57 protein-coding genes (1 of these 57 cut by a window edge) are annotated in these 55423 nt (G+C 63.2%); 29 read left to right on the forward strand and 28 right to left on the reverse strand.

The genetic code is table 11. The features are described 5' to 3' along the window. The first annotated feature begins 57 nt into the window (after window positions 1–57). Together FJV77_RS09635 and FJV77_RS09640 are read left to right on the forward strand one after the other, a co-directional pair. The gene (locus FJV77_RS09635; RefSeq protein WP_142866582.1) at window positions 58–1233 is read left to right on the forward strand and encodes a porin; all 1176 of its coding nucleotides are present in this window, start codon (window positions 58–60) and stop codon (window positions 1231–1233) included. A gap of 266 nt (window positions 1234–1499) precedes the next feature. Next, entirely contained in the window at window positions 1500–2612 is a 1113-nt protein-coding gene (locus FJV77_RS09640; protein WP_142866775.1) for a pyridoxal phosphate-dependent aminotransferase, read from the forward strand. Between the two features lie 68 nt (window positions 2613–2680). On the opposite strand, the gene FJV77_RS09645 is transcribed toward FJV77_RS09640, so the two are convergent. Next, window positions 2681–3217 carry a MarR family winged helix-turn-helix transcriptional regulator gene (locus FJV77_RS09645; RefSeq protein WP_142866583.1) on the reverse strand — a complete coding sequence of 179 codons (537 nt, stop codon included), beginning with the start codon at window positions 3215–3217 and terminating at the stop codon, window positions 2681–2683. A gap of 196 nt (window positions 3218–3413) precedes the next feature. Between FJV77_RS09645 and FJV77_RS09650 the strand changes: the two genes are divergently transcribed. From FJV77_RS09650 to FJV77_RS09660, 3 genes are all read left to right on the forward strand, one after another. Next, on the forward strand, window positions 3414–3698 hold the full coding sequence (locus tag FJV77_RS09650) for an acylphosphatase (RefSeq protein WP_142866584.1): 285 nt from the start codon (window positions 3414–3416) through the stop codon (window positions 3696–3698). 75 nt (window positions 3699–3773) lie between these two features. Further along, window positions 3774–4424, forward strand: coding sequence for a TetR/AcrR family transcriptional regulator (locus FJV77_RS09655; protein WP_142866585.1), 651 nt, complete (start codon window positions 3774–3776; stop codon window positions 4422–4424). A 66-nt stretch (window positions 4425–4490) separates the two neighbouring features. Then, window positions 4491–5654, forward strand: coding sequence for an isovaleryl-CoA dehydrogenase (locus tag FJV77_RS09660; RefSeq protein WP_142866586.1), 1164 nt, complete (start codon window positions 4491–4493; stop codon window positions 5652–5654). On the opposite strand, the gene FJV77_RS09665 is transcribed toward FJV77_RS09660, so the two are convergent. Together FJV77_RS09665 and FJV77_RS09670 are read right to left on the reverse strand one after the other, a co-directional pair. Continuing rightward, window positions 5651–6019: a type II toxin-antitoxin system HicB family antitoxin gene (locus FJV77_RS09665; RefSeq protein WP_142866587.1), complete on the reverse strand. Its 369-nt coding sequence runs from the start codon at window positions 6017–6019 to the stop codon at window positions 5651–5653. The genes FJV77_RS09660 and FJV77_RS09665 overlap by 4 nt on opposite strands. After that, complete coding sequence (locus tag FJV77_RS09670; protein WP_142866588.1) at window positions 6016–6270, reverse strand: type II toxin-antitoxin system HicA family toxin; 255 nt, start codon at window positions 6268–6270, stop codon at window positions 6016–6018. The genes FJV77_RS09665 and FJV77_RS09670 overlap by 4 nt, the downstream gene beginning before the upstream one ends. A gap of 102 nt (window positions 6271–6372) precedes the next feature. Between FJV77_RS09670 and FJV77_RS09675 the strand changes: the two genes are divergently transcribed. The 4 genes from FJV77_RS09675 (at window position 6373) to FJV77_RS09690 (ending at window position 11087) form a co-directional block, all read left to right on the forward strand. Further along, entirely contained in the window at window positions 6373–7980 is a 1608-nt protein-coding gene (locus tag FJV77_RS09675; RefSeq protein WP_142866589.1) for a carboxyl transferase domain-containing protein, read from the forward strand. A 1-nt stretch (window position 7981) separates the two neighbouring features. Then, complete coding sequence (locus FJV77_RS09680) at window positions 7982–8512, forward strand: O-acetyl-ADP-ribose deacetylase (RefSeq protein ID WP_142866590.1); 531 nt, start codon at window positions 7982–7984, stop codon at window positions 8510–8512. Window positions 8513–8632: 120 nt separating this feature from the next. Next, window positions 8633–9007: a hypothetical protein gene (locus FJV77_RS09685; RefSeq protein WP_142866591.1), complete on the forward strand. Its 375-nt coding sequence runs from the start codon at window positions 8633–8635 to the stop codon at window positions 9005–9007. Between the two features lie 118 nt (window positions 9008–9125). Continuing rightward, the gene (locus FJV77_RS09690) at window positions 9126–11087 is read left to right on the forward strand and encodes an acetyl/propionyl/methylcrotonyl-CoA carboxylase subunit alpha (RefSeq protein WP_142866592.1); all 1962 of its coding nucleotides are present in this window, start codon (window positions 9126–9128) and stop codon (window positions 11085–11087) included. Between the two features lie 63 nt (window positions 11088–11150). On the opposite strand, the gene FJV77_RS09695 is transcribed toward FJV77_RS09690, so the two are convergent. After that, complete coding sequence (locus FJV77_RS09695) at window positions 11151–12272, reverse strand: branched-chain amino acid ABC transporter substrate-binding protein (protein ID WP_142866593.1); 1122 nt, start codon at window positions 12270–12272, stop codon at window positions 11151–11153. 375 nt (window positions 12273–12647) lie between these two features. Further along, entirely contained in the window at window positions 12648–12914 is a 267-nt protein-coding gene (locus FJV77_RS09700; RefSeq protein WP_006331108.1) for a sel1 repeat family protein, read from the reverse strand. Between the two features lie 442 nt (window positions 12915–13356). On the opposite strand from FJV77_RS09700, the gene FJV77_RS09705 reads away from it, so the two are divergent. The 5 genes from FJV77_RS09705 (at window position 13357) to FJV77_RS09720 (ending at window position 17213) form a co-directional block, all read left to right on the forward strand. Beyond that, the gene (locus FJV77_RS09705) at window positions 13357–13698 is read left to right on the forward strand and encodes a DUF2147 domain-containing protein (protein ID WP_142866594.1); all 342 of its coding nucleotides are present in this window, start codon (window positions 13357–13359) and stop codon (window positions 13696–13698) included. Between the two features lie 223 nt (window positions 13699–13921). Next, window positions 13922–14080 carry a hypothetical protein gene (locus FJV77_RS32315; RefSeq protein ID WP_185970258.1) on the forward strand — a complete coding sequence of 53 codons (159 nt, stop codon included), beginning with the start codon at window positions 13922–13924 and terminating at the stop codon, window positions 14078–14080. A gap of 39 nt (window positions 14081–14119) precedes the next feature. Continuing rightward, the gene (locus FJV77_RS09710) at window positions 14120–14314 is read left to right on the forward strand and encodes a hypothetical protein (RefSeq protein ID WP_142866595.1); all 195 of its coding nucleotides are present in this window, start codon (window positions 14120–14122) and stop codon (window positions 14312–14314) included. A gap of 302 nt (window positions 14315–14616) precedes the next feature. Continuing rightward, on the forward strand, window positions 14617–16077 hold the full coding sequence (locus FJV77_RS09715; protein ID WP_246691215.1) for an AMP nucleosidase: 1461 nt from the start codon (window positions 14617–14619) through the stop codon (window positions 16075–16077). Window positions 16078–16211: 134 nt separating this feature from the next. Beyond that, window positions 16212–17213: an endonuclease/exonuclease/phosphatase family protein gene (locus tag FJV77_RS09720; RefSeq protein ID WP_246691205.1), complete on the forward strand. Its 1002-nt coding sequence runs from the start codon at window positions 16212–16214 to the stop codon at window positions 17211–17213. 25 nt (window positions 17214–17238) lie between these two features. Here the strand turns inward: FJV77_RS09720 and FJV77_RS09725 are convergent, their stop codons facing one another. Both FJV77_RS09725 and FJV77_RS09730 read right to left on the reverse strand, forming a co-directional pair. Next, a complete protein-coding gene (locus tag FJV77_RS09725) occupies window positions 17239–17838 on the reverse strand; it encodes a DUF922 domain-containing protein (protein WP_142866598.1) in 600 nt (199 codons plus the stop codon). A 149-nt stretch (window positions 17839–17987) separates the two neighbouring features. Beyond that, on the reverse strand, window positions 17988–19667 hold the full coding sequence (locus FJV77_RS09730; RefSeq protein WP_142866599.1) for an electron transfer flavoprotein-ubiquinone oxidoreductase: 1680 nt from the start codon (window positions 19665–19667) through the stop codon (window positions 17988–17990). A gap of 219 nt (window positions 19668–19886) precedes the next feature. On the opposite strand from FJV77_RS09730, the gene FJV77_RS09735 reads away from it, so the two are divergent. From FJV77_RS09735 to FJV77_RS09745, 3 genes are all read left to right on the forward strand, one after another. Further along, the gene (locus FJV77_RS09735) at window positions 19887–20525 is read left to right on the forward strand and encodes a hypothetical protein (RefSeq protein WP_142866600.1); all 639 of its coding nucleotides are present in this window, start codon (window positions 19887–19889) and stop codon (window positions 20523–20525) included. A 205-nt stretch (window positions 20526–20730) separates the two neighbouring features. Further along, window positions 20731–21627 (forward strand): uracil-DNA glycosylase, encoded by an 897-nt coding sequence (locus FJV77_RS09740; protein WP_185970260.1) that lies wholly within the window; start codon window positions 20731–20733, stop codon window positions 21625–21627. Window positions 21628–21856: 229 nt separating this feature from the next. After that, on the forward strand, window positions 21857–22669 hold the full coding sequence (locus FJV77_RS09745) for a helix-turn-helix transcriptional regulator (RefSeq protein WP_142866602.1): 813 nt from the start codon (window positions 21857–21859) through the stop codon (window positions 22667–22669). Window positions 22670–22698: 29 nt separating this feature from the next. Here the strand turns inward: FJV77_RS09745 and FJV77_RS09750 are convergent, their stop codons facing one another. Next, complete coding sequence (locus FJV77_RS09750; RefSeq protein ID WP_281408575.1) at window positions 22699–23637, reverse strand: DMT family transporter; 939 nt, start codon at window positions 23635–23637, stop codon at window positions 22699–22701. A gap of 269 nt (window positions 23638–23906) precedes the next feature. Between FJV77_RS09750 and pepN the strand changes: the two genes are divergently transcribed. Further along, window positions 23907–26546, forward strand: coding sequence for an aminopeptidase N (gene pepN / locus FJV77_RS09755; RefSeq protein WP_142866604.1), 2640 nt, complete (start codon window positions 23907–23909; stop codon window positions 26544–26546). Between the two features lie 38 nt (window positions 26547–26584). Here the strand turns inward: pepN and FJV77_RS09760 are convergent, their stop codons facing one another. After that, complete coding sequence (locus tag FJV77_RS09760) at window positions 26585–26884, reverse strand: addiction module antidote protein (protein ID WP_142866605.1); 300 nt, start codon at window positions 26882–26884, stop codon at window positions 26585–26587. 1 nt (window position 26885) lies between these two features. Further along, window positions 26886–27182, reverse strand: a complete 297-nt coding sequence (locus FJV77_RS09765) for a type II toxin-antitoxin system RelE/ParE family toxin (protein ID WP_142866606.1) — start codon at window positions 27180–27182, stop codon at window positions 26886–26888. A 237-nt stretch (window positions 27183–27419) separates the two neighbouring features. On the opposite strand from FJV77_RS09765, the gene FJV77_RS09770 reads away from it, so the two are divergent. From FJV77_RS09770 to FJV77_RS09780, 3 genes are all read left to right on the forward strand, one after another. Beyond that, window positions 27420–29741 carry a PAS domain-containing sensor histidine kinase gene (locus FJV77_RS09770; protein ID WP_142866607.1) on the forward strand — a complete coding sequence of 774 codons (2322 nt, stop codon included), beginning with the start codon at window positions 27420–27422 and terminating at the stop codon, window positions 29739–29741. Window positions 29742–29830: 89 nt separating this feature from the next. Continuing rightward, window positions 29831–30091 (forward strand): type II toxin-antitoxin system prevent-host-death family antitoxin, encoded by a 261-nt coding sequence (locus FJV77_RS09775; RefSeq protein WP_142866608.1) that lies wholly within the window; start codon window positions 29831–29833, stop codon window positions 30089–30091. Further along, complete coding sequence (locus tag FJV77_RS09780; protein WP_142866609.1) at window positions 30088–30525, forward strand: type II toxin-antitoxin system PemK/MazF family toxin; 438 nt, start codon at window positions 30088–30090, stop codon at window positions 30523–30525. The genes FJV77_RS09775 and FJV77_RS09780 overlap by 4 nt, the downstream gene beginning before the upstream one ends. A 56-nt stretch (window positions 30526–30581) precedes the next feature. Here FJV77_RS09780 and FJV77_RS09785 read toward each other — a convergent pair whose 3' ends face one another. From FJV77_RS09785 to FJV77_RS09805, 5 genes are all read right to left on the reverse strand, one after another. Further along, complete coding sequence (locus FJV77_RS09785; RefSeq protein WP_142866610.1) at window positions 30582–31055, reverse strand: hypothetical protein; 474 nt, start codon at window positions 31053–31055, stop codon at window positions 30582–30584. Window positions 31056–31119: 64 nt separating this feature from the next. Next, a complete protein-coding gene (locus tag FJV77_RS09790; RefSeq protein WP_142866611.1) occupies window positions 31120–34074 on the reverse strand; it encodes a bifunctional [glutamine synthetase] adenylyltransferase/[glutamine synthetase]-adenylyl-L-tyrosine phosphorylase in 2955 nt (984 codons plus the stop codon). 11 nt (window positions 34075–34085) lie between these two features. Beyond that, window positions 34086–35561, reverse strand: coding sequence for a HAMP domain-containing sensor histidine kinase (locus tag FJV77_RS09795; protein ID WP_142866612.1), 1476 nt, complete (start codon window positions 35559–35561; stop codon window positions 34086–34088). 107 nt (window positions 35562–35668) lie between these two features. After that, window positions 35669–36340, reverse strand: a complete 672-nt coding sequence (locus FJV77_RS09800; RefSeq protein ID WP_142866613.1) for a response regulator transcription factor — start codon at window positions 36338–36340, stop codon at window positions 35669–35671. 200 nt (window positions 36341–36540) lie between these two features. After that, window positions 36541–38088: a Do family serine endopeptidase gene (locus FJV77_RS09805; protein WP_142866614.1), complete on the reverse strand. Its 1548-nt coding sequence runs from the start codon at window positions 38086–38088 to the stop codon at window positions 36541–36543. Between the two features lie 121 nt (window positions 38089–38209). Between FJV77_RS09805 and FJV77_RS09810 the strand changes: the two genes are divergently transcribed. Beyond that, window positions 38210–38362, forward strand: a complete 153-nt coding sequence (locus tag FJV77_RS09810; protein ID WP_210246564.1) for a hypothetical protein — start codon at window positions 38210–38212, stop codon at window positions 38360–38362. On the opposite strand, the gene FJV77_RS09815 is transcribed toward FJV77_RS09810, so the two are convergent. The 8 genes from FJV77_RS09815 to FJV77_RS09850 all read right to left on the reverse strand — a co-directional run bounded on the left by FJV77_RS09815 (window position 38359) and on the right by FJV77_RS09850 (window position 45509). Then, entirely contained in the window at window positions 38359–38823 is a 465-nt protein-coding gene (locus FJV77_RS09815) for a cytochrome c-type biogenesis protein (RefSeq protein ID WP_142866615.1), read from the reverse strand. The genes FJV77_RS09810 and FJV77_RS09815 overlap by 4 nt on opposite strands. Next, complete coding sequence (locus tag FJV77_RS09820; RefSeq protein WP_142866616.1) at window positions 38820–40811, reverse strand: heme lyase CcmF/NrfE family subunit; 1992 nt, start codon at window positions 40809–40811, stop codon at window positions 38820–38822. The genes FJV77_RS09815 and FJV77_RS09820 overlap by 4 nt, the downstream gene beginning before the upstream one ends. 2 nt (window positions 40812–40813) lie before the next feature. Then, window positions 40814–41254, reverse strand: coding sequence for a cytochrome c maturation protein CcmE (ccmE, locus tag FJV77_RS09825; RefSeq protein ID WP_142866617.1), 441 nt, complete (start codon window positions 41252–41254; stop codon window positions 40814–40816). Between the two features lie 3 nt (window positions 41255–41257). Continuing rightward, window positions 41258–42397: a c-type cytochrome biogenesis protein CcmI gene (gene ccmI / locus FJV77_RS09830; RefSeq protein WP_142866618.1), complete on the reverse strand. Its 1140-nt coding sequence runs from the start codon at window positions 42395–42397 to the stop codon at window positions 41258–41260. A gap of 106 nt (window positions 42398–42503) precedes the next feature. Continuing rightward, the gene (locus FJV77_RS09835) at window positions 42504–42947 is read right to left on the reverse strand and encodes a hypothetical protein (RefSeq protein ID WP_142866619.1); all 444 of its coding nucleotides are present in this window, start codon (window positions 42945–42947) and stop codon (window positions 42504–42506) included. A 175-nt stretch (window positions 42948–43122) separates the two neighbouring features. After that, window positions 43123–44544, reverse strand: coding sequence for an ATP-binding protein (locus FJV77_RS09840; protein ID WP_142866620.1), 1422 nt, complete (start codon window positions 44542–44544; stop codon window positions 43123–43125). After that, window positions 44528–45193 carry a response regulator transcription factor gene (locus FJV77_RS09845; protein ID WP_112564177.1) on the reverse strand — a complete coding sequence of 222 codons (666 nt, stop codon included), beginning with the start codon at window positions 45191–45193 and terminating at the stop codon, window positions 44528–44530. The genes FJV77_RS09840 and FJV77_RS09845 overlap by 17 nt, the downstream gene beginning before the upstream one ends. Before the next feature lie 64 nt (window positions 45194–45257). Then, on the reverse strand, window positions 45258–45509 hold the full coding sequence (locus FJV77_RS09850; RefSeq protein ID WP_142866621.1) for a hypothetical protein: 252 nt from the start codon (window positions 45507–45509) through the stop codon (window positions 45258–45260). A 281-nt stretch (window positions 45510–45790) separates the two neighbouring features. Between FJV77_RS09850 and FJV77_RS09855 the strand changes: the two genes are divergently transcribed. Continuing rightward, window positions 45791–46177 carry an ester cyclase gene (locus tag FJV77_RS09855; RefSeq protein WP_142866622.1) on the forward strand — a complete coding sequence of 129 codons (387 nt, stop codon included), beginning with the start codon at window positions 45791–45793 and terminating at the stop codon, window positions 46175–46177. 96 nt (window positions 46178–46273) lie between these two features. Here the strand turns inward: FJV77_RS09855 and FJV77_RS09860 are convergent, their stop codons facing one another. Continuing rightward, window positions 46274–46645: a DUF3168 domain-containing protein gene (locus FJV77_RS09860; protein WP_246691206.1), complete on the reverse strand. Its 372-nt coding sequence runs from the start codon at window positions 46643–46645 to the stop codon at window positions 46274–46276. Window positions 46646–46717: 72 nt separating this feature from the next. Between FJV77_RS09860 and FJV77_RS32870 the strand changes: the two genes are divergently transcribed. Continuing rightward, complete coding sequence (locus FJV77_RS32870; RefSeq protein WP_246691207.1) at window positions 46718–47176, forward strand: hypothetical protein; 459 nt, start codon at window positions 46718–46720, stop codon at window positions 47174–47176. A gap of 7 nt (window positions 47177–47183) precedes the next feature. After that, window positions 47184–47375, forward strand: coding sequence for a hypothetical protein (locus FJV77_RS09870; RefSeq protein ID WP_142866624.1), 192 nt, complete (start codon window positions 47184–47186; stop codon window positions 47373–47375). 23 nt (window positions 47376–47398) lie between these two features. On the opposite strand, the gene FJV77_RS09875 is transcribed toward FJV77_RS09870, so the two are convergent. Together FJV77_RS09875 and FJV77_RS09880 are read right to left on the reverse strand one after the other, a co-directional pair. Next, window positions 47399–47665: a DUF1488 domain-containing protein gene (locus FJV77_RS09875; protein ID WP_142866625.1), complete on the reverse strand. Its 267-nt coding sequence runs from the start codon at window positions 47663–47665 to the stop codon at window positions 47399–47401. Continuing rightward, window positions 47662–47925, reverse strand: coding sequence for a hypothetical protein (locus FJV77_RS09880; RefSeq protein WP_142866626.1), 264 nt, complete (start codon window positions 47923–47925; stop codon window positions 47662–47664). Before FJV77_RS09880 ends, FJV77_RS09875 begins: the two co-directional genes overlap by 4 nt. A gap of 248 nt (window positions 47926–48173) precedes the next feature. Between FJV77_RS09880 and FJV77_RS09885 the strand changes: the two genes are divergently transcribed. The 3 genes from FJV77_RS09885 to FJV77_RS09895 all read left to right on the forward strand — a co-directional run bounded on the left by FJV77_RS09885 (window position 48174) and on the right by FJV77_RS09895 (window position 51035). After that, entirely contained in the window at window positions 48174–48536 is a 363-nt protein-coding gene (locus FJV77_RS09885) for a co-chaperone GroES (protein WP_142866627.1), read from the forward strand. 64 nt (window positions 48537–48600) lie between these two features. After that, the gene (gene groL, locus FJV77_RS09890; RefSeq protein ID WP_142866628.1) at window positions 48601–50229 is read left to right on the forward strand and encodes a chaperonin GroEL; all 1629 of its coding nucleotides are present in this window, start codon (window positions 48601–48603) and stop codon (window positions 50227–50229) included. A gap of 446 nt (window positions 50230–50675) precedes the next feature. Continuing rightward, complete coding sequence (locus tag FJV77_RS09895) at window positions 50676–51035, forward strand: SPW repeat protein (protein WP_142866629.1); 360 nt, start codon at window positions 50676–50678, stop codon at window positions 51033–51035. Between the two features lie 143 nt (window positions 51036–51178). Here FJV77_RS09895 and FJV77_RS09900 read toward each other — a convergent pair whose 3' ends face one another. Both FJV77_RS09900 and FJV77_RS09905 read right to left on the reverse strand, forming a co-directional pair. After that, window positions 51179–52732, reverse strand: coding sequence for a trimethylamine methyltransferase family protein (locus FJV77_RS09900; RefSeq protein WP_142866630.1), 1554 nt, complete (start codon window positions 52730–52732; stop codon window positions 51179–51181). Between the two features lie 12 nt (window positions 52733–52744). After that, complete coding sequence (locus FJV77_RS09905) at window positions 52745–55156, reverse strand: FAD-dependent oxidoreductase (protein ID WP_142866631.1); 2412 nt, start codon at window positions 55154–55156, stop codon at window positions 52745–52747. A 111-nt stretch (window positions 55157–55267) separates the two neighbouring features. On the opposite strand from FJV77_RS09905, the gene FJV77_RS09910 reads away from it, so the two are divergent. Beyond that, window positions 55268–55423: the 5' portion of a TetR/AcrR family transcriptional regulator gene (locus FJV77_RS09910; protein WP_142866632.1), read on the forward strand. The gene runs 483 nt beyond the window's last position; the window shows 156 of its 639 coding nt (coding positions 1–156); the start codon lies at window positions 55268–55270; its stop codon lies beyond the right edge, outside the window.

Genomic DNA, 55423 nt, shown 5'->3' on the forward strand with positions numbered 1-55423 from the left:
GTCCTTCAGCAAAGAATACCCAGACCCGTTTTTTAACTTTTGACTGGAGGTCAGAAAATGAACATCAAGAGCCTTCTTCTCGGCTCCGCTGCGGCCCTGATCGCAGTTTCCGGTGCGCGCGCCGCCGACGCCGTCGTCGTCGCCGAGCCGGAACCGGCTGAATACGTCAAGATTTGCGACGTTTACGGCTCGGGCTACTTCTACATCCCCGGCACCGAAACCTGCCTGCGCATCGGCGGCTATGTCCGCTACGACATCGGCGTCGGCGACGTCGGCTCGTTCGATGGTGCCAGGTCCTTCGACCATAAGGACGGCGACGAGCAGGATACCTTCTACAAGAACGCCCGTTTCACGCTGAAGACCTGGACCGGCCAGGAAACCGAGCTCGGCACCTTGAAGACCTACACCGAGACCCGCTTCAACTTCGGCAACCGCAACGGCTACCCGTCGGCAGACGATCCGGCAACGGAAGCAGATGAATTCAACTCCAACCCTGCCGGCAACAAGAACGTTTCGCTGAACTTCGCCTGGATCCAGCTCGGTGGCCTGCGCGTCGGTAAGGACGAATCGGCCTTCGATACGTTCATCGGCTACGCCGGCAACGTCATCCAGGATACGCTGGTCCCTTACGGCGATTTCGACACCAACGTCGTCCAGTACTATTTCGACGCGGGCAACGGTTTCTCGGCCGTGGTCTCTCTCGAAGAAGGCTCGGGCACCGTCGGCACCATCGACAGCTACGTTCCGCATGTCGTCGGCGGCGTGAAGTACACGCAGGGCTGGGGCGCCATCACTGGCGTCGTCGCTTATGACAGCAACTACGAGGAAGTCGCCGGCAAGGTTCGTTTGGACATCACCCCGATGCAGAACCTGTCGCTCTTCATCATGGGCGGCTACGGCACCGACGACAATTTGACGGATTCGAACTACGCGATCGACGCCGGTGGCCGCGGCTTCTACAAGCAGTGGGGCGGCAACTGGGCATTCTGGGGTGGTGGCACCTACACCATCAACGAGAAGACCTCGTTCAACCTCCAGGTGTCGTATGACGACTGGAAGAACCTCGGCGTCGCCGCGAACATCGCCTACGATGTGGTTCCCGGCTTCACGGTCACGGCCGAAGTCGACTACCTCAATGCAGGCAAGTTCGACGACGCCGACTTCTCCAACTTCACCAACGCCGACAAGAAGAGCAGCGTCGGCGGTCTCCTCCGCTTCCAGCGCTCGTTCTAACAGGCAGAGCCTGACTCAAAATCGAACCCGGCGGGCAACCGCCGGGTTTTTCTTTTGAAGCATCCTTCGCCGTAGTGATTGGGTGATTGGGCTGCGGTGCGGACCTTCAGAAGTTGGAAGCTCAACCGGCGGCTAGATCATAGAGCCGTGACCACCTGTGCCGATTTCGTCTTAGGTGTCCTGGCCACTATTTCCAGATGCGTCAGAACTTGCACCAACTGACCCAGCACGCTAGCAAGAAGGCCCATTTTCTCGTGAGCCCTATGATGCGCCAGCGCCCTGCTCTCACGCCGCTTGTCGGCGCGCTTCCCTCGACGGTGCCGTTTGTCGGTCCGGAGGCGCAGGAGCGTGAGCGCGGCCGCCCGTTTCGTGCTCGCATCGGTGCCAATGAGAGCAGTTTCGGGCCTTCGCCGCGCGTCATTGCGCGCATGGAGAGCGTCGCGCGTGACCAGTGGATGTATTGCGACCCCGACAATTACGATCTGAAGCAGGCCGCGGCTCACCATCTCGGCGTTAGTGCCGAAAACGTGGTGGTGGGCGAAGGCATAGACGGGCTGCTCAGCCTGGTGGCGCGCATGTATGCGGCGCCCGGCGACGCGGTGGTCACCTCGCTCGGCGCCTATCCGACCTTCAACTTCCACATCGCCGGCGTCGGCGGCCGGCTGGTCACGGTGCCTTACAAGAACGATCGGGAAAGCCTGGATGGCCTGCTGGCTGCGGTCGCCAGGGAAAAAGCGCCGCTGGTCTATCTCTCCAACCCCGACAATCCGATGGGCAGCTGGTGGGACGCAAGCGAGATTACCCGCTTCATCGAAGCTTTGCCGGAAACCACCATGCTGGTTCTCGACGAGGCCTATGGCGAGTTGGGGCCGGCCTCGGCGCTGCCGCCGATCGATGTCGCGCGACCCAATGTCATCCGCATGCGCACCTTCTCCAAGGCCTACGGGCTGGCCGGCATTCGCTGCGGCTACGCGTTGGCGGAGGCTGAGGTGATCCGCGATTTCGAGAAGATCCGCAACCATTACGGCGTCAGCCGCATGGCGCAGATCGCCGGCGTCGAGGCGCTTGCCGACCAGGACTGGCTGCGCAGCGTGGTGGCACGGGTCGCTGCCGGGCGCACACGCATCGCCGGGATTGCCGAGACAAATGGACTGAAGCCGCTGCCGTCAGCGACCAATTTCGTCACCATAGACTGTGGCCAGGACGGCGCCTTCGCGCTGAAGGTGCTGCAAAACCTGTTGTCGCGCGACGTCTTCATCCGCAAGCCTATGGCGCCAGGGCTCGACCGGTGCATCCGGGTCAGCGTCGGCCTCGATCATGAGCTCGACATCTTTGCCGAGGAACTGCCCGGCGCGCTGGCGGCAGCGCGCGGGAACTAGACCGGCCGCTGCCATCGCCACGTGGCGGCGGGCACGACGCTGCGTGCGAACCAGCCGGCAGACCGGCATCACCTTGCAGCCGGCAGAGCCCGCGATTCCTTGCCGCTACCACCGAGCAGCCGCGTGACCCGCTTCAGCGCATCTGAAAGCTCGGCGGCTTCATCATCGGCGAGGCCGGCTGTCAGACCGGCGAGATCACGATCCGCCGCCGCCTGAAGTGTGGCCAGCGTGGCACTGCCCCGGGCCGTCAGCGACAGGATCCGCTGGCGCCGATCGTCCGGGTCGGCACGCAGTTCGATCAGGCCTGCGGCCATGAATTTCCTCAGGATCCGCATCAGATGGGCCGGCGGGAGCTGGAGTTCGCCGGCAAGGACCGATGCAACCGGCGCAAGGCCGAGATGGAACGCCCTTGCCAAAAATCCCGATTCGCCGCCGGGGCCAGCAAAAACGTCAGCTGGCCGGTGGCCGAGTTCGAACAGCACCCTGGCTTCGACCAAAGTGTAAGCGCTCTGCGCCAGCGTCTCATCGAGCAGCCCGACCAGGCACGTGTAGAACCTGTTGAAGCCGCGCATCTCGGCGATCAACGCATCTCGATCGGCTGGCATGTCGGGCACCTTTCCCAGAAGATTTCCGCAGTGCCCGATCTTCATCGAATTAGTTGATTTCGTCAACTATTTGCTGGACGATGCCATTCATCTCGAAGGTGTGAGCTTGGTTCCCGTCGATTCAGCAACAATCCAGCCGTTCAAGCCTGTTGCTTTCGTTCGATCCTGCGCCAGACTCTGTGCATAGGAGATAACGATGGATGACCAGCAAAAGGCGGTACAGGCGCGCGTCCACGGCAATGTGCAAGGCGTCGGCTACCGGGTGTGGGCGCGACGCGAAGCGATAGAGCTTGGCCTCGTAGGTTGGGTTCGCAATGAACGGGACGGCACCGTGACGGCCTGGATTGCCGGTGGCGATGCCGCGATTTCGACAATGATCGAACGGCTACGGCAAGGACCAAGCGGAGCTTCGGTTTCAAAGGTCGAGACCGAGGAATTCGAACTCCGCGACGCCCCCGTCGACTTTCGGATCATCGCATAGACGATACGATTCCCGGCTGCCCACTTGAATTAATTGAACGTTCGTTTTATTCTTGCGCGACATTGGGAGGCATTCATGGCGCGCACCACCGGATCCGATGGTGAAAAGACGGAAGCCGCCGTCCGCGAGGCGGCGGTCAGCCTGATCGCACGCTTCGGCTACGAGGCGATGTCGATGCGCCAGCTCGCCGCCGAAGTCGGCGTCCAGGCGGCCGCGCTCTACCGCTATTTCCCTACCAAGGAAGACCTTCTGTTCACGCTGATGCGCGAGCATATGGAAGGGCTGATCAAAGCTTGGGACGCCGCACGTCCCGATGCCGCCGATCCGACGACGCGGCTGGCCGCCTATGTCGAAAACCACATCGCCTTCCACATCGAGCGCCGCCATTCCACCCATGTCTCGAACATGGAATTGCGCAGCCTGTCGCATGACCGGCTGACGCAGATCCTGCGCATGCGCACCGCCTATGAGAAGGAGTTGCGCGTCATCCTGCGCGACGGCACGGAGGCCGGCACCTTCAGCATCGACGACACCGGGCTCACCGCCATGGCGCTGATCCAGATGATGACCGGCGTCATCGTCTGGTTCCGGCCGGGCGAGCGGCTGTCGATGGCTGAAGTCACAGCGACATATCTTTCAATGACAATGCGCCTGGTTGGCGCGAAGATCGTTTCCTACGGCGCCGCGCGTCCTTTGGGACGTGCTAAGGACGCTGTAGCATTTTGATTTCGCGCATGATCCCTTTCCGAAAATCGAAGTCGATTTTCGGGGTCATGCGGCAGGAGGAACGGCATGTACACGAACACGCTCAGCTTCGGGCATGACGAAGACATCGAGGCGCTGCGCGATCTGGTGCGCCGCTTTGCCCAGGAGAAAATAGCGCCGATCGCCGCCGAGATCGACCGCAGCAATCAATTCCCCATGCATTTGTGGAAAGAACTCGGCGCGCTCGGCCTGCTCGGCATCACCGCCGATCCCGATTTCGGCGGCAGCGGCATGGGCTACCTCGCCCATGTGATCGCGGTGGAAGAGATTTCCCGCGCCTCGGCGTCGGTCGGCCTCTCCTACGGCGCCCATTCGAACCTCTGCGTCAACCAGATCAACCGTTGGGCGACACCGGCGCAGAAGGAGAAATATCTGCCAGCGCTGTGCTCGGGTGAAAAGGTCGGCGCGCTGGCAATGTCGGAATCCGGCGCCGGCTCCGACGTCGTCTCGCTCAAGCTGCGCGCCGAAAAACGCAACGACCGCTACGTCCTCAACGGCTCGAAGATGTGGATCACCAACGGCCCCGACGCCGAAACGCTGGTGGTCTACGCCAAGACCGATCCGGAACGGAAATCGCGCGGCATCACCGCCTTCATCGTCGAGAAACAGATGGCCGGGTTTTCGGTGGCCCAGAAACTCGACAAGCTCGGCATGCGCGGCTCCAACACCGGCGAACTGGTGTTCGACAATGTCGAGGTTCCCTACGAAAATTTGCTGCATGAGGAAGGTCGCGGCGTCGAAGTGCTGATGTCCGGCCTCGACTATGAGCGCACCGTGCTTGCCGGCGGGCCGATCGGGCTGATGGCGGCGTGCCTGGATGTCGCGATCCCCTATGTGCATGAGCGCAAGCAGTTCGGCCAGCCGATCGGCGAGTTCCAGTTGGTGCAGGGCAAGCTGGCCGACATGTATTCGACGATGAGCGCCGCGCGCGCCTATGTCTATGCGGTGGCGGCTGCCTGCGATCGCGGTCAGACGACGCGCAAGGACGCCGCCGGCTGCGTGCTGTTTGCGGCGGAGAAGGCGACGCTGATGGCGCTCGACGCCATCCAGCTGCTTGGCGGCAACGGCTACATCAACGAGTATCCGACCGGCCGGCTGTTACGCGACGCCAAGCTCTACGAGATCGGCGCCGGCACCAGCGAGATCCGTCGCTGGCTGATCGGACGCGAAATCATGGCGGAGGGGGTTTAATGCGCGCGGGTTCGTACCTTGGTCGAGCCCTCGTCGACACGCTTGCGGGCGACCTCGGAAAGCGTGTCCGATATCCACTGGTTGATCGACTTGCCATCGCTGGCGGCCGCCTTGCCCAGCAAGGCGTGGATTTCCGGCGTGGTGCGCAAGGCGAGCTTGCCGGAATAGGGCTTCTGGGGCTCCGTGCCGCGCTCCTTGCAGAAAGCAAGGTAGTCGTCGACGCTTTCTTGAAATGCCTTCACCAGATCGTCCGCGTTTGCAGCTTCGAAAGTGACGATGTCGCGGATGCCAAGAACACGACCGTGGAAGACCATATCCTCGTCATCGAACTCGATCGATCCAGCATAACCCTTGTAAAGCTTCATGGTGCCAATCCAACGTTTGTCAGAAACTCACGGATGTCCCTGATTGCCCACCGCCTGGTGTCAGGCGATGGGTGGGGCCGATGGAGGAACAGCGTCTGGCCCGATATGGTAAACCGAACCCGCGAACCACTCCCCTCCGAAACGTCAGCGCCAAGCGCCACCAGCAAGGCCTCGACATCCCGCCATCTGATTGAGCCGCTGACCGGATTGGTGAAGATCCTTTCCGGCGTCTGCCGGTGCGCGGCTTTCATTGTTTTTCGCCCTCCCCTTCGAATACCTTAGCGGTGGCTCCTGTTGGGTCAGGGCGAGAGCCCGAAGTGATACTAAAATATGATATCATACGAGGCTCGTCAATGCCCACTCTCACTTCTCAGATCTCGCCCTCCTCCGAAACCTTCCGCGCTAATGCCGAGCGCATGCGGGCGCTGGTTGCCGACATCGCGGACAAGTCAGCCAGCGTCGAGCGCGGCGGCTCGGACGAGGCGCGCGAGCGCCATGTTTCGCGCGGGAAACTGTTGCCACGCGAGCGGCTGGCGCAATTGCTCGACACCGGCTCGCCCTTCCTCGAGATCGGCCAGTTCGCGGCATGGTCGATGTATGGCGAGGAGATTTCCTCGGCCGGCATGATCGCCGGCGTCGGCCGTGTTGAAGGAACCGAAGTGATGGTCGTCGTCAACGACGCCACGGTGAAGGGCGGCACCTATTACCCGCTGACGGTGAAGAAGCATTTGCGGGCGCAGGAGATCGCGCTGCAGAACAATCTGCCTTGCATCTATCTGGTCGACAGCGGCGGCGCCAATCTGCCCAATCAGGACGAGGTGTTCCCCGACCGCGAGCATTTCGGCCGCATCTTCTACAACCAGGCCAATATGTCGGCGGCCGGCATCCCGCAGATCGCCTGCGTCATGGGCTCGTGCACGGCAGGCGGTGCCTATGTGCCGGCGATGTCGGACGAGACGATCATGGTGCGCAACCAGGCGACCATTTTTCTTGGCGGCCCGCCGCTGGTGAAAGCTGCCACCGGCGAAGACGTCAGCGCCGAGGATCTTGGCGGCGCCGATGTGCACACCAGGTTGTCCGGTGTCGCCGACCACTACGCGCTGGACGACGAACATGCGCTGGCCATCTGCCGGTGCATTGTGAAAAACCTCAACCGGCGCAAGAGTGTAAGCCTGACCTTACAGAAGCCCACGCCGCCACTTCACGACGCGCGGGAACTCTACGGCATCGTGCCGACCGATCTGCGCCAGCCCTATGATGTGCGCGAGGTGATTGCGCGCGTTGTCGACAGCTCCGATTTCGACGAGTTCAAACAGAATTACGGCACCACGCTGGTCACCGGCTTTGCCCATCTCCAGGGCATGCCCGTCGGCATCGTCGCCAACAATGGCGTGCTGTTTTCGGAAAGCGCGCTGAAGGGCGCGCATTTCATCGAGCTGTGCTGCCAGCGCAAGATTCCGCTGATCTTCCTGCAAAACATCACCGGCTTCATGGTCGGGCGAAAGTACGAGGCCGGCGGCATCGCCAAGGACGGCGCCAAGCTGGTGATGGCGGTCGCTACCGCGCGCGTGCCGAAGGTGACGATGATCATCGGCGGTTCGTTCGGCGCCGGCAATTACGGCATGTGCGGGCGCGCCTATTCGCCACGCTTCCTGTGGATGTGGCCAAACGCCCGCATTTCGGTGATGGGCGGCGAACAGGCAGCAACCGTGCTGGCGGTGGTCAAGCGCGAGGGCATCGAGCGCAAGGGCGGCGAGTGGAGCGCGGACGAGGAAGCAAAATTCAAGAAGCCGATCCTGATGAAATACGAGCATGAGGGCCATCCGCTCTATTCCTCGGCACGGCTGTGGGACGACGGCATCATCGATCCGGCGAAAACCCGCGAGGTGCTGGCGCTCAGCCTGTCGGCCGCGCTCAACGCCGACATCGAAGAAACGAAGTTCGGCGTATTCAGGATGTGAGATGAGCACACTCGGCCAACGCATCAGCATCCACACAGGCGACATCACCAGGCTTGCGGTCGATGCCATCGTCAATGCCGCCAATTCCTCGCTGCTTGGCGGCGGCGGTGTCGACGGCGCCATTCACCGTGCGGCCGGTCGTGAGCTCGAATTCGAATGCCGGATGCTGAATGGCTGCAAGGTCGGCGACGCCAAGATCACCAAGGGCTACAAGTTGCCGGCGCGCTACATCATCCACACGGTCGGGCCAGTCTGGCAAGGCGGCGGCAAAGGCGAAGCCGGACTGCTCGCTTCCTGCTACCGCCGGTCGCTTGAAATTGCGCATACTCATGATTGCCGGACGGTGGCGTTTCCGGCGATCTCGACCGGCATCTACCGTTATCCGAAGAATGAGGCGGCAGGCATTGCCGTCGGCACGACAAATGACTTCCTACGACAGAATGCCCTGCCCGAGACCGTTGTTTTCTGCTGCTTCGATGACGAAACCGCTGAACTATACCGATGCGCCGTTGCTGGCCTTGATAAGCGCTGAACTTGATGACCCAACAGATTTCTTCCCACCTGCAAATGCGAATTTCCACCAGCGAACTGGCGGGCGTGCAAAATATTCGCTACTGCTCGTCTCGAATTGGGCAATTGGGGTTGGGTGAACATGAATCTGAAATATTGTCGCAAGTCGATCATCTCGATACTTGCAGGACTTCTAATATTTGTGGCGCCTGGCGCCAGCGCAGCAGCGTCGCTGGCGGGAAGCAAGGGCGAGGTTCGCTTCTGGCCGGACTTGCCGAAAAACCCAAAAGACCCCTGCACCAAGGCTTACAATGCCTATGTCGCGGCCGGCGGCCATTCGGCCTATGCGACCACACCGTATATGCGGGTAACGTCGTTATACATGATCTGCGGCTCGCGCGTGAACGCGCCGTCCCAAAAGGCTGCCGAAGACGCGGCCTTGAAATCCTGCCAGGCAGGCCGCAGCAAATGGAAAGTCACTACCGGAGGCGCTTGCGAAATCGCGGCGTCCAAGTAGGCGGAAGCTATTCACCACAGGTTTTTGACAACACCCTGATGCCATCGCAGGGTGTGGTGAGGGCTTGCGGGAAACGGGGCGCAAAGCGGCGGCGCCTAAGGCAAACGCTGGAGGCTCCATGTTCGCCAAGATCCTGATCGCCAATCGCGGCGAGATCGCCTGCCGGGTGATCCGCACCGCGCGCAGGCTCGGTGTGCGCACCGTCGCCGTCTACTCCGACGCCGATGCCAAGGCCCTGCATGTCGAAATGGCCGACGAGGCGGTGCATATCGGCGCTTCGCCCGTCGGCGAAAGCTATCTGCGCGGCGACAAGATTGTCGCGGCCGCGCTGGCGACAGGCGCTGAAGCAATCCACCCCGGCTACGGCTTTCTCTCGGAAAACCCCGACTTCGTCGACCAGGTGGTGGCGGCAGGGCTTACCTTCATCGGCCCGTCGGCCACTTCGATCCGCGCCATGGGTCTGAAGGACGCGGCCAAGCGGCTGATGGAGAAAGCCGGCGTGCCGGTGGTGCCGGGCTATCATGGCGAGGCGCAGGAGATTGTGCTGCTCGCGTCCAAGGCGCGCGAGATCGGCTATCCCGTGCTGATCAAGGCGCGCGCCGGCGGCGGTGGCAAGGGCATGCGCCGCGTCGAGCACCCCGACGATTTCTCCGAGGCGCTGTCGGGTGCACGGCGCGAGGCCAAGGCCGCGTTTGGCGATGACCGCGTGCTGGTCGAAAAATATGTCGACAAGCCGCGCCACATCGAAGTCCAGGTGTTTGGCGACAATTTTGGCAACGCCGTGCATCTGTTTGAGCGCGACTGCTCAGCACAGCGCCGCCACCAGAAGGTGATCGAGGAAGCGCCAGCGCCCGGCATGACACCGGCGTTGCGCAAGGCGATGACGGAAGCGGCGGTGAAGGCTGCCAAGGCGATCAGCTATTCGGGCGCCGGCACGATCGAATTTATCGTCGACGCCTCGCAAGGGCTGAAGGCCGACCGGTTCTGGTTCATGGAAATGAACACCCGCCTGCAGGTCGAGCATCCCGTCACTGAAATGGTCACAGGCACCGACCTGGTCGAGTGGCAGTTGCGGGTGGCCAGCGGCGAAAAGCTGCCGAAGACGCAGAGCGAGATAACGCTGTCCGGCCACGCCTTCGAGGCGCGCATCTATGCCGAGGACGCGATGAAAGGGTTTCTGCCGGCGACCGGCACGCTGCATCATCTGGCGTTTCCCGACAGCGCTCCCGAAGGCGCCACGATGCGCATCGAGACCGGCGTGCGGGCCGGCGATGCGATCTCGCCCTTCTACGATCCGATGATCGCCAAGCTGGTCGTCCACGCCAAGGACAGGCAAGCGGCGCTCGACGCGCTCGGCACAGCGTTGTCGCGGACCGAGATCGCCGGCTCGACCGTCAACACCGCCTTTCTCGCAGCACTTGCCGCCGACACCGACTTTTCCGCCGGCGACGTCGATACCGGCTTGATCGGAAGGCATCAGGAAGCGCTGACCACGGTCGCCCCACCGAGCGGCGAGATCGTTGCCGCGGCAGCCCTTGCCGCGGCCGGCGCCGGTGCGTTGCCGCCATCGGACGATCCGTGGTCGTCGCTTGCCGGCTATGCGCATTTCCACACTGTTGCGCGGCGCACACGCCTGCGTCATAGCGAGGACGATATACTGGCGCGCGTTTCAGTGCGGCCGGACGGGCGCTTCGAGGTGGCGCTGGAAGCGCCCTATGACAGCGTCAATTCGCACGATCTTCGCGCCGCCCCTCGTGTTGCGCGCTGGCCAGGCCACGTGACCGTGTTCGAAGGCGCGGTCGGCTACAGTTTCCTCGTTCCGGATCCGCTGGCGCGAATCGACGAAGCCGCCGCTGCGTCCGGCAGTCTGCGCGCGCCAATGCCGGGTCTGGTCAAACTGGTGCGCGCGGCAAAGGGCGAGACCGTGACCAAGGGCCAGCCGCTGCTCATCCTGGAAGCGATGAAGATGGAGCACACGATCGCGGCCAGCCATGACGGCGTCATCGCCGAGATTGCATCGGAAGGCGCGCAGGTCACCGACGGAACCGTGCTGGTGCGCTTCGTTGAAGAGGCTGCATAGCCGGCTGGAGGCTCGAACAAAAATGGCCGGGCAAGCCCGGCCATTTCACGAGTATGTGGACGATTACTGCGCGATAGGCGCGTATTTGCCGTCATGCCACTGGTTGATGTCGTAGCTGGCGTTCTTCAGATCGCCCTTCTCGTCGAAGGTGACCTCGCCGACCACGGTGCTGAACGGCGTACCGTTCTTCAGTGCTTCGGCGACCTTGACCGGATCGTCGGTTCCGGCCCGCTTGATGCCCTCTGCAAACGCCTGAACGACGGCGTAGGAGAACAGCGTGAAGCCTTCCGGCACGAAGCCACCGGCCTTGATCTTGGCGATGGCGTCCTTGGCTTCCGGCTTAGCCTGCGGGTCGGATGGGAAGACGAACATGGTGCCTTCGCCGGCGGGGCCAGCGACCTGCCAGAATTCCGGCGAGGCAATCGAGTCCGGCATGATGAGCTGGAACTTGACGCTCTGCTCGGCAGACTGGCGCAGGATCAGCCCGGCTTCGGGGTGATAGCCGCCGAAATAGACGACATCGGCCTTGAGGTCCTTCAGCTTGGTGACGAGAGCCGAATAGTCCTTCTCGCCGGCATTGATGCCTTCATAGTCGACTTCCTTGAGGCCGCCGGCATTCATCGTCGCCTTCACGACATCGGCCACGCCCTGACCGTAAGCGCTCTTGTCATGCAGGATGACGATATTCTTGCCGGCATATTTCTTGGCGATCCACGGGCCGATGAAGGCGCCTTGCGCGTCGTCACGCGTGTAGAGACGCATGATCGTCGGCCAGCCGGCCTTGGCGGCGGCGTCGGTCAGTTCGGGATTTGAAGAGGCCGGGCTCATCATCAGCGCTCCGGCCTCGGCGTAGACGGCGGAGGCCGGGATGCTCGAACCTGAACAGGCATGGCCGTCAATAAACTTGACGCTGTTGGCAACGATGCGGTTGGCCACCGAAACCGCCTGCTTGGGATCGCACTGGTCGTCCTCGATGTCGAGCTTGATCATCGAGCCGTTGACACCGCCGGCGGCGTTGATCGCGTCGGCGGCTGCCGTTGCGCCCTGCTTGAACTGATCGCCGATCGTGGCGAGCTGTCCGGTCATCGGGCCGACCACCGAAATGGTGATGTCATCGGCAAAGGCAACCGGGGCGCTCATCATCAAGCCGAATACGGCCGCGCTCAAAATACCCATTTTTTTCATGGTGATAGAACTCCTCCCACACTCGCGCAGCCGCTCTGGCCGCGCTTCTTTCAGAAGGCGGGACAATTTCATCCTTCACTGGGCCTGTCTAGGCGCATCGGCGCCACTCGATTGGGCCTCATCAACGCAAAAAGCCACGCCAGCCTTGTTCCGGCCGGTCGTGGCTTTTTTGCTCTTAGAGCAGTCCCCATGCGCCCCCGCGCCACGAAAACCTGCTCGCCGTCCCCATTGTGCATGGCTGGACCGTGTCGGCCTGCCGCGTTCTTGTTCTTCATTGTCGACCGTCTTGTCGCGGCCTTGTTATTTCACCGGTTCCGGCCGTCTTTTGCGGTCTTGATCCCGGGGCTTCCCTGTTTCGATAGTCTGCTTGCGATCTCAGTGCATGGTCATCCATTCGCGGGCTTCGCGCAGCGCCCTGGCGATCTCGACCTTGGACATTGCGGCCGACAGTTCCGAGCGCAGTTCGGCGGCGCGGACCGAGCCCTTGATGGCGGCGATGTTGAACCATTTGTGGGCGGCAACGACATCGGTCTCGCAATCGCGGCCGGTCGCATACATCATGCCCAGTTCGAAAAGAATGTCGGCCTGGGCAGTTGCCCCCATGGCGCCGAAGCCGGCTTCAAGCATTTCAAAACGTGCCATTTTAGTCCCCTGTCTGGCTCCCGAGAGCGGGCCTTTTCTGTCCCCCGGTGTCCCCTGGGGAGCCGCTCCTTCGATGCTTTCGAGAATGAAGCCGAGCCTTGAATCCGTCGTTAAATGGCGTGCTTAATTTGGAGAAAACAAAGCTAAAACAAGAGGTAAACGCGGAAATTCGTTAAGGATACAAAGTCAGCAACCGCGCCGTTTCGCGCCGGATTTGACGAAAATTTGTGGGGCACCGATCAACACTCTGCTAACCACGGAAACCAAAGCCAACGCCTCGATCGTTTCATTTCCTGGTCGCTGAGCGCTTTCTCGACCTCATGAAATTGCAAACCCTTCCCTCACGGCACCCGCTTTTGTTTTGCCGGGAGCTGGATTAGCTTACGTTTGCGTAAGGGGCAGAGAGGCGGGCGCCCCACCTAAAACCACAGGGAGGACAGATATGTTTCGGAAAGTGAGCTTGGCCCTGGCGGCTACAGTGATGATGGCGGGCGCGGCCTGGGCCGATCCGATCGAAGGCAATTGGAAGACGCAAGCCGGCGACACCGCACTCATCGGCGGCAGCGATTCATTCTCCATCACGCTGAAGACCGGCAAATATGCCGGCAAGACCATTGGTTCACTCAAGGCGTCCGGGAACAACAAATATGCCGGCAACATCACAGATCCGGCAAACGACAAGACCTATTCCGGCAAGGCCACGCTGTCGGGTACCTCGCTGAAGATGAGCGGCTGCGTGCTCGGCGGGCTGATTTGCAAGAGCCAGACCTGGCACAAGCTCTGAGCTTGCTGTTTTGACGTGACGACAACGGGGCCCCGCAGGCCCCGTTTTCTTTTCCAGGACGGTCCACGACGTACCCGCATCGGCACCTCGCGGTCTCGTAACCGGGCCGATGCTCTCCCTAAAACATCGTCAATCACTTTGAACCGCAGATGAACGCCGGCATCAGAGCCGGTTCAGTCGCATCAGGGCATTTTGAAGGCGTGTTCAAGGAGACACCACGCAAATGCTCGCTCGCCGCTTCACCATCGTCTGCCTGTTGATGAGCCTGTTCGGCATGTTCTTCGCCATTCTCGTGGCCGAAGCCGGCCGTCCGGCCCGTTCCTGGGATGCAGCCAGTTCCAGCAGCTGCCAGTTCGATTGCATGAACCATTTTCGCCCCTGAGACGACAAAGACGTAGATCCAAACAGAAAAGCCAAAGCCATGAACCGCACAGCCATCAACGCCCTGAAAACCCTCCGGCTTCTGCCGCGGGCGGCGCTCGTCCTAATCGTGTTGTCGGCGCCGGTCCTGGCCATGCCGATGATGCGGGCCGACGCCGACACGACGATCGACGCGCCGGCGACGAAGAAGCATGGCGTTGGTTTTGTCCTGCTGGTCAGCCTGCAGCGCGGGTGAGGTGCGCTGATATTCAGGTGAGACCGCCCTGCGGAAGGCGGCCTCCTGCGCTTCCGGCCTTCGCCGGCCGAAGCACTCATGAGTGGCTGGCAGTTAAGGCTACGGCCGGCGTAGGCCGGTGCTCGGAATCTCCCATTTTCGACTCGGCCTGACCTGAATCTCAACACACCTTGAAACGCGGTGGAATAAATCTTCGCCTTGGCCGTCTTGGTGGCCACCCTCCCCCTCCCAAGTGCTCTTCTGAGTCTCTATATTGAGACATGGAAAAGCGAATCTACCCACAAGCTATCGAATCGGTCGTCATGCCGGAGCCTTTCGGCAAGAAGAGCTTCGACGACGCCAAAAAGGCCGTGGCCGCGTTGCAGGGGCTCTACGACCGCAACACCAAATTCCTGCGAGATTCCTTTGCGGCACTTGCCGCCGGCGGCGACGAGAGCAAGCGCTACCGCGCCTTCTACCCGGAGATCGGCGTCACCACCAATTCATTCACCCAGATCGACTCGCGCCAGGCGTATGGCCACATGCCGACGCCGGGGCATTTCTCGACCACCATCACTCAGCCGGCGCTGTTCGAAACCTATCTCGTCGAGCAGCTTCGGCTAATCATGCGCAATCATGGCGTGCCGGTGACGGTTTCGGAATCGACCACGCCGATTCCGCTGCATTTCGCCTTCCTGGAAGGCACGCATGTCGATGGCGCCGCCGCCGAGCGCATTAAGCGGCCGATCCGCGACCTGTTCGACGTTCCGGATCTCGACGGCACCGACGATCAGATCGCCAATGGCACATTCGAAGTGGCGTTCGGCGAACCGAGGCCACTGGCGCCGTTCACCGCGCAGCGCATCGACTATTCGCTGCACCGCATGACGCACTACACGGCGACCAGCCCGCAGCATTTTCAGAACTTCGTGCTGTTCACCAACTACCAGTTCTACATCGATGAATTCGTCGCCCGCGCCCGGACCCAGATGGCGGAAGGTGGCCACGGCTATACCGAATTCGTCGAGCCAGGCAATGTCGTCACCAAGGCCGGGCAGAGTGCGCCCAGCGAAGGCGTGGCGGCGCCGCGCCTGCCGCAGATGCCGGCCTATCATTTGAAGAAGCCGAACCATGGCGGCATCACCATGGTCAACATCGGCGTCGGCCCGTCCAACGCCAAGACGATCACCGACCATATCGCGGTGCTCAGGCCACATGCCTGGCTGATGCTCGGCCATTGCGCCGGCCTGCGCAACACGCAGGCGCTGGGCGACTATGTGCTGGCGCATGCCTATGTCAGGGAGGACCATGTGCTGGACGACGACCTGCCGGTCTGGGTGCCGATCCCGCCGCTGGCCGAGATCCAGGTGGCGCTGCAGGAGGCGGTCGCCGAAGTCACCGGGCTTTCCGGCTACGATCTCAAGCGCATCATGCGCACCGGCACCGTCGCCACTATCGACAACCGCAACTGGGAGCTGCGCGACCAGCGCGGACCGGTGCAACGGCTGTCGCAGTCACGCGCCATCGCGCTCGACATGGAATCGGCCACCATCGCCGCCAACGGTTTCCGCTTCCGTGTGCCCTACGGCACGCTGCTGTGTGTCTCGGACAAGCCGCTGCACGGCGAGTTGAAGCTGCCCGGTATGGCGACTGAATTCTACAAGCGGCAAGTGGCGCAGCATCTGACCATCGGCATCAAGGCGATGGAGAAGCTGGCGGAAATGCCGATGGAACGGCTGCATTCGCGCAAGCTTAGAAGTTTTTCGGAGACGGCCTTCCAGTAGACCGGCTTCCCCTAAATGTTGGCCGCGAGGCGTTTCGTGATCTTGATTGGGCCGCATTTGCGCCGATAACAGGCCTGACATCTCGGCAATCAAAACCCGGTCTTATGGCACGCGTGCGAAACATGATGGCTTCCATGGCGTTCCTGGCAATGCTCGGCCTCTCGGCCGCGCTTATAGCCGGGTTCCTTGGCATACTGCATCCGGCCTTCGATTCCTTCGCCCATTTCCGCATCCATTTTGCCGTGCTGATGGCGCTGATTGCGCTGCCGCTGCTTGCCACCTCGTTTCGCCTGCAGGCGGGTGTAGGCTTGCTCTTGGCCGTGGCCGCCTTCGCCAGCACGCTAAGCACCTTGCCGCGGCTGTGGCCGGTGCAGGCCGCCGGTGACGCCGAGCCCGGCAATGAGACGGTCTATCGGCTGCTGCAGATGAACCTGCGCTTCAACAATCCGACGCCCAAGAAGGTTCTTTCGCTGATCGGCCGGACCAACCCCGACGTGATCACGCTCGACGAGGTATCGGCGATGTGGGCAACCGAGCTCGGCTATATCAGCAGCGCCTATCCCTATCGCATCCTTTGTGCCTATCCCAACGGCGTGTTCGGCGTTGCCTTGTTGTCCAGGCGGCCGTTTGCCGTCGGTACCGAACCATACTGCGAACCGCGCGGCGCGATGGCCACCGCCACGGTCGACTTCGGCGGCATTCCGGTCGACGTCGCCGCGATCCATTTGAGCTGGCCGTGGCCGAAGGAGCAATACTGGCAGATCGGCGAGTTGACCAAGACGCTCACCTCGCTGGGCGAGACGGCGATCATGGCCGGCGACTGCAACTCCGTGCCGTGGAGCGCTGCGGTGCGGCGCGTCGCCTCGCTCGGCGGACTGACCGTGATGCCATCGGCCGGGCCAAGCTGGATTCACCGGACGCTGCCCGACTTCCTGCGCCGCTACGCAGGTTTGCCGATCGACCAAGTGTTCTCGAAGGGCGGGGTGACGATCCTGTCGTCAACCCGGCTGGAAGACACCGGCTCTGACCATCTGCCGGTGATGGTGGAATTTTCGCTGACGCGCGACGAGAACAAGCCGGTCGACGAGGACGCCACCGCGACCGTGTCGCTGATCCGGCCCGGCACGCGCGGCTAGATCAACACGTTGCGGGCTTCAGGTTTCATAAGCCCACCAGGGCCTCGATGATGCGCTCGACATGGCCGCCTTCACTGTGCTCGCGCGCGTCGAAGGCGATCTGCTTCGCTTCATAGACCTTGGCGGTGGCTTCCAGGCGCCGCCGGGCTTCGGCGCGCGTCTTGTTGCATTGCGGATCGTTGGCAAATTTCATGCCGCGAACCGACCGCTCCGCGGCCTGCATCATCTGCCCGGCGATACGGCCATGGGTTTCTTCATGAGCGAGAACGCCGGTGAAGAACCGGTTCCAGCGTTTGCGAAGCGCAGGCGTGACGGCCGAGGCCACACGCGGATAGGTGTAGGCGATGTTGAGCGTTCCATTGGCCTGGCGCAGGCGGCAGACGCCGTTGACCTGGCCGAGGTCCAGGCTCCAGTCCGCGGTGTAGCTTGTCTGCGCGATGGCGTGGGTCATGAAACCGCGCTTGGGCCCCCTGCGGTTCATGGCTACCACAAGGCCAGCACCTGTAGTGCCGGTGATGTCGTAGGTTCGCGTCTTGACGACGGTTTTGACGCCGGCAGACGCCGTCCCGACGATGCCGCAGGCCGCGCCTATGACGGCGACGCAAAACAAGACCAACACCCGCATGCCATTCTCCCACATGGACACGGCAATGAGACCACAAGCAGGCGACGGTTTCAACAATCAATGGCGCCGAGCGCCTTACATGCCCTGGTAGACCGGCCCCTCGCCACCATTTTTGCTGGCGGCGGTCGAGACGGCCCGGTCGGTGAGGCTCACATGCCCTGGTAGACCGGGCCTTCGCCACCTTGTGGCGGCACCCAGTTGATGTTCTGGTTGGGATCCTTGATGTCGCAGGTTTTGCAGTGCACGCAGTTCTGCGCGTTGATGACGAAGCGCACATCCTTGGCGGCCGGATCGGCGGCGGCGTTGCCGTCCTTGTCGACCCATTCGTAGACGCCGGCCGGGCAATAGCGGGTCGACGGCCCGGCAAAGACGTCGTGTTCGGAGCGCTGCTGCAGCGCCATGTCGCCGACGATCAAATGCACCGGCTCGTTTTCCTCGTGATTGGTGTTGGACAGGAACACCGAGGACAGACGGTCGAAGGTCAGCACGCCATCGGGCTTCGGATAGGCGATCTTCTCGTGCTTGGCGGCCGGCTCGAGCGTCGCATAGTCGGCCTTGCCATGCTTCAGCGTGCCGAAGGGCGAGAAGCCGAACAGCGTGTTCAGCCACATATCGAGACCGCCGAGGCCGATGCCGAGAACAGTGCCGAAGCGCGACCAAAGCGGCTTGACGTTGCGGACCTTCTTCAAATCCTTACCGATGTCGGTCGCCCTCCAGGCGTCCTCGTAGGAGGCCAATTCGTCATTGGCGCGGCCGGCGCTGATGGCTTGCGCGACATGGTCGGCCGCCAGCATGCCGGACAGCACCGCATTGTGCGAACCCTTGATGCGCGGAACGTTGACGAAGCCGGCAGCACAACCCATCAGCACGCCGCCGGGGAAGGACAGTTTCGGCACCGACTGCCAGCCGCCCTCGGTGATGGCGCGCGCGCCGTAGCCGATGCGCTTGGCGCCCGCGAAGGTGCCCGATATCGCCGGATGGGTCTTGAAGCGCTGGAATTCCTCGAACGGCGACAGCCACGGGTTCTTGTAGTTGAGATGCAGGACGAAGCCGACCGCAACCTGGTTGTCCTCCAGATGGTACAGGAAGGAGCCGCCGCCGGTCTTCAGATCGAGCGGCCAGCCGAAGGAATGCTGCACCAGGCCCGGCCGGTGGTTCTCCGGCTTGACCTGCCACAATTCCTTGAGGCCGATGCCGTATTTGCCGGGCTCGCGACCGTCGGACAGCTTGTATTTGGCGATCAGCTGCTTGGCGAGCGAGCCGCGCGCGCCTTCGCCGATCAGCACATATTTGCCCATCAGCGCCATGCCCGGCGCAAAGCCCGGGCCATGCGTGCCGTCCTTTTCGACGCCCATGTCGCCGGTGATGACGCCGGTAACGGCGCCGGCATCGTTGTAGACCAGGCTGGCGGCGGCAAAGCCCGGATAGATTTCGACGCCCAGCGCCTCGGCCTTGCCGGCCAGCCAGCGGCAGACATTGCCGAGCGAGACGATGTAATTGCCGTGATTGTTCATCAGCGGCGGCATCATGATGTTGGGCAGGCGGAACGAGCGGGCAGGGCCAAGCACCAGGAAATGGTCCTCGGTGACCGGCGTCTTGAAGGGATGGCCGTCTTCGTCGCGCCAGCCGGGCAGCAGGCGATCGATGCCGATGGGATCAACGACGGCGCCGGACAATATGTGGGCGCCGACCTCGCCGCCCTTTTCCAGCACGACGACGGAAAGCTCGGGATTGACCTGCTTGAGCCGGATCGCCGCGGCAAGGCCCGCCGGGCCGGCCCCGACGATGACGACGTCGAATTCCATGCTCTCGCGTTCGATCTCGCTCATCAACCCCTCCGCACTGGCTAACCGTTTCCGGGCATTTTGCTGGCTCTTGCGCTGCATAGCGCATCAATCCGCGACAGGAAACCGGCGCTGACGTGACAATGCCCTTTTCGCCAAAAAGTCGCGGATAACGATGACGCTGCACGCCTTTTACGCTTAGCCGGACCGAGCTTCCCATATTTTAATTGTTCGACGGCTCGCTTATCGGCCATACTTCGGGCCATGCGCACGCCGTCCGGCTTCTCATTGACGCGCTTTCCCCTTCCGCCCGGCCGGACCTGCCGAGCGCTTCTTCTCGCCCTTTCGCTGCTGGCGCCGGTTGAGGCTCATGCCGATCCGGTGAAGGTGTGGGCGACCGGAGCCTATTCCTTTTCCGACGAGCTTGGCGGCTTCCACATCACCGGCGCCTCGGGCCTCGGCACCAAGGAAGACCCGCTGGTCATCTCCGAGGAGCTGAATTCGTCGACGCCGGTGACGCTCACCATCCGCACCACCAAACCGATCCAGCCGTTCAGCACCAATGGCGAATTCGCCAACGGCGTCCTGCACATGCGCATCGACGTGCTCAACAATAGCGGCCAGGCCTGGGTCGAATTCCAGTTCGAGCTGCAGGAGATCCTCAACCAGCCGAGCGTGTTCGGCGACGGCCTGTCGTTCGACCAGCGCAACAAGACGCCCGACAACATCGTATCGAGCGCCTATGCCGATTTCGACCGCGATTTCGAACCCTATGACCGGCTGCTGTTCAAAAATGGCAAGATCGACCCGCGGAAGACGGGAAGCTTCGAATTTCTGATCACCGACTATACGCCGCGCTGGACGTTCTATCTGGTGCAGGATCCGCGGATACCGACCGGTTGAGCGATCTCCCCCCTTGAGGGGGAGATGTCGCCGAAGGCGACAGAGGGGGTCGGCACGACCGGGCGCGACGCTCCTTCGCGGAAAGAGGCGGCTAGCGCTCCACGCGCGGCGACCCTCTGGCCTGCCGGCCATCTCCCCCTCGAGGGGGGAGATTACCAGTCGCACAACCTTGCAAATTGGCACCGGGCGGACGAATGTGCCCGGCATGACTGCCGCCTCCCCCAACAACCGATCCGACCTTGCCGACCTTCTGGCATTCTACGCCAGCGCTGGCGTCGACGAGGCGCTGGAAGACGCGCCGGTGAACCGGTTTGCCGAGGCCGCACCGAGGCCCGCCGAGCGCGCAGCGCCGCCGGCCGCGCCTCCACGCGAAAACAAGGCACCGGAACAACCCACAGCCAGCCCCAAGCTGGATGCGAGCCGGGTGCCGGACGCGCCGGCGCGCTCCGTGCCGGCCACCGCGACCGTGCCCGATGAGGCACAGGCAGCACTTGCCCGGCAAATGGCGGCAAGCGCCTCGACGCTCGACGCGTTGCGCCAGCACATGGCGTCCTTCGACGGCTGCAACCTCAAATTCACCGCCAAGAACCTGGTCTTCGCCGACGGCAACCCGCAGGCTTCGCTGATGCTGGTCGGCGAGGCGCCCGGCCGCGACGAGGACATTGAGGGCCTGCCCTTCGTCGGCCGCTCCGGCAGGCTGCTCGACCGTATGCTGGCGGCGATCGGGCTTGACCGCACTTCCGCCTATATCGCCAACGTCATCCCTTGGCGGCCGCCCGGCAACCGCACGCCGACGCCGCACGAGACCGAGATCTGCCGCCCCTTTATCGAGCGGCAGATCGAGCTGGTCAATCCCAAGGTGCTGGTCAATCTCGGCGGCCCATCGGCCAAGACCTTGCTCAACACGAGCGAAGGCATATTGCGGCTGCGCGGCAATTGGCGGGTGCACACAACGGCGTCCGGCATTGCCATTCCGGCGATGCCGACGCTGCATCCGGCGTATCTCTTGAGAACGCCCGCGCACAAGAAGCTGGCTTGGCGGGATTTCCTCGAGGTCAAGGCGAAGTTGAGAGAGTTGGGCGCTGCGCCTCTCCCCCCTTGAGGGGGAGATGTCGCCGAAGGCGACAGAGGGGGTCGCTGCGCGTGAAGCGCCACCTCCATTTGTTGCAGGGAGGTCGCATCCCGTCGAACCGACCCCCTCTGGCCTGCCGGCCATCTCCCCCTCAAGGAAGGAGATCATGCGCTTAACCACCTTCGCCAGCCTTCACGGATTGTCTTAATTACGTCTGACGTAATTGAAATATGCCCTTGCCCGGCCTAATCACCCTCCTATGACAACAGCCCAGACCTCCGCCGGCAGCCTGATCCGCGAATGGCGCACGCGCCGGCGTATGAGCCAGCTCGATCTCGCCATGGAGGCCGAGATTTCGCAGCGGCATCTCTCCTTCGTCGAAAGCGGCCGCGCGGCCCCCTCACGCGACATGGTGCTGCATCTGGCGGCACAGCTTGAGATCCCGCTCAGGCAGCGCAACCAACTGCTGCTTGCCGCCGGTTTCGCACCGAGCTTCCGCGAACGGCCGCTCACCGACACGACGCTGGCGCCGGCAATGGCGGCAGTCGAGACCGTGCTCAAGGGGCATGAGCCATTTCCGGCGCTCGCCGTTGACCGGCACTGGAACCTGTTTTCAGCCAATGCCGCCATCGGCCCGTTTCTGGCCGATGTGGCCGAGCCGTCGCTGCTTCAGCCGCCAGTCAATGTGCTGCGTCTCAGTCTGCACCCGAACGGCATCGCGCCGCGCATCGTCAATCTCGCCGAGTGGCGGGCGCATCTGCTGGAGCGGCTAAAACACCAGAACGATGCCGCCGGCGATCCCGTTCTGGTCGAGCTGGAGCGTGAATTGCGAACCTATCCGTCCGGCCTCAAGGGCGCGCGGCCTGTGCCGGTCGAGCCCAACGGCATCGTCCATCCGCTGCGGCTGGCGCATGGTGATCAGGTGTTGTCCTTCATCAGCACCATCACCGTCTTCGGCACCCCGCTCGACGTGACGCTGTCGGAACTGGCGATCGAGTCTTTTTTCCCGGCCGACGAGGAGACGAGGGCGGTGCTGGTGAGGCTGGCGAAGGAGCGGGCGGAAGCGAACTGAGCCAGCCTTGCCCCTGCGTGTACCTCTCATCACCCTTGTGGCGGCGCCGCTTTTCGGGTGCGGGTGCGTTCCAGGCCGAGCTGGCGCTCGCGCCAGATGATGAAGATGCCGGCGGCGACGACGATCACGCCGCCGACCAGCGTGTTGATGGTGGCGACATCGCCGAAGGCGAAATAGCCGACGACGACACCAAGGATCATCGAGGTGTATTCGAACGGCGCCACCACCGAGGCCTCGGCATGGCGGTACGCCGCCGTCATCAGGATCTGCGCCAGCCCGCCGCAAAAACCAGCGGCAACCAGCAGGCCGGCCTGCAGCGGCGTCAGCGCCTGCCAGCCGAAGGGCAGCGTAAACAGCGCCATGACGCTCGCCGTTGCCGAAAACCACAACACAATGGTCGCTGTCCGTTCGGTCTGAACAAGATTGCGCACGAGCAGGATGGCATTGGCGGAAATTGCAGCGGAAACAAGCGCCGCGATCACGCCCAGCACCTCCTGGTCGCCGAGCGCGGCGCCCGACGTGAGAAGCGTCAGTTCCGGCCACGAGATGATCAGCACGCCGACGAGACCAACGGCAACAGCGCTCCAGCGATAGATGCGGATGGCCTCGCCGAGGAACAGTGAGGAAAACACCACCACCAGCAGCGGCTGGGCGTAGTTCAGCGTGATCGCCTCGGGCAGCGGCAGCCGCGTCAGCGCGAAGAAGCCGAGCCCCATGGCGCAGACGCCGACGACACCGCGCGCAATGTGGTTCAGCGGACGCTTGGTGGCAAACGCCGTACCCAGTTTTCCCCTGAAGGCCAGGAAGACGATGATCGGGAAGATGGCGAAGAAGGAGCGGAAAAAGACAATCTGGCCGGCAGGCAAAATGCCGGCCGCCTTGATGCAGGTTTGCATACCGACAAAGACCGCCACCGACATGATCTTGAGCGTGATCCCGGTCAGGACACGGCCGGGGTGTTCGGACAGTTTCCCCGCCGCCTCGTCTCTCGGCCGTGAAGTCACGCTCCCGCCGCTTCCCGGATCGTTGCCGAGACGCGCGTCAGGCGACGCATGCCGAATTTCGGTGTGACGGCGGTCATCAAGGCCTCGCAATGATGATGGAAGGAGAACGCCCTGAATAGGCATTGGCGCAGTTTTGTCGAGTGGCCGTTTCGTGTAAAGAGCGCGCAACTTCAGATTTTGTGGGCCAGCGGACACCTCTGCCGGCCCCGATAACGATAGGGAAACCCCAGGGAATGCGAACCGATACCGGCCAGGTCTTCAAGCTCGAAGACTATCGCCCCAGCGCCTTTTCCATTCCGCAAACCAACCTCACCTTCCGCCTTTCGCCGGATACAACGCGCGTCACCGCCGTGTTGACGGTCGAACGCCGCGACGGCGCTGCCGCATCAGTGCCGCTGATGCTCGACGGCGACGGGCTGGTGCTGAAGCGCATCGCCATCGACGGCCGCGAGCTTGCGCCGGCGGATTATCTCGCCACGCCGGACCAACTGACCATTTTGAAGCCCCCGGCCCGCTTCGAGCTGCTGCTCGAGACCGAGATCGCACCGGCCAGCAATGAGGCGCTGATGGGCCTCTACCGCTCCAGCAATGTCTATTGCACGCAATGCGAGGCCGAGGGCTTTCGCCGCATCACCTATTTCCTCGACCGCCCCGACATCCTGTCGGTCTACACCGTGCGCATCGAGGCAAGGCTGGACGAGGCGCCGCTGCTGCTCTCCAACGGCAACCCGGTGGAAAGCGGCGCTCTGGCCGATGGCTGGCACTATGCTGTCTGGCACGACCCCTTCCCCAAGCCGTCCTATCTGTTTGCGCTGGTGGCCGGCAATCTCGGCCAGGTCGCCGACAGTTTTGTCACCATGTCCGGCCGCAAGGTCGAGCTCGGCATCTATGTCGAGCCGGGCAAGGAAGGGCTCGCCGGCTACGCCATGGATGCGCTGAAGCGCTCGATGCAATGGGACGAGCAGGCGTTCGGCCGTGAATACGACCTCGACGTCTTCAACATCGTCGCCGTCTCCGACTTCAACATGGGGGCGATGGAGAATAAGGGCCTCAACATTTTCAACGACAAATATGTGCTTGCCGATCGGGAGACCGCGACCGATGCCGATTTCGCCAATATCGAGGCGATCATCGCGCATGAATATTTCCACAACTGGACCGGCAACAGGATCACCTGCCGCGACTGGTTCCAGCTCTGCCTGAAGGAAGGGCTGACGGTCTTTCGCGACCACGAATTCTCCGCCGACCAGCGCTCGCGCGCGGTCAAGCGCATCGCCGAGGTGCGTACGCTGAGGGCGCATCAATTCCCCGAAGATCAGGGGCCGCTGGCGCATCCGCTGCGGCCGCGCCGCTACCGCGAGATCAACAATTTCTACACGGCCACGGTCTACGAAAAGGGCTCGGAAGTCGTGCGCATGATCCGCACCATTCTCGGGCCGGAAGCCTTCCGCGCCGGCATGGACCTCTATTTCGAGCGCCATGACGGCGAAGCCGCGACGATCGAGGATTTCCTGAAGGTGTTCGAGGACGTTTCCGGGCGCGACCTGTCGCAGTTCGCGCTCTGGTACCACCAGGCGGGCACGCCGAACCTGACCGTCAGTTCGACGCACAACCCGGCGACGCGCGAGTTCACACTCGAGATCGAGCAGTCGGTGCCGCCGACACCGTCGGAAAGCCGCAAGCGGCTGATGCACATTCCGCTCGCCTTCGGCCTGGTCGGCGCCGGCGGCGAGCCGGTCGCCTATGGCGGCGTCGAGGGCGCCGCAGTCGAGGATGGCGTCATCCATATCCGCAAGCGCCGCCATATGGTGCGCTTCTCCGGCGTTGACGAGCGGCCGGCGGTGTCGCTCAACCGCGGCTTCTCGGCGCCGATCACGCTTTCGGTCGAACAGAAGGCCGACGACCAGTACTTCCTCGCCGGCCACGACAGCGATGCCTTCGCGCGCTGGCAGGCGTTCAACACACTGCTCACCGATGCACTGATAGCGGCCTTCCGACAGATCCTCGGCGGCGCGAAGCCGGCCTTCAGCGCCAGGCTGACCGGGCTTGCGGGCAAGATCGCCGGCGATGAGACGCTCGAGCCCGCCTACCGCGCGCTGGCGCTGTCACTTCCCGGTGAGACCGACATTGCCCGCGACATCGGCGGGAACATCGATCCCGACGCCATCTTTGCCGCCCGTGAGGCGCTGGCGCTTGAGATCGCGCGCGCCAATCAGGACGCCTTCGCCAATCTTTACGGACGCCTCGCCAACGACGGTCCGTTCAATCCCGACGCCGCAAGTGCTGGACGGCGGGCTTTGCGCAACATCGTGCTCGACTATCTCTCGCTGTTGCCGGCAGGCGTCGAGCTGGCCACCCGGCATTTCGAGGCCGCGACCAACATGACCGACCGCGCCGCAGCGCTCAACGTGCTTGCGCATCGCCATGACGGGTCACCCGAGGCGGTCAAGGCGCTGGCCGACTTCGAGACGCGCTATGCGACCGATCCGCTGGTGATGGACAAATGGTTCCAGATCCAGGCCAGCGTGCCGGGACCACGGACCGTGGACACGGTGCGCAAGCTCGTCGGCCACGCTTCCTTCTCGATGGCCAATCCGAACCGGGTGCGCTCGCTGGTCGGCACATTTTCCAGCGCCAACCAGACCGGCTTCCACCGCGCCGACGGCGAAGGCTACCGGTTTTTTGCGCAGACCGTAATCGAGGTGGAAAAGCGCAACCCGCAAGTCGCGGCAAGATTGGCGACGGCGCTACGCTCCTGGCGTTCGTTGGAACCGGGCAGACAGGCCAAGGCACGGGAAGCGCTGCTGGCGATCGCCGGTGCCGAGAACCTCTCGGCGGATTTGCGCGATATTGTGGAGCGGACCCTGGCGTGAGCTGTCGTTGCGCCTGTATCTGACGGGACTTTGGTCCGTCAAAGCGGCTGATGGGACTGAGGCTTTGCAGTCAACTCGATTCCAAGCGCTTTCATGACAGCAATCGTTGTTTTCAGGGTCGGATTGCCGTTCTCACTGAACGAGCGATAAAGCTGCTCGCGCGAAAGTCCTGTCTGGCTCGCTATTTGAGCCATGCCCTTGGCGCGGGCCACGACACCCAGGGCATGCGCGATATAGCCGGAATCTTCGGAAGCAAACGCTTCCGCCATGAATGCCGCAATCGATTCATCGGAGGTCAGACCTTCAGCCGGATCGAAGCTTGTCAGTTTTTCAGCCATGTCATTCGCTCCATTCCTTTGCCAGTCGTTTTGCCGTCTTGATGTCTTTCTTCTGGGTGCTTTTGTCGCCACCGCAAAGAAGCACGATGATGGTGCTCCCGCGCTTCTGAAAATAAACGCGGTAGCCGGGGCCGAAGTGAATACGCAACTCGCTTATCCCTTCCCCGACGGGCTCGACATCTCCGGGATGCCCATAGGCGAGACGGTCGAGCCGCGCAAAGATCGCGCCTCGGGCGCGCTCATCCTTAAGCCGCGTCCACCACTTTCGGAACGTTTCGGTCTGCTTTAGATCAAGCATGCAGGCTTGTAGTTTATAAACTACATCCTGTCAATGAGATGCAAAGGGGATCGACCTTGATCTCGTATCGCTGACCTCGTGTGCATCGCTTGCGGCTTTCCAGTTATTTTAGTCGATTTTTAATGTTTTTTGCCCGCGCCACTGGACAAGGCGAATCACCTTTGATTCTTTACAGACGATTCGGACGTGCGGTGTTGCCGGATCGTCAAGCGTACGGAAATTCGGGGAGTGCCATTTATGGCCAAGGCGGACGCGTGGGGCGCGCCCGAGGGGACGGCTTTTGAGCGGCGCAAGGCGCGAGGCGACGGCCTCGCCGGCAATACGCGGCTCATTGCTGAACCAGCCTACCGGCGGCTCCTGGCTGCCGAACCCCTTCTGCGCCGTTCGATACCGGCGCTCATCATCATCTTCCTGATCGTCATCGCCGCACTGCGCGTCCTGTCGCTGATGAACGAGCGCGACGAGACCGAGCGCGACGTCAAGGCAGTGCTGGGACTGGCTGCCGGCCAGATGGCGAACGCAATCTCGGCCGATCCGAACGCGGCCGCCGGCGGCGCCATCGATCTGCTGGAAAGCACGAGCCGCCAGGGCGCCATGGGCAGAAGCCATGTGCTCGTCATCACCGACAGCGCCTTCAAGATCATCGCCGTGTCGCCGCTGTCGACCGGCTGGCAAGGGCGATCGCTCGACAGCCTGGTGCTGGACGGCCAGCCCCTGTTCATGTTCGGCGACCGCGCTGGCGTCATGGATGTCAGCATCGGCGGACAGGACTGGTACGCGGCGGTGAGCCTGACCCGCGACAGGAAGAACGCCGCAGCCGTGCTTGTGCCGCAGGAAGCGGTGTTCGACAGCTGGCGCAAAACCGTGTCGCTCAATGTAACGCTATTCGTGCTGACGGCGGGTGTGCTGATCATCATCCTCTACGCCTATTTTGGCCAGGCATCGCGCGCCCAGACGGCCGACCGCATCTACCTCGAAGCCCACCAGCGCATCGACATGGCGTTGGTGCGCGGCCGCTGCGGCCTGTGGGACTGGGACATGGTGCGCGGCAAGATGTACTGGTCGCGCTCGATGTACGACATGCTGGGCTACGAGCCCTGCAACTCGATGCTGTCGTTTGGCGAGGTCGACGACATCATCCACCCCGAGGACGGGGACCTGTTCGAGCTGGCCAACAAAATCGTCGAGCGCGAGATCGACCATATCGACCAGGTGTTCCGCATGCGCCACGCCGACGGCCAGTGGGTGTGGATGCGCGCGAGAGCCCAGGTGATCGACCCGGAAGCGCCTGAGATCCAGCTGATCGGCATTGCCGTCGACGTCACCGAACAGCGGCATCTGGCGTTGCGCTCGGAGGCGGCCGACCTGCGGCTCAGAACCGCGATCGAGAACATCAACGAGTCCTTCGTGCTGTGGGATGCCGCCCAGCGCCTGATCATGTGCAATTCCAAATACCAGAAGGACAACGGCCTGTCGGACCGCGACGTCATGCCCGGCGCGGCGCGCGCCGTGCTGGAGGAGCGCATGCTGGCCTTCGCCTCGGAACGGCGGCTGGCCAACACCAACGGACCGCAAGGCGGAGCGACTTTCGAGCGGCAACTCTCGGACGGACGCTGGCTTCAGGTCAACGAATTGAGGACCAGGGATGGCGGCACCGTCTCGGTCGGCTCCGACATCACCCAGATCAAACTGCACCAGGAAAAGCTGGTCGACAGCGAGCGTCGGCTGATGGCGACCATCCACGACCTCAGCCTCGCCCGTCGGGCAGAGGAGGAACGCGCCAGTGAACTGGTCGAGCTCAACCGCAAATACATGAAGGAAACCGAGCGCGCCGAAGCCGCCAACCGGGCCAAGTCCGAGTTTCTGGCCAACATGTCGCACGAACTGCGCACACCGCTCAACGCTATCATCGGCTTCTCCGAACTAATGGAACAGGGCCTGTTCGGGCCGCTGGGTTCGCCGCGCTACGAGGAATATGCCAACGACATCAACGGCAGCGGCAAATATCTGCTCGGCGTCATCAACGACATACTCGACATGTCGAAGATCGAGGCCGGCCAGTTCTCGATGGACCGCGAGGAAATCGATCTCTGCCCGCTGATCCGCGAGACGGTGCGCGTGATCTCGCTGCAGGCGGCGGAGAAATCGATCACGGTTGAAACCCGCATCGCCGATACGATGACGCTGTTCGCCGACCGCCGGGCGATCAAGCAGATCGCCATCAACCTTCTGTCGAATGCCGTGAAATTCACCGGCCAGGGCGGCCATATATCGGTACGCGCCCGCAACACCTCCGGCGCGCTGGTGCTGACCATCGAGGACACTGGCTGTGGCATTCCGAAGGAAGCGCTGAGCAAGCTTGGGCGGCCATTCGAACAGGTGCAGAACCAGTTCTCGAAGAACCACGCCGGCTCCGGCCTCGGCCTCGCCATCTCGCGTTCGCTGGCCGAGTTGCAGGGCGGCGCGCTGAAAATCCGCTCGACCGAAGGCGTCGGCACCATCGTGTCGGTGCGCATCCCGGTGAAGAAGGCAGCGTCGGCGGTGAAGGCGGCAGCCTGACGGTCCGCCACCATATGCCCCGAGCAGGGCCACAGTCGCCCTTGAAACTGTTATCTATATTATCTACTATAGATAAAGAGGTAGCTTTCATGCGCGTGACATCGACCGAATTCCAGCAAAACGTCGGACGCTTCCAGGATGCCGCCCAGCGGGCGCCAGTAGCGATAACGAAGAATGGCCGTACCCATACGGTGCTTCTGTCGGCGGCAATGTTTGAAGTTCTGGTCAAGGGGCGGGTCGCCCGTCCCGTTGAGGACTTGGACGACGAGACATTGAACGCGATCGCCAAAAGCGCCGTCCCATCAGAATATGACGGGCTGGACGCGATGCTCAAAGACTGGACGCCGTGAGTCTGCCCAAGCCTGTCCCCGGTCTGGTGATTTCCTACTCCTATCTATGGGCGGACGAGCACAACAAAGGTGCGGAAGAAGGCCGCAAGAACCGGCCTTGCGCAATTGTTGCGGCGCGTCGGATCGTGGAGGGCCGCGAGGTGGTCACTGTGGTTCCGATTACTCACCAGGCTCCGAATGATCCCGCCGATGCGATAGAGATACCTGCACCACTCAAGGCTCACCTTGGACTCGACGATATGCCGTCATGGGTGCTTGTCAGCGAGACCAATGATTTTCTCTGGCCCGGTCCCGATCTCAGGCCTATTGCGGGAAGCAGGCTCACCCGCTTCCACTATGGCTTGTTGCCGCCTCGCTTCTACGCATATCTGCGCGAGCGGATTTTGCAGACTCACGCGAGCCGTGCTCTGCGCCGTGTTCAAAGGACCGAGTAGCTGTCCGGTCTTGTCGGTCCGGCGGCTTTTCGCCGCCGGACCGAGATCATTGAACCTCACTGCATGCTGTCGTCGCCGCCGTCCCATTGGTGGTGGCGACCCATGCGGCCGTTCGTCGGCAGCTCGTTGCGCTCGATCTTGCCGTCATTGTTGCGGTCGAGCATGGCAAACGCCTTCTTCTCGCGCCCGGTGATGTCTTCCGTGGTAAGCGTGCCGTCACCCTTGGTGTCGTAGCGGGCGATAATGCGCTTGGCCATTTTCTCGAAACGCGCCTTCTCCAGCGCGTCGGCGAGCTGAGCGACGGTCAGCTTGCCGCCATTGTCGGCGACCAGCTTCTTCAGCCGTGCGTTCATGGCGTCGGAAAACTGGTCGAAGCTGATGGTGCCGTTGGAATCCTTCATCGCCTTGTCGAGGCGCATCATCGTGCCCTCGCGCATTCTGGCGCTGGCATTGTTCTCGGCATAGGCGGTGGTGCCGACGGCGCCGGCCAAGGCGACGAAGGCAAGGGCAAGTCCGGTTGTCTTTCTCATAGGTATCTCCTGTTGCATCGTCACCCCCGATGCGATCCGAAACAGCCGTCAGCGCTTCACGCCCTCACGACCCTTTCGCACGAAGCAAAAGGTCGAAATCCTTTCTGACCTTTTGCGACGTCTCCTTGAGATGTGCTTCCAGCACACCGAAATCCGGCAGGTCAGTCACCGCCAGAAGCAGATCCGACAATCCCGGCGGAACGTCGTCGCGCTCGAATGGGCCGGTGAGGCAAAGCCGCGTCATCTGGGTCAGTGCCAGATAGAGTTGATAGGCTTCGCAAAGCTGCTGCCTGACATCGGCGTCAGCGAAGTCCGGCACCAGATGCGAGAGGATTTCGCCGGTGGCGGTCAGCCTTCCGCCGGCTTCGACCTGGCCGGTGATGACCGCCACCTGCGCGATGAATTCGAGGTCAATGAGGCCGCCGGGGATCAGCTTGATGTCCCAGAGATCGCGCGGCGATTTTTCCTTCTCGATCAGCGCGCGCATCTCCGATGCCTCGGCCCGCACCTTGGCGGCGTCGCGCGGCAGCGCCAGAAGTGCCGCCACCTCGGCTTCGACCTCGGCGCACAGTGCGGCGTCCCCGCCGACGGCGCGGGCGCGGGCCAGCGCCATGTGCTCCCAGGTCCAGGCTTCCAGGCGCTGGTACTTCTTGAAGGCGTCGACATGGGTGGCCACCGGCCCTTTGTTGCCGGATGGTCGCAAGCGCAGGTCGAGTTCGTAGAGCACGCCCTCGGCGGTCGGCGCCGAGACAGCCGCGATCAACCGCTGCGTCATCCTGGTGTAGTAATGCGACGGCGCCAGCGGCTTGTGGCCGTCGGATTCTTCGGCATCGGCGTCGTGGTCGTAGAGCAGGATGAGGTCGACGTCGGAGCCAGCCGTCAATTCGCGGCTGCCGAGCTTGCCCATGCCGAGCAGCGACACCGTGCCGCCGGCGATACGGCCGTGGCGCAGTGCGAATTCGGCCGTCACTGCCTGCAGTGCGGCGTCGATGGTGAGGTCGGCGAGGTCGGAAAAGGCACGGCCAGCACGGCTCGGGGTGATCGAGCCGGCGAGCAGACGTACACCGATCAGGAATTTCTGCTCGGAAGCAAAGATGCGCAGGCGGTCGAGCACATCTTCGTAGGCCCGGTCGCCTTCGATGAAAGCCGCCAGCCGCGCGGACAGATAGGCGCGGTTGGGCAGTTCGTTCAGCAGCGCCGGATCGAGCAGACCGTCGAAGACATGCGGGCGCTTGGTGATGATCGCAGCCAGCCGGGGCGCGGCACCCATGATGGTCGCCATCAGCTTCAGCAGAGCGGGGTTCGATTGCAGCAGCGAAAACAGCTGGATGCCGGCGGGCAGACCGGCGAGGAATTCGTCGAAGCGCACCAAAGCCTTGTCGGCCCGGCGCGTCTGGCCGAAGGCTTTGAGCAGCGCCGGTGTCAGTTCGGTCAGCCGCTCACGCGCTTCAGCCGACTGGGTGACGCGGTAGCGGCCGAAATGCCAGCCGCGGATGACGCGGCAGATGTCGCTCGGCCGCTTGAAGCCGAGCCCGTGCAAGGTCCGCAGCGTGTCGGGGTCGTCGACATCGCCGGTAAAGACCAGATTTCCGACGCCTGCCGACAGTTCCGGAGCTGTTTCGAACAGCGCAGCGTAATGGCGCTCGACTTCCTGCAAAGCCGCGCGGAAGGTTTCGGCAAATTCCGCCGCATCGGCAAAGGTCAGCATATGGGCGATGCGTTCCAGCCCCTCATCATCGTCCGGCAGGATGTGCGTCTGCTCGTCGGCGACCATCTGGATGGCGTGCTCGACGCGGCGCAGGAACCAGTATTGGCGGGCGAGCGTGTCACGGGCATCGGCGGTGATCCAGCCGCGTGCCGCCAGCGCACCCAGCATCGGCACGGTCTCGCGTCCGCGCAGTTCGGGAAAACGGCCGCCGGCGATCAGTTGCTGGGTCTGGACGAAGAACTCTATCTCGCGAATGCCGCCACGGCCGAGCTTGACGTTGTGGCCCTTCACCGCGATCTCGCCATGGCCCTTGTGGGCATGGATCTGGCGCTTGATCGAATGGACGTCGGCGATTGCCGCATAGTCCATGTATTTGCGCCAGACATAGGGCTGCAACTCCCGCAGGAACGCTTCGCCGGTGGCGAGATCGCCGGCCACGGGGCGCGCCTTGATCATGGCGGCGCGCTCCCAGTTCTGGCCGCGCGCCTCATAGTAGCGAAGTGCTGCCTCGACCGGGATTGCCAGCGGCGTCGAGCCGGGATCGGGGCGCAGCCTGAGGTCGGTGCGGAAGACATAGCCGTGCTCGGTGCGGTCCTGGAGGATGCGCACCAGCCTGCGGGTCAGGCGCGCAAACAGCTCGGTGGCATCGAGCGGATCGACGATCGCCTTCGCATCCGGATCGAAGAAGACGACAAGGTCGATGTCGGAGGAAAAATTCAGTTCATGGGCGCCGAGTTTTCCCATGCCGAGCAGAATCCAGCCGGACTGCTGCGACGGGTTTTCGGGATCCGGCAATTTGAGCTTGCCCTGGCTGTGCGCCTCGCGCAGCAAGAAGTCAACCGCCGCGCGGGTGCAGGCGTCGGCGAGATCGCTGAGGCGCCTGACCGTCAGCGAGGTCTCGGCCTCGCCAGAAAGGTCTGCAAGCGCAATCAGGAAGTGAGCTTCCCCCTTCCACTGCCTGAGCTCCATCATCAGGCTCGATTCCGACACAGACTCAGCGAAGGCCGCCTTGCCGATCGCTTCGCCGATGACGGTCAGCCGGGCCTCAACACCGGCATCGAACAGCGCGTCGAGGATTTGCGGCCGGCGACGTGCGACATCGCGGAGGAAAGGCGAGAGATCAGTGACCGCAGCGAGAAAATCCTGGGCCGCGCCCTTGCCGCCCAAGAATTTCGCCAGCCGCGGCAGGTTCTCGTCCTTGGCCTCGCCAGCGATCTCCGACAGTTCACTGCGGGCGCGGCTCTCATCCAGCGGCGCGAGCTTTGCCGCCAGTTGCAGCTGCCATTCGGTCTCGATCGGTTTCGCAGCCATTCTCACCGCCATCAATGATCCTCCCGCGCGGGGAAACTCATGATAACCGACAATCCGGGGTTGGCAGGCAGAAGTTCGAGCTTGCCATTGTGGAACGTCATGATCGCCTTGGCGAGGCTGAGGCCGAGGCCCGATCCCGGCTGCGAGCGGCTCTTTTCCAGCCGCACAAAGCGTTCGGTCACCCTGGCGCGGTCGGCATCGTCGGGGATGCCATGGCCATTGTCGGCGACGGAAAGCCGGATTTCATGGCCGACACGCTGCAGCGCCACGCGCACAGCCGGCTTCTCAGTCGCGTCGGTCGAGTATTTGATGGCGTTGTCGACGATGTTCGACAGCGCCTGGCCGATCAGCTCGCGATTGCCGTTGACGGTGAAATCCCCGTCCACAGAAGTTTCGAGCGCCACAACAGCCTCCTCCGCCACCGGCTCGTAAAGCTCGACGACATCGCGCACGGCGGCGGCGAGATCGACCTTGCTGGTGCTTTCCGAGGAATAGCCCGCCTCCAGCCTGGAGATCATCAGGATGGCGTTGAAGGTCTTAATCAGCTGGTCGGACTCGGCGATGGTGCCTTCCAGCGCCTGCCGGTAGTCGGTGGTCTTGTGCTTGCCCGAAAGCGTGGCCTCGGCCCGGTTGCGCAGTCTGGTCAGCGGCGTCTTCAAATCATGGGCGATGTTGTCGGAAACCTGTTTCAGGCCTTCGTTCAGCGTCGCGATCCTGGCCAGCATGGTGTTGAGGTTTTCCGACAGGCGGTCGAATTCGTCGCCGGCGCCGGTCACCGGCAACCGGCCTGTCAGGTCGCCGCCCATGATGCGGCGGCTCGCCTCCGAGACGCTGTCGATGCGCTTCAGCGCCGCGCGGCCGACAAAGAACCAGATCAGCAGCCCGCCCAACCCCATCATGCCCAGCGCCAGCATCAAGGCACGGCGAATGACGGCACGGAAGCGCTCGGGCTCGCCGAGATCGCGGCCTACAAGCATGATCATCTGGTTGGGTAGCCTGAGCACCAGCGCGATGGCATTGTGGCCCTTCTCGCCTTCCACCTGAATTTCGGTCTCGCCGGGGGGCGCCCCGTTAGGGTCGGCAGCCTGATTGCGCTGCCGCTCAAGTTCGCCTTCGCCGAAGCGGCGGTAGGAGAATGGCTCGGTCGTCCAGCCATCGGTCTCGAGCACGCCCGGCTCCAGGCTCTGCACATTGCCGGTCAGGATCTGGCCGTTGGCGTCGGCGATCAGATAGAGGTTGGCGCCGGGCTGGCGCGAGCGCTGCTCGACGACGCGTACCAGCACCGGCAGGCCGCCGCGCTGATAGGCGCGGGCCAGGCCGAGCACCTCGTCATTGATGGTTTGCTGGGTCTGGCCGGTCAGCATGCGCGCCGACAGCGACGTCATGTAGAAGACCAGCAGCACGGCACAGAGGGCAAAAAGCAGGAAATAAAGCGCCGAAAGCCGCGCCGCCGTCGTCCTCATGATGGCCGGCAGGGAAAGGGCCATGGATGTCTAGACCATGATCAGATTTGGTTGAAATCTCATCATGATCTACCCCTTTGTTGGAGCATGATCTTTTCCAAAAACCGGTACCCACTTTTTGGGATCATGCTCTAGCTCTTCAGCATATAGCCGGCGCCGCGGACGGTGTGCAGGATCGGCTTGTCGAAACCCTTCTCGATCTTGCCGCGCAGCCGCGAGACATGCACGTCGATGACGTTGGTCTGCGGATCGAAATGATAGTCCCAGACATTTTCGAGCAGCATGGTGCGCGTCACCACCTGGCCGGCATGGCGCATCAGATATTCGAGCAGGCGGAATTCGCGCGGCTGCAGCGTGATCTCGCGCGCAGCGCGCTTCACGGAATGAGAGAGACGGTCGAGCTCAAGATCGCCGACCCGGTAGACGGTTTCGGCTTCCCTGGCGCTGGCGCGGCGGTTCAGCACCTCGACGCGGGCGAGCAATTCCGAAAAGGCATAGGGTTTGGTCAAGTAGTCGTCGCCGCCGGCGCGCAGACCGGTGACGCGGTCATCGACCTCGCCCAGTGCTGACAGGATCAGCACCGGCGTGGTGTTGCCGCGCGAGCGCAGGCCGGCAATGACGGAGAGCCCGTCGCGGCGCGGCATCATGCGGTCGACCACCATCACGTCATAGTCGCCGGCATCGGCAAGCGCAAAGCCGGTTTCGCCGTCGCCGGCGACATGGGCGGTGTGCCCGGCCTCTGCAAAGGCCTTCTGCATATAGTCGGCCGCCTCGCGATCGTCTTCTATGACGAGAATCTTCATAGAGCCGTTATACGCGATTTCACTGGAAGATTGAGAGGCCGACATTTTGGCTATGGCTTTACTGTTAGAGCGGCAGCAGGCGATGGGGCCCGCTGCCGCCGGGGGCAGAACACGATGACTGACTAACGCGTTCGGCCCCTTGCTTTTCCGTGCGGCGGCTCGGGGGTGTTGAAACCGCCGCACTGGAAAAGTGTTCGATGTCAGCCCTTGGCGACCGGCAGGGCGACGAAGCGGTTCGAGTCATCGCGGGTGATCTGCATCAGCACCGCCTTGCGGCCGGACTTGACCGCATCGGCCATTGCCTTGGCGACGTCCTCGGTGCCGTTCACCTCCGTCGAATTGACCGAGGTGATGACGTCGCCGGGCTGGATGCCGCGGTCGGCAGCATCGCTGTCGGGGTCGACATCGGTCACCACCAGACCCTTGCCGTTCTCCGACTTGGTGACGGTGAGGCCGAGATCGGCCAGCGCGGCCGGCTTTGCCGGTGCTGCGGGCTGCTGCGGGTCGGCCGAGGCCTGCTTGTCGGTGGACGGCAACGTGCCGAGATCGACCTTGATCGTCTCGCTCTTGCCGTCGCGCCACACCGTGACGTCGACCGACTTGCCGGGCGAGTAGGCGCCGATCAGACGGGCCAGTTCCTTCGGCGATGCAACGTCCTTGCCTTCGACCTGGGTGATCACGTCACCGGCGGTGATGCCGGCCTTCTTGCCGGGACCGTCGTCCTGGGCGCTGGAGACCAGAGCCCCGTTCTGCGACTTCAAGCCCAGCGATTCGGCGATATCCGAGGTGACCGGCTGGATTTCGACGCCGAGCCAACCACGCTGCACCGAGCCGCTCTTCATCAGGTCCTGCACCACCTGCTTGGCGGTCGAGGCCGGAATGTCGAAGGCGATGCCGACGCTGCCGCCCGAGGGCGAGAAGATCGCCGTGTTGATGCCGACGACCTGACCGTTGAGGTTGAAGGTCGGGCCACCCGAATTGCCGCGGTTGACCGAGGCGTCGATCTGGATGAAGTCGTCATAGGGGCCGGCGCCGATGTCACGGCCACGGGCCGAGACGATGCCGGCGGTAACCGTGCCGCCGAGGCCGAACGGATTGCCGACGGCAACCACCCAGTCGCCGACGCGAACCTTGGAATCGTCGGCGAAATCGACATAGGTGAATTTGCCGACGCCATCGACCTTGAGCACGGCCAGATCGGTGCGCGGATCGGTGCCGATCAGCTTGGCGTCGAGTTCCTTGCCGTCATTCATCACCACGGTGAAGGCAGAGCCTTCCTCGACGACGTGGTTGTTGGTGACGAGGTAGCCGTCATCGGAGATGAAGAAGCCCGAACCCTGCGCCACCGGGCGAGGCTGGTCGTTGTTGTGGTCGCGACGGTTGAAGCGGCGATTGCCGCCTTCGCCGTTCTGGTCGCCGAAGCCGCGGAATTGCTTGAAGAACTGGCGCAGCTGCGGATTGTCGGGCAGAGGGTTGCCGTCCGGATCCTGCATCTGGTCGGAACCGTCATCGGAAGCAGGCTCGATCTTGGCCTTCACCTTGACGCTGACCACGGCCGGCGACACGCGCTCGACCACATCGGCAAAGCCCGGCACTTGCGGCGCTTCGACCCGCACAGCATCGGCCAGGACGGGGGCCGTGCCGGTGGCAACGGCGCCGAAGCCGATGGCGCCGGCAATGGCGAGGGAAGCCGCGGCAGCCAACAGGCGCTTGCGGGTGCGGGAATATGAATTGGGGGCAATAGACATGGATCTTGTATCCTCTTTTCACTGGATGCGGCTCAGGCAGTGCATCCTCGGTCAAGAGGAATAGAGAGGCGCACATTACGGCGCCATTTCCGAAGCATGAAAGTTTTGTAATGTTGGGGGCATGAGCCACGTGGCCGATATCATCGAAGGCATTAAACGCAGTATGGCCGACGCATCGGCTGGCCGTGTCGTCTCCCACGACGACGCCATGGCTGAAATTGACACAGTGATCGAAGCGGCGGAAGCTAAGCGCCCGGAGGAATGGCCGAGCTAATCGCTCAGCATCTTGCGCAGGGCCGCCTGTTCTTCGGCGCTCAGCGCCTTGGTCGCGAGCGAGCGGCGGGAGCGCGTGGTCAGCACGATGAAGACGCCGCCGACCAGCAGCAGAAGCACCGGCGTGCCCCACAGCAAAGCGTTGCGCAAGCTGAAGCGCGGCTTCAGCAGCACGAACTCGCCGTAGCGCGACACGATATAGTCCATCACCTGCTGATCGGTATCGCCGGCAACGAGGCGCTGGCGCACCAGAATGCGCAGGTCGCGGGCAAGGTCTGCATCGGATTCGTCGATCGACTGGTTCTGGCAGACCATGCAGCGCAGGCCTTCCGACAGGAGCCGCGCCCGCGCTTCGAGCGCCGGATCGGCGAGAACCTCGTCCGGTTTCACCGCTTGGGCTGCGCCGGCAAACAGCAGCGCCAGCAGCAAAACGAGCGAGGCCAACGAAAACCTGGTGCTCACGGCACGCCTGCCGACGGCATGGCAGCTGGCTGCTTGCGGCGGCGCGATGGCGCGCCGACACGCAGGCGGCGGTCGAACAGCGACATTGCCGCGCCCGCCATCATCACGAGACCACCGCCCCAGATCAGCGTCACCAGCGGCTTCCACCACAGGCGCACGACGACCGAACCGTCGGTGCCCTGGTCGCCCAGCGACAGATAGAGCTGGCTGAAGCCGATCGTCTCGATGCCGGATTCGGTCGTCGTCGTCTGCCGCACCGGAAAGAAGCGCTTGGCCGAGGTGATTTCAGCCGCAATGCCGCCATCGGCGCCGATCAAGGAAAAGCGGCCGCGGTCCTCGCTGTAATTCGGGCCCTGCGCGGGATAGAGCCCTTCGAAGCGCAGCGTGTGGCCGGAGAGTTCGACGCTCTCGCCGGCATGCATCGACAGGATTTTTTCGGTGCCGAAGCACAGCGTGCCGACAATGCCGAGCGTCGTCAGCCCGAGGCCGAGATGGGCAAGTGCGGTGCCGAAGACCGAACGCGGCAGGCCTGCGAAACGGCGCAACATGATGGCCGGCGACACATTGCCGAAGCCGGATTTGACGGCAAGGTCGGTGAGCGCGCCGCAGACCAGCCAGCAGGCTAGGCCGACGCCAAGGGCGGCGAACACCGACGCGCCGTTGACGAACAGGCCGGTGACCAGCATCGCCACAAGGGCGGCCGCGAAGGCGGCCATCAGGCGCTGGGCGACGGCATAGAGGTCGCCGCGCTTCCAGGCGAGCAGCGGCCCAAAGGGGACCAGGATCAGCAGCGGCACCATCAGCGGGCCGAATGTCAGGTTGAAGAACGGCGCACCGACCGAGATCTTGCCGGCCGAAAGCGCCTCGACCGCCAGCGGATAGAGCGTGCCGACCAGCACGGTGGCGGTAGCCGTGGTCAGGAACAGATTGTTGAGCACCAGCGCGCCTTCGCGCGAGATCGGGTGGAACAGGCCGCCGGCGGTCAGCCTGGAGGCGCGCAGCGCAAACAACGCCAGCGAGCCGCCGATGAACAACGTCAATATGCACAGAATGAAGATGCCTCGCGTCGGGTCTGTGGCAAAGGCATGCACCGAGGTCAGCACGCCCGAGCGCACCAGGAAGGTGCCGAGCAGCGACAGCGAGAAGGTGAGGATGGCGAGCAGCAGCGTCCAGATCTTGAGCGCCGAGCGCTTTTCCATGACGATCGCCGAATGCAGCAGGGCGGTACCCGCAAGCCACGGCATGAAGGAGGCGTTCTCGACCGGATCCCAGAACCAGAAGCCGCCCCAGCCGAGCTCGTAATAGGCCCAGTACGAGCCCATGGCGATGCCGCCGGTGAGGAACATCCAGGCGACCAGCGTCCATGGCCGCACCCAGCGCGCCCAGGAGGCATCGATGCGGCCCTCGATCAGGGCCGCGACCGAGAAGGAAAAGCATATGGAGAAGCCGACATAGCCGAGATAGAGCAGCGGCGGATGGATGGCGAGGCCGAGATCCTGCAGGACCGGGTTGAGATCGCGGCCTTCGATCGGCGCCGGATTGAGCCGAATGAACGGGTTGGACGTCGCCAGGATGAACAGGAAGAAGGTGGCGCCGATCGCCCCTTGCACGGCCAGCACATTGGCGCGCAGCGTTGCCGGCAGGTTGGAACCGAAGACGGCGACCAGCGCGCCGAAGAAGGTCAGGATCAGCACCCAGAGCAGCATCGAGCCTTCATGATTGCCCCAGGTTCCGGTGATCTTGTAGATCAGCGGCTGCAGCGAATGCGAGTTTTCCCACACGCTAGCCACCGAAAAATCGGAGCTGGCATAGGCGCCGGCGAGTGCTGCGAAGGAAAGCGCGGTCAGCGCGAAGCCGGTGACCGTGACGGGGCCGCCGACGGCCATCAGCCGCTGATTGCCAGTGCGGGCGCCGATGAGCGGCACCAGCGTCTGCACCAGCGACAGGGCGAAAGCGAGGACGAGCGCGAAATGTCCGGTCTCAACCATTGTCAGTTCGTGCTTTCCTGCCAGACGCCCTTGGCCTTCAGCCCATCGGCCACTTCCTTGGGCATATAACGCTCGTCATGCTTGGCCAGCACGCTGTCGGCGACGAAGACGCCGTCCGCGCCGAAGCTGCCCTCGGTGATGACGCCCTGCTCCTCGCGGAACAGGTCGGGCAGGATGCCGGTATAGATGACCTTGACCGATTTGTGGGTGTCGGTCACCGAGAAGGCAACCGTCGCGCCCTCCCCGCGCACGACCGTGCCCTTTTCGACGAGGCCGCCGAGCCTGATGCGCTGTCCCGGCTGGACGCTGGCAGTGGTCAGGTCGGCAGGCATGTAGAAATACGAAGCTTTTTGGCCGAGCGCATAGAAGATCAGCCCGGTGGCGGCGCCGAGGAAAGCCAGCCCTCCGATGATCACGGACAATCGCTTCTGCTTGCGCGTCATGTCCTACTCCGTCGCCGTCAGGCCGAGCGAGGCGGCAAGGGCGGTGAATTTCTTCGCTTCCTCACTGTCGGCGCCAAACACGGCAATACCGCGATGCAGCGCGTCACGCGCCGCATCGGCCTTGCCCAGCACCACATAGGAACGAATGAGCCGCATCCATCCTTCCGTGTCGCGCGGATTTTGCCGCAGTTTTTCATCGAGACCGGCGACCATGGTGTCGATCATGGCCTGCCTGTCCTGCGGCGCCATGGACGAGGCAGCATCGACGGCTGCGGCATCGGGGCCTGTCGCGGGCTCTCCTGACGCGGCGCTACGGTTGGCGGCATCGGCCAGCGCCTGTTGGACGGCACCGCGCCACGGCGAATCCTGCGGCAGGAGCCCGAGCATTTTCTGCCAGGCAGCGGTCGCCTCCGCCAGACGGCCTTCCTGCGCCAGCGCCATGGCCAGGTAGAAAGAGGCTTTCGGGTTTGCCGGGTCGAGCCTCAACGCCTGTTCGAAAGCCGATTGCGCATCGGCCGAGACAATGCCACCTGCAGCATTGGCGATCGCCTCGCCGAGACCAGCCTCGCGGGCTGCGGTGTCGCCATCGAGGCGGATGGCGTTGCGATAGGCGGTCACGGCATCGGAAAAGCGCTGCAGGCGCAGATAGATCGGGGCGAGCACGTCCCATCCCCTGCCATCGGACGGATTGGCGGCAAGGTGGGCCTCGGCGCGCGCCACCAACTCATCGACCGAACTATCGGCCGGGTTCTTGGCCAGCCGTTCGGCAAGCGGCTGCGACGGCAAATCGGGCGAGCCAACCTGACTGTACAGGCCCCAGCTGAGCAGCGGGACCACCAGCACCGCTGATGTCGCCACCAGCCTGGCCGCTCTCGACGGCTGCCGCGTGCCAGCCGCATCGGCTTGACTGGTGTTGCCCAGGCGAAGGATGCGGCGGGCGATTTCGGCGCGCGCCTCCTCGGCTTCCGCCGGCTGGATCAGGCCGCGCGAGGCGTCACGATCAAGCTCGGCCAGTTGGTCGCGATAGACTTCGAGGTCATGGTCGCTGCTGGACGAAGCGCCCTTGCCGCCGCCGGTCAGCGGCAGCAGCACCGCCAGGCTTGCGCCCAGCGTGAGGATTGCGGCTATGACCCAGAACAGCATGGTTCTTCCAATAGAGCGAGAGCCCTGCTCTGCCAACACGGACACGCTGCGACGCTTTGACGGCAGCGAGCAAGCAAGCCCGGTCCCAATCAGCCGGACCGGATACTCAGGTCAGCGGCGTCCAGCTGCCGTCAGCGTTGCGGCAGGCGGTGCCACGCGCGGTCTGGCCGGCCGTGCCGGTGAACACCGTATGGGTGTATTGGCGGCAATCCTGCGAGCCGACGCGGTACGGCTGGGCCGCGACGACTTCGCCGGAATGGGCCGAACTGTCGCTCTTCCACGTCACCTTCTGGCCGCTCGCCGTATATTCGAGGGCCTTGTATTCCGCCTCGAGTGCCTTGCGCTTCTCGGTCTCGTTCAGGCCACTGCCGATCGATCCGCCGACGAGCCCGCCGGCCATGGCCGAAATGATCGTCGTCGCGACTTTGGCCCCTGAAGGAGGCGTCGCGGGCGGGTTGGTGATGGAAATATCCGGGCCGCCGCCCTTGCTCAGGGTTCCGCAGCCGGAGAGAGCGAGCAGTGCGGAAACAAGCGCAACGCGAATCTTCATGCCAACAACCGGTTTTCTTGGACGGGATGCTCTTGGGGCCGCGTCATCGGGGATGTCTGCTGGCCATAGTATTGATATTTGTCGGAAATTTGGCCGTTTGCCGACCATCCGAGGAGCAATCGACAGGTCGCCATAACACAGGCGCCCAGCCATGTCGATTGGCCCTGGAAATGCATCATTGCAGGCTCCGCAAGCGCACCACCGCCTTCAGCCCGCCCATGGCGGAGCGGTCCAGCGCCAGCGCGCCGCCATACTCGTTGACGAGGTCGGCGACAATGGCAAGTCCGAGCCCGGTGCCCGGCTTGGTCTCGTCGAGGCGCCGGCCGCGTTTCAGCGCATCGCGCGCCTTGTCCTCGGGAATGCCAGGGCCGTCATCCTCAATTGATATCTCGAACAGGCCGGCGGCGCCGGCCGGCGAGACGGACACGGCGACAGTGCTCTTTGCCCATTTCATGGCATTGTCGAGCAAATTTCCGAGCAGTTCCTCCAGATCCTCGCGCTCACCGGCAAAGACGATATCGGCCGCCGGCAATGCAAGCGACAGGCCGATATCAGGCTTGAGCTTTTGCAGCACGCGCACCATGCGCTGCACCAGCGGCGTCACCGGCGTGCGGTAGACGACGCTGTCGCGCTGCGCCGCAACACGCGCCCGCTGCAGATAGTGATCGACCTGCTTCTGCATTGAGGCGGCCTGGTCGGCAATGAGCTGGCCCTTGGCGCCGCCGAGCGCCCGCCCCTCATTGATCAGCACGGCGAGCGGCGTCTTCAGCGAATGGGCGAGATTGCCGACCTGCGTGCGTGAGCGCTCGACGATGCGCTTGTTGTTTTCGATCAGCGCATTGGTCTCGTTGGCGAGCGGCTCGATCTCGGCGGGGAACTGGCCGTCGAGCCGCTGCGCCGTGCCCTCGCGGATCATTGCAAGCGCGTTGCGGACCCGGCGCAAGGGCTGCAGGCCAAGCAGGATGGCGATCGCGTTGATGGCGATCATGCCGACGCCGAACAGGCTGAGATAAGTCAGCAGGCGGCCCTGGAAGGTGGCGATCTCCTGCTCGAGCTCGGTCTTGTTGCCCATGACGCGGAAGCGCGCGGCGCGGTTCTTTGCGTCGAGGACGAATTCGCTTTCGAACACTTGCAGTTCCTCGTCGCCGATGCCGTCGGTGGAATAGCTGCGCTGGAAACTGGAATTGAAAGGCACCTCGGCGACGGTCGGCGACGGGATCGTCGTAGTCATCGAGGACGAATGAAGGTTGCCATGCACGCCTTCGGAAGCCGGCTCCACCGACCAGTACCAGCCTGAATTCGGCTCCGAGAAGCGCAGGTCGCCGAGGTCGGGAGCGCCGGTGAGCTGGCCGGATTCGGAAACGCCGACGGAGCCGATCAGGTTGAACAGGTGCGCCGACAAGAGGCTCTCGAAGCCGCGCTCGCTGGCCTGGCGGTAGAGCGTGGTGATCAGGGTGAAGATGACGATCAGGGTGAGGATCGCCCAGATGGTGGAAAAGCCGATGACGCGGAAGGCCAGCGAGCGCGGCCAGAGCCGCGCCGAGAAAGGCTTCCTTGCTGGTATGGGGAGCGGTTCCGCCTTACGCCTCCGGCTCACGCATGCGATAGCCCATGCCGCGCACGGTTTCGATCATATCGATGCCCATCTTCTTGCGCAGCCGGCCGACGAAGACCTCGATGGTGTTGGAATCGCGGTCGAAATCCTGGTCGTAGAGATGCTCGACCAGTTCGGTGCGCGACACCACCTCACCCATATGGTGCATGAGATAGGCCAGCAGGCGGAACTCGTGCGAGGTCAGCTTCAGCGGCTGACCGTCGACATCGGCCTTGGAGGCCTTGGTGTCGAGGCGCAGCGGCCCGCAGGTAAGCTCGGACGAGGCATGGCCGGCGGCACGCCTGATCAGCGCCCTCACCCGGGCCAGCACCTCCTCGATGTGGAACGGCTTGGTGACGTAGTCGTCGGCGCCGGCGTCGATGCCGGACACCTTGTCGCTCCAGCGGTCGCGCGCGGTCAGGATCAGCACCGGCATCTTGCGGCCGTTGCGGCGCCAGCGCTCGACGACGCTGATGCCATCCATCTGCGGCAGGCCGATGTCGAGTACGACGGCGTCGTAAGGCTCGGTGTCGCCGAGGAAATGGCCCTCCTCGCCGTCATAGGCGCGGTCGACGACATAGCCGGCATCGACCAGGGCGTCGGCCAGCTGCCGGTTCAGATCCTTGTCATCTTCGACAACGAGTACGCGCATGATTGGTCAGGCCTGTTGATGTTTCAGATATAGGCCGATTCCGGCGGCCTGTGAAACAATGGGGTCAGTTTGCCGGGACGACGATCTCGGAACGGCGGGGGCGCTGACCGTTCTTGCCAGGAACGAGCACGACGATGACGCAGACCTCCTGGCCGCCACGCGTCGACTGCGAGGCCTTGGCCAGTGTGCCGCCATTCTGCTCGGCAACCTGCTGGCCGATCGCGTAGCAGTCGGCCGCAGCCGCCGGCGTCGCCAACACGCCGGCGATGCCAAGCGCCAGTGTCGCGGTTCTGAAATGAGAGCGAAGCGTTTTCATGGTCGACGTTGTAACGCAACTGTGCTGAACGTGAAATGAACGGTGAACGGTTGAAAATCCATCCCCGCAATATACCCCTGCGCGCGAAAGGAATGAATGCGATTTTGCCGCCCAGTCCCCTCAGACCGGGCATGGGATTCATAGCCGGAAAACCTGCTGCGCGGCTATGGTTTTTGCGAGGAGGTTCTGAGGTCGGAGGTGGATTGGGAACGGGTCAAGGCGCGATCATTCTCAGGGGCGCCCTAAATAGCGTAGGAAACGCCAAACCATCGGAGTGGGCCATGACGGATAAAGACCTTGCCGATCTCTATCGGGGCTACATCGCCTGCCTGAATGCCCAGGACTGGGCCAATCTCGGAAGGTTTGTCGGCGATGAGGTGCAGCACAATGGCGAAATGCTCGGTCTGTCAGGCTATCGCCGCATGCTCGAAGGCGATTTCGAGGCCATTCCCGATCTCGGTTTCAACATCGAACTGCTGGTCTGCCAACCACCGCGCGTGGCGGCGCGCCTGCATTTCGACTGTCATCCCAAGGGAATGCTGTTCGGCCTGCCGGTGAATGGCAAGCGCGTGTCGTTCGCGGAGAATGTTTTCTACGAATTCGCAGAGGGTCGCATCCGCGAGGTGTGGTCGGTCATCGACAAGGCCGAGATCCAGGCGCAGATTTAGAGCAATTCCAGGAAAAGTGTGAAGCGCTTTCCCTTGGGAATTGCGTCAAACAAGAGATAGAGCGGTTCGCCGTTTCCGTGAAACGGTGAAAACGCTCTAGGTCGCGCTTTGCGTGATGGCGCGAATCCGCAGCAGCCCGTGATGGAGCTCTAGATCCTCGTCATAGCGCGCCTCAGCGAACTCCAGCGACAGGCGTGTCTGGTCGCGCGAGCCGGTGGCGAACGCAGCGCCGTCGAGGCGCGCCCGGATGCTGTCCATGATCAGACGCGTCTCGGCCTCGCCTTGCGCCTTCGACCAGACATGCAGCGTGATCAGCTGGTCGTCATCGTTGTCGGCGCCGGTGTCGAGATCGAAAGCGCTGGTCCGGCCATAGGTGACATAGGGGAAGGCGGCACTGTCGGCCGCCTGCTCGCGCAATCCGGCGCCGCCGAGCAGCGCCGTCAGCGAGGCGTCGCTCTTCAATCTCATGAATAAGGCTTGCAGCAAATCGCCGGGCGCCGTCATCCTCGTCTCCGTTCGCCTGTCACGCCTAAGAGCATGATGACATCCGAAAACCGCTTCACACTTTTCGGCATCATGCCCCTGAACAAACCTCATGCCGCTATCAGTTTCGCGCGCAAACTAACTTCGTTGCGCCGATTCCGCCAGATGACAACCGGCCCCACGCAAGTTGCGAATCGGGCGGCATCGCCGTTTCACCGACCGGTTTCTATTTGGCATGCAGGGAGTTTCAAGAAGGGTGTTATGAGGAGGCCTGTTTTCTCCGACAATTCGAGGTCATTTCATGCGCACGCCAGCGCTGCTGCCGGCTTTTGGAAAACTTGGCGTCAAGCCCGTGGTCGCGATTGCGGCAGCACCACGCTGTCCAAGGGCATGAACAGCGCAGCTTTGCGCATGCGGAAGGTTCTTTCCGCGCACGGCGGCCTGGTCTTGAAGCTGTCGGTGCTGGTCTGGACGATCCTGATCCTGGCGGCGGCATTTTTCATGTCACGGGCCTGACGCCGCGATGGCAAACCGCTACGCTTTGCGCATGGACCAGCCTGACAGCTGGACTATCTTCGACATCTTCACCGGCCAGCCTGTCGAGCTCAAGCATCAGGTCATGGTCGGCATGAATGTGCGCGATGCGGAAGCGATGGCCGACCGCCTGAACAGCCGGGACGTCAAGCGGCGGGCAAAAGCCGACCGCAAATCCTGATCCAGGTCGATCGCAGCCAAGCGCTAGCTGAAATCCGCGGCGGTGAGCACATATATGCTCTTGCGGGTGCGCGCATACGCCTTGCTGGCAATGTCATGGATGGAATTGGACGCCGTATCGAAGGCCGCCAGATAGGTGGCTTCCGAAGTCGCCGTCCCAGATGGCGCCTTCGAGATTGCATCGGCAGCGACAGAGAAGGAAATCTGGAACATGCCGTCATGGCCGACAAAGCGGATACGCTTGCCGGCCTCGTCATAGCTGCGGCTTGGATTGGGGAATGTCAGGCTCATGACTTGGCTCCCTTGGGTGCGGCGGCGGCTTTCTTGACTGCCGCCCGCTTCTTCTTCGGTGTCGGATTCAAGGCTTCCTCAACGCGGTCGGCCTCTTCCTTGGCCAGGCGCAATCCCCTGAGCCTCGCGGTCTTGATCTCCCTGGCCCTCGCCTCCGACATGTAGTCGGAGGTTGCCTTGTTGCGCTCGGCCGTTTTCTTCTGCTTGTCCATGAAGCGGGCCTCAGCTTTTTCCATGATACCCTGATTGCCGTCGGCCATCGCTTAAATCTCCCTTGTGCCTGAAACCGTTGAAATGAAACTTTCCATATAAATAGTGGCTTTGGCGCAGAAATTCAATTTTTTGAATTATTTAGACGCTGCGCGAAATCTGGAAATCCGCGGGCCGCATAATACTTTTTAATATTTTTAGCTGGCCGCGAATAATTTTTGGCACTCCTATCTATCGAGTGCCAACGCGCCTATAAGAGCGGCGTGGCCGCCTGTGCAGGCCCCAGAAAGAAGTTCTCATGAAGTTTCGGCCACTCCGCGACCGCGTCGTCATCCGGCGCGCAGAAGGCGATACCAAATCCAAGGGCGGCATCATCATTCCCGACAATGCCAAGGAAAAGCCGCAGGAAGGCGAAGTCATCGCCGTCGGCCCCGGCGCTCGCGACGAAAACGGCGCGCTTGTTCCGCTCGATGTCAAGGCAGGCGACTTGATCCTGTTCGGCAAATGGTCGGGCACCGAGGTCAAGATCGACGGCGAGGACCTTCTGATTATGAAGGAAGCCGACATCATGGGCGTCATCGACAAGAGCGAGACGGCCGTCATCGGCAAGAGCGAGACGGTCGTCACCGAGAAGAGCGTCAAAGCCAAGAAGGCCGCCTAACCGGCCTGGCTTTGCCAGGCTCCGGCGAGCCGCTTGCTTCATCATACGAACGGGATTGAAAAACATGTCTGCCAAGGAAATCAAATTCTCCACCGACGCGCGCGACCGTATGTTGCGCGGCGTCGAGATCCTCAACAATGCGGTGAAGGTCACGCTTGGCCCCAAGGGCCGCAACGTCATCATCGACAAGGCCTATGGCGCGCCGCGCATCACCAAGGACGGCGTCGCGGTGGCCAAGGAAATCGAGCTTGCCGACAAGTTCGAGAACATGGGCGCGCAGATGGTGCGCGAAGTGGCTTCGAAGACCAACGACCTCGCCGGTGACGGCACCACCACCGCCACGGTGCTGGCCGCCTCGATTCTGCGCGAAGGCGCCAAGCTCGTTGCCGCCGGCATGAACCCGATGGATCTCAAGCGCGGCATCGACCAGGCTGTCGCCGCCGTGGTCAAAGACATCAAGGCGAAGGCCAAGAAGGTCAAGTCGTCGGCCGAGATCGCCCAGGTCGGCACCATCGCCGCCAATGGCGACGCCACCGTCGGCGCCATGATCGCCAAGGCGATGGACAAGGTCGGCAATGACGGCGTCATCACCGTCGAGGAAGCCAAGACCGCCGACACCGAACTCGACGTCGTCGAAGGCATGCAGTTCGACCGCGGCTATCTCTCACCCTATTTCGTCACCAATGCCGACAAGATGCGCGTCGAGCTCGAAGACCCCTATGTGCTCATCCACGAGAAGAAGCTCGGCAATCTGCAGGCGATGCTGCCGATCCTCGAGGCGGTGGTGCAGAGCGGCCGGCCGCTGCTGATCATTTCGGAAGACGTCGAGGGCGAAGCGCTGGCGACGTTGGTCGTCAACAAACTGCGCGGCGGCCTCAAGGTCGCGGCCGTCAAGGCGCCAGGTTTCGGCGACCGCCGCAAGGCGATGCTGGAAGACATCGCGGTGCTGACATCGGGCCAGATGATTTCCGAGGATCTCGGCATCAAGCTCGAAAACGTCACAATCGAGATGCTCGGCCGCGCCAAGCGGGTGCTGATCGAGAAGGACACCACCACGATCATCGACGGCGCCGGCACCAAGGCGACCATCCAGGCGCGCATCGCACAGATCAAGGGCCAGATCGAGGAGACGACGTCCGACTATGACAAGGAGAAGCTGCAGGAGCGGCTGGCCAAGCTCGCCGGCGGCGTTGCCGTCATCCGCGTCGGCGGCGTCACTGAGTCGGAAGTGAAGGAAAAGAAAGACCGCATCGACGACGCGCTGAACGCGACGCGCGCTGCGGTCGAGGAAGGCATCGTGCCCGGCGGCGGCGTGGCGCTTCTGCGCGCCAGGTCGGCTCTGGCCGGCCTGACCGGCGCCAATGACGATGTAACGGCGGGCATTTCGATCGTGCTTCGCGCGCTCGAGGCGCCTATCCGCCAGATCGCCGAGAATTCCGGCGTCGAAGGCTCGATCGTCATCGGCAAGCTGTCCGACAGCAAGGATCACAATCAGGGCTTTGATGCCCAGAACGAGGTCTATGTCGACATGATCAAGGCCGGCATCGTCGACCCGGCGAAAGTGGTGCGCACCGCACTGCAGGACGCCGGTTCGATCGCAGCGCTTCTGATCACCGCCGAAGCCATGATCACCGACGTTCCGCCGAAGGATGCGGCACCGGCGGGTGGTGGCGGCGGCATGGGCGGCTACTGACCACCGCCTGAAGTGTTCGCCCGGCATGCCGGGCGGGCCAAGCCAGAACAACGGGCGCCGGTGACCGGCTGCGCCAACACCCACGCCGGGCGCCTGTCGCCTTCACCGTCGGGCGCAAGCCGGGCTGAAGCCCTCCACGAGGCGAAGGAAAGCTTATCGTCCAATCCAGCCTCGACTGGACCATCATGCGGCCACCCAGGCTGGGCAACGGCGCGGCAACGGTGAGTTCCACCCCGGCGATTGCATTCGGGCGGGTCAGCATCCTGCGCTGACCTCCCGAGGCCGGGGCTGCCTCGACCCGTTCGGTGTACTGCTATGAATTCGCAGCCATCGGCCGCCCTGGGGCAGGTCCTTGAAGGTCATTTGAAGCGTAATTATATCAACAACTAAGCGTGCGGTGCACGCGAAACGTAGTGCTTTGGTCAAGCTTCTCTATGGAGGTTGTCATGGCCAATAAACTCATGGAAGGAAAACGGGCCCAGGATCTCATTAATCTGATCCTTGCCGTTTGCCTGTTCATCTCACCCTGGGTAGTCGGCTTCGCTGCTGAAATGACTCCCGCATATAACGCCTGGATTGTCGGCGTTGTGATCGGAGCCCTGGCTGTCGCGACGCTTTCCGTATTTGCCGAGTGGGAAGAGTGGGTGAACATGGTTCTCGGGCTCTGGCTGATCGTCTCGCCGTGGCTGCTTGGTTTTATGGCGAACGCAAACGCAATGGGGACCCATGTGGTTCTCGGCGTGCTGGTGGTTCTCGCCTCGGCCTGGGCAGTCTGGGACTTCCGTCACCCGCACGCGCATGCGTGATCGGTGACGACAAAAAGGAGGAGCCCGGCGCGTGAGCGGCGGGCTCCGCTGATCGCTGAGAGCGATACGCCGGCCCGTGAGCCGGACCGCCCGGTCAGTATCCCGGCGGCCGCGGCAGACCATCATTGCCGGTTGCGTTCCCTTCACGAGACCGGCGCTGCCCCACCTTGTTCGGTGCGCCGCGCTATGAATTCATCGAGAATACCTGATGTAGCGGCCGCCGAAGCCGGTGGCTGGAAGTCGGCCAGCGTCCGCTTCCAGATGCCGGTGGCGCGCTCGGTGGCCGACTTCGAGCCGGACTGCGTCCAGTTGCCGAAATTCGACCAGTCGGCAACCAGCGGCTCGTAGAAGGCGGTGCGGTAGCGCGCCATGGTGTGGCCGGCGGAGAAGAAATGTCCGCCGGGCTGGACTTCGGCGATGGCCTCGAAGCCGATCGCGTCCTCATCGCCCGGGGTCGCCGCACAGAGTTCGGCGACCGTCTGCAACGCCTCGATATCGGTGATCAGCTTCTCGTAGGAGACGCTGAGGCCGCCCTCCAGCCAGCCCGCCGCATGGATGCAGACGGTGGCGCCGGCAAGCACCGAGCCCCACAGCGCGAACTGCGTCTCATGTGCTGCCTGGACGTCGGAAATGTTGGCCGCACTGCCGCCGCCGGACCGCCAGGGCAGGCCGGTGAAGCGCGCCAACTGGCCGGCGCCCAGCGTCGCCTTGACATGCTCGGGCGTGCCGAAGGCCGGCGCGCCGGACTTCATGTCGACATTGGAGGAGAACGAGCCGTAGACCACGGGTGCGCCGGGCCGCACCATCTGCGCCAGGGTCAATCCGGCCAATGCCTCGGCGTGCTGCAGCGTCAATGCGCCGGCGACCGTGATCGGCGCCATGGCGCCGGCCAGGCAGAAGGGCGTGATGACAGAGACCTGGCCCGCCCTGGCAAAGTCGATGATGCCTTGCGCCATCGGGATGTCGAGCTGGCGCGGCGAGTTGGTGTTGATGACTGTGTAGCAATGGACGCCGGCAAGGAACTCGTCCTGCGACAGGCCACGCGCCAGCCGGATCATCTCAAACCCATCCTCGACCTGCGGCGTGCCGCGCGCGAAGACGAAGGGGAACTTGTCCGACAGCGTCAGCTGCGCCCGGTTGGCGGCATAGTGGCGCAACCGGTTGTCGATGTCCTGAGGTTCGATGCAGGGGCACAGCATATGCAGCACGTCGAAATGCTGAATGAGCTTGGTCAGTTCCTCGAAAGCGGCGAGCGTGCCTGGCCGCCGCCCGCGTTCGATGTCGGTGACGTTGGGCGCGCCGGCGCCGGCGAGGAAGGTCATGGAGCCGAGCTCGAGCGTGAGGTCTCGGCTGCGGTCGCCGGCCATCGCCCGGATGGATTTTGGCGCCGAGGCCAGCGCGGCCGTCACGATATCGCGGCCGACGCGCACCATCTGGCTGTCCTCATCGACCAGCGCACCGGCTTTCGCGTAAATCGCTCGCGCCTCCGGCAGCAGCACCTTGATGCCGAGCTCTTCCAGTACGCGCTGCGCCGTGTCGTGGATGGCGGCGACGCGATCGTCCGAAAACACCGGCTGCGGCAGGAACGGGTTTTTGAGCGAACGGTAATTCGGGTGGCGGCTCGACCCGCTGCCGGCCTCACCGGTGTGCCCGCGCCGGCGCTCGCGCCTGGTCTCCCTTATGACATCATCGACCATGGCCACCACTCCTCATTGCCTCATTGCCTTGCCGTCAGCGTCGTAGGGCGAAGCCGCGATGACACGCGCAGGCTGCTCGACGCCGACAATGTGCACCGAAAGCTCCGTGCCCTCCCTGGCGAAATCGTCGTCGACCAACGCCAGCGCGACGCTTTTACGAACCGTGTAGCCATAGCCGCCCGAGGTGACGAAGCCGACTCGCCGGCCCTTGTGCCAGACCGGCTCGAAGCCGCTGGCGTCGGCATCGACGGCGTCGACTTCCAGCGTCACGATCCGTCGTGTGATACCGGCATCACGCTCCTTCAGCACCGGCTCGCGGCCGATGAAATCGCTTTTGTCGAAGGCGATGAAACGGTCGAGCCCGGTCTCGCCCGGCGTATAGCCTTGCGTGAACTCGCGCGACCAGATGCCAAAACTCTTTTCCAGCCGCAATGCGTTGAGCGCGTAGTAGCCGATTTCGGCCAAGCCAAGATCCGCGCCGGCGGCAAGCAGGGTTTCGCGTAGGGTCGCATGCATGACGGCCGGACAATTGATCTCGAAGCCAAGTTCACCGGCGATCGACAGCCGCGCCACGCGTGCCGAAACCATGCCGATGTCGAATTGGCCGCACGCCATGAACGGCAGGGCTTGCGCCGAGATATCCTGATGCGTGGTCCGCGCCACGATGTCCCGCGCGTTCGGCCCGGTGACGAGGAATCCGCTGATCGTGTCGGAGCTATCCGCGATTGAGACGCCTTGCGCCATTTGCGCCTCGAACCAGCGCATGTGAAATTCCCGGAGATAGTAGGAGCCCATGAGCCAGTATTCGCCGCCGCCCCAGTTGAGCACGGTAAGATCGCCCTTGAGCCGCCCGTCAGACCCAAGCATGGGCGCCAGCTTCGCGCGCCCCGCCTTCGGCAGCCTGCAGGCCAGCAGCCGGTCGAGCCAGGCCTCCGCGCCCGGCCCGGATACGGCATAGCGCGAGAAGGCCGATGTATCGACCAGACCGGCGGCGCGGCGCAGCTGCAGCGCCTCGTCGCCGACGATATCGAAGGCGTTGGAACGCTTCAGCGTCGTTTCCTCGCGAAAGCCGATCGGCGCGAAATAGGCGGGAATTTCCAGCCCCCAGGAGGCCGTCCATTCGCAACCCGCCGCGCTCATGCCGTCATACGCGCCGGGGCGCTTCAGCGGACGGCCGGCCGGCAGCCGTTCATTGGGAAAGGTCATAACGAAGCGGCGTGCATAGAACTGGCGCGTCGCTTGCCCGAGATATTCGCGGTTGGCGGCAAAAGCGCCGTAGCGGGCGATGTCCATGCCGAATACATCGGCTTGCGGTTCGCCATGGATCATCCACTCCGCCAGCGACTTGCCGACGCCGCCGCCCTGGCTGAAGCCGGCCATGACGCCGCAGGCGACCCAATAGTTCTTCACGCCGCGGACAGGACCGACGAGCGGGTTGCCGTCGGGCGTGAAGGTGAAGGCGCCGTTGACCCATTTGCGGATGCCGGCAGTGGCCAGGCACGGGAAGCGCTCATAGGCTTTCGTCAGCTCCGGGCCGATGCGGTCGATGTCCTCCGGGATCAGCTCGATGCCGTAATCCCAGGGCGCACCGTCCATGTTCCAGTGCTTCGGGTTTTGCTCATAGACGCCGAGCAGGACGCCTTTACGCTCTTGGCGTAAATAGGAGAAGCCGTCGAGGTCGACGGCGAGGCCGAGCTCCTTGTCGAGCGCGGCCACTTCCGGAATGTCCTCTGTGACGAAGTAATGATGCTCCATCGGCGTCACCGGCAGCTCGACGCCGGCCATGCGGCCGACCTGCTTTGCCCAGAGACCACCGGCATTGACGACATGCTCGGCAACGATCATGCCCTGTTCGGTCAGCACATCCCAGCCGCCATCGGGGCGCGCCTTCAGATCGAGCACCCGGTTGCGCAGGATGACATCGGCGCCACGCTTTTTCGCAGCGCCGGCATAGGCATGCGTCGTGCCGTAAGGATCGAGGTGACCTTCGTTGGAGTCATAGAGGCCGCCCAGCACACCGTTGACGTCGACGATCGGGCAGATTGCCTTGATCTCCTCAGGCGTCACCAATCGGGCGGTCTCGATGCCGACCGACTGGAACACCGCCCAGGCCGATTTCAGCCATTCCCAGCGCTGCGGGTCGCTCGCCATGTTGACGCCGCCGGTCATATGCAGGCCGGTGTTCTGGCCGGACTCGGCCTCGATCTCGCGATAGAGCTTGATCGTATAGTCCTGCAGTGCCGCGACATTGGGATCGGCGTTGAGCGCGTGGAAGCCGGCTGCCGCATGCCAGGTCGAACCGGCGGTCAGTTCGGCGCGCTCGATCAGCGCCACCTCGCTCCAGCCGAAGCGCGCCAGATGGTAGAGCACCGAGGCGCCGACCACGCCTCCGCCGATGACGACCGCCCGATAATGCGACTTCACGAGCCCCTCCCTCTCGTTGGATACCCACACGATACATATTCTGGACACATGTGTCTAGACATGTATGTCCAGAGCTTGCGCAGAATTCCGCGCCATGGCACTTGTGGGTCCATGATCATGATTGCTCCGCAGGCCGAGCCGGCACCCGGCAACATCAAGGTGACGCGCCAGGACTGGATCGATCTGGCGCTGCAGACCCTGGTCTCGGACGGCATCGAAAGCGTACGGGTGCTGACGCTCGGCCAGAAGCTCGGCGTCTCGCGCTCG

It is taken from the genome of Mesorhizobium sp. WSM4306 (assembly GCF_007003975.1).
Lineage (GTDB): Bacteria > Pseudomonadota > Alphaproteobacteria > Rhizobiales > Rhizobiaceae > Mesorhizobium.

Excerpts from the sequence above, each read along its gene's own strand:
- FJV77_RS09900 (WP_142866630.1), bottom strand. The coding sequence starts at position 52,732 with ATGGTCGATGATGTCATAAGGGAGACCAGGCGCGAGCGCCGGCGCGGG.
- FJV77_RS09885 (WP_142866627.1), top strand. The coding sequence starts at position 48,174 with ATGAAGTTTCGGCCACTCCGCGACCGCGTCGTCATCCGGCGCGCAGAA.
- FJV77_RS09735 (WP_142866600.1), top strand. The coding sequence starts at position 19,887 with ATGCGCACGCCGTCCGGCTTCTCATTGACGCGCTTTCCCCTTCCGCCC.
- FJV77_RS09875 (WP_142866625.1), bottom strand. The coding sequence starts at position 47,665 with ATGAGCCTGACATTCCCCAATCCAAGCCGCAGCTATGACGAGGCCGGC.
- groL (WP_142866628.1), top strand. The coding sequence starts at position 48,601 with ATGTCTGCCAAGGAAATCAAATTCTCCACCGACGCGCGCGACCGTATG.
- FJV77_RS32315 (WP_185970258.1), top strand. The coding sequence starts at position 13,922 with ATGCTCGCTCGCCGCTTCACCATCGTCTGCCTGTTGATGAGCCTGTTC.
- FJV77_RS09670 (WP_142866588.1), bottom strand. The coding sequence starts at position 6,270 with ATGAAAGCCGCGCACCGGCAGACGCCGGAAAGGATCTTCACCAATCCG.
- FJV77_RS09715 (WP_246691215.1), top strand. The coding sequence starts at position 14,617 with ATGCCGGAGCCTTTCGGCAAGAAGAGCTTCGACGACGCCAAAAAGGCC.
- FJV77_RS09680 (WP_142866590.1), top strand. The coding sequence starts at position 7,982 with ATGAGCACACTCGGCCAACGCATCAGCATCCACACAGGCGACATCACC.
- FJV77_RS09775 (WP_142866608.1), top strand. The coding sequence starts at position 29,831 with ATGCGCGTGACATCGACCGAATTCCAGCAAAACGTCGGACGCTTCCAG.
- FJV77_RS09705 (WP_142866594.1), top strand. The coding sequence starts at position 13,357 with ATGTTTCGGAAAGTGAGCTTGGCCCTGGCGGCTACAGTGATGATGGCG.
- FJV77_RS09675 (WP_142866589.1), top strand. The coding sequence starts at position 6,373 with ATGCCCACTCTCACTTCTCAGATCTCGCCCTCCTCCGAAACCTTCCGC.
- FJV77_RS09720 (WP_246691205.1), top strand. The coding sequence starts at position 16,212 with ATGGCGTTCCTGGCAATGCTCGGCCTCTCGGCCGCGCTTATAGCCGGG.
- pepN (WP_142866604.1), top strand. The coding sequence starts at position 23,907 with ATGCGAACCGATACCGGCCAGGTCTTCAAGCTCGAAGACTATCGCCCC.
- FJV77_RS09765 (WP_142866606.1), bottom strand. The coding sequence starts at position 27,182 with ATGCTTGATCTAAAGCAGACCGAAACGTTCCGAAAGTGGTGGACGCGG.
- FJV77_RS09850 (WP_142866621.1), bottom strand. The coding sequence starts at position 45,509 with ATGAAAACGCTTCGCTCTCATTTCAGAACCGCGACACTGGCGCTTGGC.
- FJV77_RS09800 (WP_142866613.1), bottom strand. The coding sequence starts at position 36,340 with ATGAAGATTCTCGTCATAGAAGACGATCGCGAGGCGGCCGACTATATG.
- FJV77_RS09835 (WP_142866619.1), bottom strand. The coding sequence starts at position 42,947 with ATGAAGATTCGCGTTGCGCTTGTTTCCGCACTGCTCGCTCTCTCCGGC.
- FJV77_RS09895 (WP_142866629.1), top strand. The coding sequence starts at position 50,676 with ATGGCCAATAAACTCATGGAAGGAAAACGGGCCCAGGATCTCATTAAT.
- FJV77_RS09710 (WP_142866595.1), top strand. The coding sequence starts at position 14,120 with ATGAACCGCACAGCCATCAACGCCCTGAAAACCCTCCGGCTTCTGCCG.
- FJV77_RS32870 (WP_246691207.1), top strand. The coding sequence starts at position 46,718 with ATGACATCCGAAAACCGCTTCACACTTTTCGGCATCATGCCCCTGAAC.
- FJV77_RS09855 (WP_142866622.1), top strand. The coding sequence starts at position 45,791 with ATGACGGATAAAGACCTTGCCGATCTCTATCGGGGCTACATCGCCTGC.
- FJV77_RS09870 (WP_142866624.1), top strand. The coding sequence starts at position 47,184 with ATGGCAAACCGCTACGCTTTGCGCATGGACCAGCCTGACAGCTGGACT.
- FJV77_RS09660 (WP_142866586.1), top strand. The coding sequence starts at position 4,491 with ATGTACACGAACACGCTCAGCTTCGGGCATGACGAAGACATCGAGGCG.
- FJV77_RS09790 (WP_142866611.1), bottom strand. The coding sequence starts at position 34,074 with ATGGCTGCGAAACCGATCGAGACCGAATGGCAGCTGCAACTGGCGGCA.
- FJV77_RS09745 (WP_142866602.1), top strand. The coding sequence starts at position 21,857 with ATGACAACAGCCCAGACCTCCGCCGGCAGCCTGATCCGCGAATGGCGC.
- FJV77_RS09845 (WP_112564177.1), bottom strand. The coding sequence starts at position 45,193 with ATGCGCGTACTCGTTGTCGAAGATGACAAGGATCTGAACCGGCAGCTG.
- FJV77_RS09640 (WP_142866775.1), top strand. The coding sequence starts at position 1,500 with ATGCGCCAGCGCCCTGCTCTCACGCCGCTTGTCGGCGCGCTTCCCTCG.
- ccmE (WP_142866617.1), bottom strand. The coding sequence starts at position 41,254 with ATGACGCGCAAGCAGAAGCGATTGTCCGTGATCATCGGAGGGCTGGCT.
- FJV77_RS09635 (WP_142866582.1), top strand. The coding sequence starts at position 58 with ATGAACATCAAGAGCCTTCTTCTCGGCTCCGCTGCGGCCCTGATCGCA.
- FJV77_RS09700 (WP_006331108.1), bottom strand. The coding sequence starts at position 12,914 with ATGGCACGTTTTGAAATGCTTGAAGCCGGCTTCGGCGCCATGGGGGCA.
- FJV77_RS09730 (WP_142866599.1), bottom strand. The coding sequence starts at position 19,667 with ATGAGCGAGATCGAACGCGAGAGCATGGAATTCGACGTCGTCATCGTC.
- FJV77_RS09820 (WP_142866616.1), bottom strand. The coding sequence starts at position 40,811 with ATGGTTGAGACCGGACATTTCGCGCTCGTCCTCGCTTTCGCCCTGTCG.
- FJV77_RS09650 (WP_142866584.1), top strand. The coding sequence starts at position 3,414 with ATGGATGACCAGCAAAAGGCGGTACAGGCGCGCGTCCACGGCAATGTG.
- FJV77_RS09860 (WP_246691206.1), bottom strand. The coding sequence starts at position 46,645 with ATGAGATTGAAGAGCGACGCCTCGCTGACGGCGCTGCTCGGCGGCGCC.
- FJV77_RS09690 (WP_142866592.1), top strand. The coding sequence starts at position 9,126 with ATGTTCGCCAAGATCCTGATCGCCAATCGCGGCGAGATCGCCTGCCGG.
- FJV77_RS09880 (WP_142866626.1), bottom strand. The coding sequence starts at position 47,925 with ATGGCCGACGGCAATCAGGGTATCATGGAAAAAGCTGAGGCCCGCTTC.
- FJV77_RS09725 (WP_142866598.1), bottom strand. The coding sequence starts at position 17,838 with ATGCGGGTGTTGGTCTTGTTTTGCGTCGCCGTCATAGGCGCGGCCTGC.
- FJV77_RS09760 (WP_142866605.1), bottom strand. The coding sequence starts at position 26,884 with ATGGCTGAAAAACTGACAAGCTTCGATCCGGCTGAAGGTCTGACCTCC.
- FJV77_RS09655 (WP_142866585.1), top strand. The coding sequence starts at position 3,774 with ATGGCGCGCACCACCGGATCCGATGGTGAAAAGACGGAAGCCGCCGTC.
- ccmI (WP_142866618.1), bottom strand. The coding sequence starts at position 42,397 with ATGCTGTTCTGGGTCATAGCCGCAATCCTCACGCTGGGCGCAAGCCTG.
- FJV77_RS09685 (WP_142866591.1), top strand. The coding sequence starts at position 8,633 with ATGAATCTGAAATATTGTCGCAAGTCGATCATCTCGATACTTGCAGGA.
- FJV77_RS09795 (WP_142866612.1), bottom strand. The coding sequence starts at position 35,561 with ATGGCCCTTTCCCTGCCGGCCATCATGAGGACGACGGCGGCGCGGCTT.
- FJV77_RS09810 (WP_210246564.1), top strand. The coding sequence starts at position 38,210 with ATGAGCCACGTGGCCGATATCATCGAAGGCATTAAACGCAGTATGGCC.
- FJV77_RS09785 (WP_142866610.1), bottom strand. The coding sequence starts at position 31,055 with ATGAGAAAGACAACCGGACTTGCCCTTGCCTTCGTCGCCTTGGCCGGC.
- FJV77_RS09770 (WP_142866607.1), top strand. The coding sequence starts at position 27,420 with ATGGCCAAGGCGGACGCGTGGGGCGCGCCCGAGGGGACGGCTTTTGAG.
- FJV77_RS09665 (WP_142866587.1), bottom strand. The coding sequence starts at position 6,019 with ATGAAGCTTTACAAGGGTTATGCTGGATCGATCGAGTTCGATGACGAG.
- FJV77_RS09645 (WP_142866583.1), bottom strand. The coding sequence starts at position 3,217 with ATGCCAGCCGATCGAGATGCGTTGATCGCCGAGATGCGCGGCTTCAAC.
- FJV77_RS09695 (WP_142866593.1), bottom strand. The coding sequence starts at position 12,272 with ATGAAAAAAATGGGTATTTTGAGCGCGGCCGTATTCGGCTTGATGATG.
- FJV77_RS09740 (WP_185970260.1), top strand. The coding sequence starts at position 20,731 with ATGACTGCCGCCTCCCCCAACAACCGATCCGACCTTGCCGACCTTCTG.
- FJV77_RS09805 (WP_142866614.1), bottom strand. The coding sequence starts at position 38,088 with ATGTCTATTGCCCCCAATTCATATTCCCGCACCCGCAAGCGCCTGTTG.